Source organism: Catenuloplanes japonicus (genome assembly GCF_000717135.1).
GTDB classification, from domain to species: Bacteria; Actinomycetota; Actinomycetes; order Mycobacteriales; family Micromonosporaceae; genus Catenuloplanes; species Catenuloplanes japonicus.
Genome location: NZ_JNXY01000010.1, coordinates 57,280 through 113,429, shown reverse-complemented (window position 1 = coordinate 113,429; position 56,150 = coordinate 57,280). Strand labels below are relative to the sequence as shown.

Genomic DNA, 56,150 nt, shown 5'->3' with positions numbered 1-56,150 from the left:
CCGGACACGTTCGACGCCGCCGGGTACGCCGCGCTGCTGCGCCGGATCCGCGCCGAGACGGACACCACGGTCTACGCGCCGGTCTTCCGCCGCGAGATCGAGGACCCGATCGCGGGCGCGATCCCGGTGCCGCCGCAGACCCGCCTGGTGATCACCGAGGGCAACTACCTGCTGCTGCCGGACGGCGTCTGGGGCGGCGTGCGCGGGCTGCTGGACGAGGTCTGGTACCTCGATCTGGACGAGCCGGAGCGGCTGCGGCGGCTGATCGCGCGGCACATGGCGTACGGCCGGGACGAGGCCGAGGCCCGGGAGCGCTCGCTCGGCAGTGACCAGGCGAACGCGGAGCTCATCGGCGGGACGAAGAGCCGCGCCGATCTGATCGTCCCGCTGTCCTAGGTGAGTGCCCTTGCCCTGATCGATGATCCAGGCGGACGATATGCGCTCACGCTGTTCGGCTGGTAGACCAGAGTCCTCTGCCAGTCCACAATCCGACGGGAAGGCGGTCAGCCCAGTGACCCGTCGCCTGATGGCCGCGCACGCCGCGGTCATGGTCGTGCTCGGGGCCGCCGTGTTCACCCCGATCCCGGACTCCGTGGTCTTCGCGCTGATCGGGCTCACCACGGTCACCGCGATCATCGTCGGTGTGCACGTCAACGGGCCGATGCGGCGCTCGCCCTGGTGGTTCCTGGGCGCCACCGCGGCCGTCATGTCGATCGGCGACACGTTCTACGGGCAGCATCGCGAGGGCCTCGCGATGGTCGTGTCCGAGATCGCCTACCTGACGATGTTCCCGCTGATCGTGATCGGCCTGATCCAGCTGACCCGGCCGAGCGGTCTGGTCCGCGACCGGTCCCGGCTGCTGGACTGGCTCACGCTCGGCGCGTCCGCCGCGCTGCTGGCCTGGGTGCTGATCATCAGCCCGGCCATGCGCCGCGAGGACGTGGACACCACCGGCGCGGCCACCCACTCGCTCGGCTGCCTGTTCCTGCTGCTGGCGACCGTGGGGCTGACCATCAACACCCGGCTCAGCGCGTCCGTCACGCTGCTCGCGGTCGGCGCGGGCGGGCTGCTCTTCGGCGACGCCGCCTGGCTGATCATGTCGGTGCAGGGCGACGGCTGGCCGGACGGGAGCCCGTTCGAGCTCGCCTACCTGCTGTTCTACATCGCCTGGGGGCAGGCGGCGCTGCACCCGTCGATGTCCCGGCTGACCTCACCACCCGCGACCGAGCCCGGCGACATGCGCCTGGCGTGGAAGGTGCTGCTCGGGCTGTCCGTGCTGGTCCCCCCGGTCGTGCTCCTGGTCGAGACGCTGCGCGGCACGGTGACGGACGGCCTGATGATCGCCGCGATCGCCACGGTCATCTACGGCGCGGTCTTCGCCCGGCTCTTCGACGCGGTGGAGAAGCACCGGCGGCTCCTCGCCCGGGAACGGCACCTGCGCGAGATCTGCGGCGCGCTCGTCGCCGCGGCCGGACCGGACGAGGTGGACACCGCTATCCGGGAGGCGCTCGGCTCACTGCTGAAGGACGCGGAGCACACGGTCGTGCTGAGCGTGAACCGGGCGAGCAGCGTGTGGGGGCCGGGGATGCCGGCGCCGTACCCGGTGCCGACCCCGGCCGCGGCACGACGCACCCGGCTGCTGAAGACGCACGCGCTGCACCCCGCGCTCGCGGAGCAGCTCGGCAGCCTGCCCGGCACGCTGGTCTGCCCGCTGGTGCTGGACGACTCCGCGGTCGGGCCGCCCAGGGTCGGCGCGCTCTTCGTCTCCGCCGACATCCACGTGCTGGAGTCGCTGCAGGACAGCATCGAGGTGGTCGCGGTCCAGGCCACGCTGGCGCTGGAGCGGATCTTCCTGACCGACGAGGTGACCCGCCGCGAGTCCGACCAGTACGTCTCCGCCGTCGTCCAGAACACCAGCGACGTGGTGCTGATCGTCGACGAGGCGGACCGGATCCGGTACTACTCGCCGTCGCTGCCCACGGTGCTCGGCGTCCGGCCCAGGGTGTTCGGCACGCTCGCCGACCTGGTACAGCCGGACGACCGGCCCCAGGTGAACCGCACGTTCGAGCTGGCCCGCGGCTCCGGGCGGGAAGAGGGCGTCCGCGAGGAGTGGAGCCTGCTGCGCGAGGACGGCAGCCGCATCGTGCTCGACGTCAGCTGCCGTGACCTGCGCGCGGACCGGCTGGTCCGCGGTTACGTGCTGACGCTGTGCGACGCGGCCGGCCGCCACCGCAAGGAGCAGGCGCTCATCCAGCGCGCGCTGCTCGACTCGGCGCCGGGCAAGAACCGGCGCTCCGTCACGAACCGGTTCAAGTAGCGTCCCGCTCCGGGTGGGCCCGGCCCTGCAGGTACAGCACCGTGCTGTCGTCGCGGTGGGCGCCGGTGCTGCCGACGTGCTTGTCGCCGATCACCGGGCCGTTCCTGATCACGTGCACCAGCGCCATGGCATGGCCGCGGCCGAGCCCATGGTCGTCCTTGAGCCAGAGCACGATCTCCGCGGTACGGGTGTCCGCTCCGTAACCCCGCTCGTGCGCCTCGGCGAGGAGCGCGGCCGGCGTCCGGCCGGTCTTGACCTCGATCGCGTCCAGGTAGGCCTGGAATGACATGACTGCTCCTGGTGGTCAGAGCTGCTCGGCCCGGCCGAGCAGCAGGTCCCGTTCCCGGGCGTTCGTGGCGAGCCCGGCCGCATGCCGGAACTCACGCCGCGCCTCCGCGTGCCGTCCGAGCCGGGACAGCAACTCGGCGCGCACGCTCGGCAGATGATGGTGGCCGCGCAGGCCCGGCAGCGCCGCGAGCTCGTCCGCCAGGCGCAGGCCCACGTCCGGCCCGGCGTGCATGCCGTGGGCGACCGCGCGGTTCAGCAGCACGATGGGCGAGGCCGTCAGGTGGGCCAGCGCGTCGTACAGGCCGGCGATCGTGGCCCAGTCCGTGTCCCGCACGCTCGCCGCCCGCGCGTGACAGGCCGCGATGGCGGCCTGCAGCGTGTACGGGCCGGGCGGCCCGGCGGACAGCGCGCGCCCGAGCGCCTCGGTCCCCCGGCGGATCGCGTCCCGGTCGAAACGACCCCGGTCCTGCTGCTCCAGCAGCACGGCCGCGCCGTCACCGTCGGTGCGCGCGCCGGCCCTGGAGGACTGCAGCCACATCAGCGCCAGCAGCCCGGACGCCTCCGGCTCGTCCGGGAACAGCGTGGTCACCAGCCGCCCCAGGCGGATGGCCTCGTCACACAGCGCCGGCCGCATCCAGTCCTCGCCGGCGGTCGCGGCATAGCCCTCGGTGAAGACCAGGTAGACGACGTTCATCACCGTCGGCAGCCGCTGCCGGCGCGCGGCCGGGCCGGGCAGGTCGAACGGCTCCCCGTCATCGGCCGTGGTCGTGCGGGCCACCCACGCCAGCGTGGTCCTGGCCCGGGTGATCCGCCGGGCCACCGTGTCCTCCGGCACGAGGAACGCGCGGGCGATCTCCCGGGACGTGAGGCCGCCGACCAGCCGCAGCGTGAGCGCGACCTGCGACTCGGTGGTCAGCGCCGGATGGCAGGTCAGGAGCATCAGGCGCAGCGTGTCGTCGTCGACCGTGTCGACCTCCGGCATCTGCTCCTCCTCCCTCGACGCGGTCCGTAACTCGTGGGCGATCCGGGTCTCGGCCCGTTCGTGCCGCTCCGCGCGGCGGAAGTGGTCGACGGCACGGCGACGGGCGACGGCCATCAGCCAGGCAGCCGGGTTCTCCGGGACACCGGCGGACGGCCACTGCTCCAGGGCCGCCACCATGGCGTCGTGCGCGAGATCCTGTGCCAGATCGGCGTCGCGGGTCAGCCGGAGCAGCCCGCCGACGAGCCGCGCGGACTGCTCCCGCCAGACGGCCGCAACGACCTCATCCGCACTCCCCATCCGCCGATCACAGCAGCCCCGCCACCACCCCGGCAAGGCGCCCCGCGCATCCCTTGCCGCGCGGCTCGGTCAGCACGGGGCGGCTCTGGTCAGCGCGGGGGTGGCTCTGCCGCGCGGAGCGGCTCCGGTCAGCGTGGCGGCGGCTCTGCCGCGCGGGAGCGGCTCCGGGCAGCGCGGGGCAGCTCCGGGCAGCGTGGCGGCGGCTCTGCCGCGCGGAGCGGCTCCGGGCAGCGCGGGGCGGCTCCGGGCAGCGTGGCGGCGGCCCTGCTGCGCGGAGCGGCTCCGGGCAGCGCGGAGCGGCTCCGGGCAGCGCGGGGCGGCTCCGGGCAGCGTGGCGGCGGCTCTGCCGCGCGGAGCGGCTCCGGTCAGCGCGGGGGTGGCTCCGCGATCTGCCGGATCTCGGAGGCGCCCTCCCAGCCGGGCCAGTGGTCCACGTGCAGTTGCACGAACTCCGTCGCCATCGCAATGGCCTCGTCGCGTGAGCCGACCTTGAAGACGGCGTAGCCGCCGATCAGTTCGGTGGCCTCGGTGAACGGGCCGTGGGTGACGACGATGCCACCGGTGGTGGCTCGCACCTCCACCCCGGCGGAGCTGGGCAGAAGACCTCCGGTGGTGATGAGCCTGCCGCTCGCGGCGACGCCGGCGATGTAGGCGCCCATCGCCTCGTAGAAGTCCGGCGGAGGCGGCCCCGCGTCCTCGCGCATCTTCAGCATGGTCATGAACTGCATGAACTGTCTCCCATGTCTCGGCTCCCGGTCCGCTGTCACCCCTGCGTCGCGCTCGCCCTGCCGATCCGGACATCGGCCGCCCGGAAATTTTTACAACGCCCGGCATCGGCCGCGGAGCCGATCCGTCCAGATTCGCTGCGCCGACATTCCGTGACCGTGCGAGGGCTTTAAATGCCGAAATTTCGGGCGCGCAGCGCCCGGATCGGGAGGGACCCGGGCGAGAACGGACACGGCACGAGAGCAGGCACAACCCGATGACAGCACGGCCCAAGAGCGGGCGCGGCACGAGAGCAGCGCGGCACGAGAGCAGACGCTACACAAGAGCCGCGCGGCACGAGAGCAGCGCGGCACGAGAGCAGCGCGGCACGAGAGCAGACGCTGCACAAGAGCCGCGCGGCACGAGAGCAGCGCGGCACGAGAGCGGCGCGGGCCCGGCGCAGGTCGTGATCAACGGGCGCTGTACGCCCGAAATTTCAGTAGATAGCGCCCGCCGGGCTGCTGCGACCCGTCCTTGCGGCCGGAGGCTCTGGCGTGACGGGAGGTAGCGCGCCCTGCTGGGGTTGCTTTGTTCGTGCGGCCACGGACCTGGCAGGGAGGCCGCCTGCGGCCGACCGGTGTCGCCGGGAGGCCTCGGCAGGTGATGTGAGACCAAATCGGCATATATGTTGTCTTGTCCGCCGCAGGCGGCCTGGCCTCGGCACGCTGCTCCCGATCACGCCGGTCGTGGCCCGCCGTGATCGGGCTTGCGTTACGTGCCGGAGGGCGCGACCCGGAGGGTTTCGCGGGGCGGGCAGGCCGTCCGCGGGTCCTCAGGTGAGGCGGGAGACTGCCTCGGCGATGCGCTCGTCGGAGGCGGTCAGGGCGACCCGGACGTGCTTCGCGCCGACGGGGCCGTAGAAGCTGCCGGGGGCGACCAGGATGCCGCGGTCGGCCAGCCAGGCGACCGTGTCCCAGCAGTCCTCGTCGCGGGTGGCCCACAGGTAGAGGCCGGCCTCGGAGTGGGAGATGGCGAAGCCTGCCTTGATCAGTGCGGGGTGCAGCAGCTCGCGTCGGGCGGCGTAGCGGGCGCGCTGGGCGGCCACGTGGGTCTCGTCGCCGAGTGCGGCGGTCATCGCGTCCTGCACGGGCTCGGGCACGATCATGCCGGCGTGCTTGCGCACGGCCAGCAGCTCGGACACGATCTCCGGGTCGCCGCCGAGGAAGCCGCCGCGGTACCCGGCCAGGTTCGACCGCTTGGAGAGCGAGTGCACGGCGAGCACGCCGCGGTAGCTGTCGCCGCGGACCTCGGGCGAGAGCACGGAGACCGGCTCGGCCTCCCAGCCGAGCGGGAGGTAGCACTCGTCGCTGGCCACGATCGCGCCGCGCTCGCGCGCCCAGTCCACGACCTTGCGCAGGTGCGCGGCCGGGAGGACCCGGCCGGTCGGGTTGGACGGGGAGTTGATCCAGATCAGCCGGACCCGCTGCGGGCCGAGTGCGGTGAGCGAGTCGGCGCGGACCACGGTGGCGCCGGCGAGCTGGACGCCCACCTCGTAGGTCGGGTAGCCGACCTCCGGGATGACCACGGTGTCGCCGGGGCCGAGGCCGAGCAGCGTCGGCAGCCACGCGACCAGCTCCTTGGAGCCGATCGTGGGCAGCACGCCGAGGCCGGGCAGGCCGGCGCCGCAGGTGGCGGCGAACCAGTCCGTGATCGCGGTACGCAACCGCGGGTTACCGGCGGTGAGAGGGTATCCGGGCGCGTTCGAACCCGCGGCCAGTGCGTCGCGCACGACCGCGGGAACGGGGTCGACCGGCGTGCCGATCGACAGGTCCACGAGCCCGCCGGCGTGTGCGGCCGCCGTGGTCTTCGCCGGGACCAGCTGGTCCCAGGGGAAGTCCGGCAGCCGCGCCGCGAGCCCGACCGGCCGGATCGCCGGGGCGCTCAGTGTCCCTCGCCGCGCGGCGCGAGGCCGGCGACGAACGGGTCGTCCTTGTCGATCTTGCCGACCTTGGAGGCGCCACCGGGCGAGCCCTGGTCCTCGAAGAACCGGTAGTTCGCGGTGGTGTAGTCCTTCCACTGCTCCGGCACGTCGTCCTCGTAGAAGATGGCCTCGACCGGGCAGACCGGCTCGCACGCACCGCAGTCCACGCACTCATCCGGGTGGATGTAGAGCATGCGGTTGCCCTCGTAGATGCAGTCGACCGGGCACTCCTCGATGCATGCCTTGTCCAGGACATCGACGCAGGGCTCGGCGATGATGTAGGTCACGGGTCACTCCTGTCGAAGACCACGCCGCTTGCTTTACAACCCACGGCGCATAAGAGCCTAGTATCTCGCCGGGGAGGGGGTCGATCGTGCTCCGTAGGCAGGATGTGGGACACCGAGTTGTAGTGCGGCGAATTGTCGGATCTCGCGGTGGTCGAACGCTCTTTTCGGACTCTCTCGGCGAACTCGTGGCGCTGAGCGAGACCGAACTCACGATAGCGACCGCCGCCGGCACCGTCCGCGTCCCCCTCGACGAGGTGCACCGGGCCAAGCGCGTACCGCCCACCCGGCGGCCCACGGCGGCGGACATGATCGCCTCCGAGCTGGCCGCGAACGAGGCCTGGCCGGCGCCGATCCAGGAGTCGCAGGGCGGCTGGCTGCTGCGCGCGGCCGGCGGGTGGACCGGGCGGGCCAACTCCGCGCTGCCGATCGGCGACCCGGACCGGCCGCTGCCGGCCGCGGTCGACGCGGTCGAGGCGTGGTACCGGGCGCACGGCCTGCCGCCCCGGATGAACGTGCCGCTGCCGCTGGCCGCGCCGGTCAACGCGGAGCTGGACGCACGCGGCTGGGAGACCGCGCCGCTGGTGCTGTTCCAGACCGCGCAGGTCGCGGCGATCCTGGAGGCGGCACCGGAACGACACGACCTTCCCGCGGTACGGCGACGGGAGCGGATCAGCGACGCCTGGCTCGCGGTCACGGCCGCCCGCAAGGGCACGCCGCCGCCGGTCGCCCGCCAGATCCTGACCGCGGTGCCGGAGACCGCGTTCCTGGAGGTCTACGGCGACGACGGCACGCCGGTCGCGATCACGCGCGCCACCGTGACCGGCAACGGCGAGTGGCTCGGCATCTCGCTGCTGGACGTGCTGCCGGAGCACCGGCGGCGCGGGCTGGGCTCACACCTGGTGCGGGCCGCGGCGCAGTGGGGGCAGGAGGTGGGCGCGCGGCGCGCGTTCCTCCAGGTGGAGGAGCAGAACACGGCTGCGGTCGCGCTCTACGGGCGGCTCGGGTTCGGCACGCATCACACGTACCTCACCCGTACCGCTGCGTCGTGATTGTGATCTTGATCTTTCTAGCGCCGGATGGTGGTGCGGCGGTTGCGGACCGGGCGCGCGGACGCCAGGCGGGACTCCTGGTAGCGCTTGAGCGACTGTGAGCGGTAGTCCCAGCCCAGCACCATCAGCACCAGGTAGCCGAGCACGGCGCCGCCGATCGTGAAGCCCAGGTAGAGCCAGATCTGGGCGAAGAACGAGCCGGCACCGTTGGTGAACGGCGTGTCGCCGTTGATGAACGGGCCGACCAGCACGGTCAGCAGCATTCCGGCCGCGATGATCGCGGCCACGTCGCCACTCCACGAGTCCAGCGGGCGGCCCCGGCCCCAGCGGAAGGCCAGCACGCCCGTCACCAGGCCGACCGCGACGAACATGGCGGTCGAGACCCAGTCCTGCGCGCTCGCGTCGTCGCCGATCGCGAACTCCCCGACCAGCCGGGCGATCACGTTGATCAGAAACAGCACACCGGCGAGCACGCCAACCGGCAGCCAGCGGTTCCTCATCGTCACACTCTCCTCCCCGCGAGGCCGGACCAGCTCACGGCCTCGTTCCGCAGATGATGCGGGGCTGTGGATCATAGGTCCAGCGCAGCTTCTCGCGCTTCGATTCCTTGCCGTCCTTGCGGAAGATACGCCACGCCTCTTGGGAGAAGCCTGGAGAACCTTCGTCGAATGCGCAGTCCGGGCCGGGCGTCTCGTACGTCACCGGCGGCTCCACGATGTCAGACCGGCGCCCGTAGTCGATCCGGACCGAGTCGTGCACGCGCGTGCCCCAGAGCGTCACCGTGATCACCCGGCCGTAGGAGCGCACGTCGACCAGCACGCCGTACGGCGTGTCGTTGCGGAACCGCAGGTCCTGGTCGGGCGCGGCGGTCGCCTCGGCCACGGCCGGCAGGTACGCCCGGTAGGTCGTGTGCGGCCGGTGCTCCACGTCCTCCAGCCCGGCCGTGAACGCGGCGTGGAACAGCGTGGCGGCCAGTTGCGGCGACGAGTCCCGCCCCGCGGTCCGGTGCAGCGAGAACGTGTCGCCGGGCCGGATCAGCGCGCCGTCCAGCCGCTCGGCCGCGGCCGGGTCGAGATCGCCGTCCGGGCCGCTCGTGGTGAACGTGGCCAGCTGCTCCGTGACGCCCAGCTTCGTGATGTCCTCGGTGCTGACCACCGGTTCCGTCTCGGTGAACGTGGCCGTGATCGTGCGCGCGCCGGACCTCGGCAGCGACTCGAGCAGGTCGCGGGCGAGCGCGCCGGTGTCCACGGTCCGGCCGGTGCGGCTCCCGGTGATCCGCGGCCAGCCGTCGTCCGCGCTGACCGAGGCCTCGCGCACCGTCGTCTCCAGCCGGGAGAGCGTCTCGCCCAGGCCCGCGCGCAGCAGCTTCTCGTCGATGCGCGGCGTGAGCGGGTCGCCGGCGAAGACCAGGCTCCGCGCGATCACCGCGGGCGGGACGTCGAAGCCGCCCCGGTCCACCGTGACCCGGACCTTCGACGCGACCGCGGGCACGGCCAGCTCCGTCACCAGCCGGTCGATCTCCTCGCGCGTGGTGACCGGCGTGGTCTCGGTCAGCGCGACGTGCGGCACGTCCTTGCGCGCCCAGGCGGACGCGACCTCCTTGGCCGCGGCGCGCGCGTCGATCGCCCGGCCCGGCTCCGGGTAGACCGGCCGCGGCGTGGTGCCGTCGAACGTGATCGCGGGCGCGGTGCCGGGCGAGGCCAGCCGGGCCTTGAGCGCGGCGGCCTGCAGCACGTCGTAGAGCTTCCGCTCGTCGACCGTGACGACCGGCGTGACGCTCTCGAAGCCGATCAGCCGGCCGCCCCGGGTCGCGGCCGCGACCGAGGCCGGGACGTCCACGGACAGGCCGATCGCCTCCGGGTCGGTCCGGACGATCTCGCGGCCGGCCAGCGAGATGATGAACGGCTCGCTCAGCCGGTGCGACGCACTGAGCCGCTCGTGCGCCTGTGCCTCGGTCAGGCCGCCCAGGTCGACGCCGAGCACGCTGGTGCCGCGCGGCACGTCACCGCGCGCGGCCCAGGCGACCCCGCCGCCGCCCACCAGCACGGCCGCGACCAGCACGCCGGCCAGCGCGGTGGGCCAGCGGCGCGGTGAGTGCGCGTCCGGGAGGTGCTCGGTCATCCGCAGGACGTCCGGCAACGGGCCGGGCGCGTCACCGGCGATGCGGGCGAACCGCACGGTGGCGGCGTCGTCGAACTCGGTCACGGTCGTCACCTCGGGTGCAGTGGATCAGCCCGCGCAATGCTGCCTGCGCGACATGACGAACCGGTAACGTTTTCCCAGCTCAGCTGCGCTGCGTCGGCAGAATCATGCGATACGCGACGATCGCGAACGCCATCGAGCCGGTGAAGATCGTGGCGAGCCCGACCCAGTTGTTCCCGGCGAGCAGGATGTCGCCCTCGGCCGTGCTGCCCGCCGACACCATCAGTACGGCGAACCAGGTGAGCGCCGGCAGCGCCACCGCCCACTTCGCGCCGGTCGTGCGGTGCGCGAAGTCGGCCAGCGCCACGTTCGCCACCACGGCGACCAGCGCGGACACGCCGATCAGGAAGCCGCCCACGCGCAGCGGCGTGAAGAAGACCTCCAGCACCGCGGTCACCACCGCGGCCAGCACCACCACGATGCCGCCGAGCACGCGCAGCGTCAGGTCGGTGACGGTCATGCCCTTGGCCGCCGGCAGCGGCTCCAGCCACTCCGGGTCGATCTCCAGCGCCGGGACCTTGTGCGGGTACGGCGAGGGGGGCGGTGCGCTCACCGGTCCACGAGCGCTTTCGCCTCGGACGTGACCCCCGCGAACAGGCAGCTCTCCCAGCCGTGCGGGCCGTCGCCGGGGCCGCGCTCGCCGTAGGCCAGCGTGTAGAACTCCACGCCCATGAACTCGCCGCCGAAGTTGCCCGCGATCGAGTAGAGCCACGAGTCCAGCGGGATCTGGCTGGCGTGCGCCTTCATGGCCGCGACCTTCGCGTCCGCGGAGTCGGTGGCGTCGATCCGGGCCGCGATCTCCGCGTCGGAGGAGCCGAACGGCAACTCGTCCGGCGCCTCGATGCCGGAGAACGGGTTGCCGGTGCTCTGGCCGAACTCCGCGATCCCGGCCGCCAGTACGCTGCGCGGCATCGCCTGGAAGTAGACCTTCTCCGGGCCGAAGCCCTGCTCGCGGGCCAGCTCGCAGGCGCGCATGGTGACCCGGTGCGCCTGGATGTGGTCCGGGTGGCCGTAGAAGCCGTTGTCGTCGTAGGTCACCACGACCTGCGGGCGCGTCTCCCGCATGATCTCGACCAGGAAGCCGGCCGCGGTGTCCAGATCCGCCTGCCAGAACGCGCGCGGATGCGCATTGGTCGGCAGGCCCATCATGCCGGAGTCGCGGTAGCGCCCGGCGCCGCCGAGGAACCGCCGGTCGGTCACGCCCAGGGCCGCACAGGCGCCGTTGAGCTCGGCGACGCGGTAACCGCCGAGCTGGTCGGCCGCGTCCGCCGCGAGCCCGATCAGCTCGGGCAGGTGGATCTCGCCCTCTTCGCCGAGCGTGCAGGTCACGAGCGTCACGTGGGTGCCGGTCGCCGCGTAGTGGGCCATGGTCGCGCCGGTCCCGATCGACTCGTCGTCGGGGTGGGCATGCACCAGCAGAAGGGCTTGCTCCGTCACCCGGGACACTTTACGCGCCGTCCCGCCCCATCCCGAAACAGCCCAAAAGCGATTATGCGAACCCCTGGCTGCGAATTCTGGAGGATGATCGGACAGTGGACTATCCAGAGCTCGCCGCCCGGACCCGCCGGTTCACCAACGGAAGCCCGCTCTCGGTCAGCGTCGCGGGCGACGGTGGCCGGGTCGTCTTCGTCCGCTCCGGCGGCGCCGAGGACCCGGCCGGGCGCCTCTGGATGCTGGACGCGGCCACCGGCGAGGAGCGCCTGGTCGCGGAGCCGGTCGAGCTGACCGGTGATCCGCACGAGGGCATCACGTCGTACGCGCTGGACCGCCACGGGCGCATCGCCGCGTTCACCGTCGCCGGGCGGCTGTTCCGTGCCGACCTGATCAACGGCGACGTGGTCGAGGTGGCCACCGCGGGCCCGGCCGTCGACCCGCGGCCCGACCCGGCCGGCGAGCGGATCGCGTACCTGACCGCGCACCCCGGGCTGACCGACCGCGGCGAGCCGGTCGCCACCACCGCACTGCACATCGTGGAGCCGGACGGCACCGACGTGATGCTGGCCGGCGAGCGGGACAGCAACGGCACCGTGGCCTGGGGCGCGATCGACTACCTGGCCGGCGAGGCGTTCGACCGCGGGCGCGGGTACTGGTGGTCGCCGGACGGGCGGACCGTGATGGCCGCGCGGGTGGACACGTCCCGGCTCCCCCGCCTCTACCTGCACGATCCGGTGGATCCGGGCGAGCCGGCGCCGAGCCTGGCCTACCCGCGCGCCGGTGGGCCGAACCCGCAGGTCAGCCTGCACCTGCTGGATCTCGACGGCGGGTGGGTGGACGTGCACTGGGACCGGGAGACGTACCCCTACCTGGTCTCGGTCCGCTGGCAGGACGGCGGCCCGCTGATCGCGGTACTGCGCCGCCTGCAGCAGCACGGGCTGGTGCTCTCCGTCGACCCGCGCACCGGCGAGACGCAGGTGCACGCGGAGCTGACCGACCCGCGCTGGGTGGAGCCGATCGACGGCACGCCCTGCCACCTCCCGGACGGCCGGGTGCTGGTCGGCGGCGAGCTGGCCCACGACGGGTACGACGCCCGCTGCCTCTTCGCGGACGGCAGCCTGCTCACCCCTCCCTCGCTCTACGTGCGCCGCGTGGTCGGCCCGGTCTCGGGCGGCGCGGACCTGCTGGTCGAGGGCACCGACGGCGAACCGTCCGAGCAGCACGTCTACCGGGTCCGGGGCGCGCTCGGCGCCGGTGGCATGGAGGCGCGGCGGATCACCACGGAGCCGGGCTGGCACGTCGCGGCCTCGGGTGGCGGGCTGCTGGCGATCGGGCGGCTGTCGCTGGACCACGCCGGGACACAGTGGTCGGTCTGGCGCGGTGAGACCCGGATCGGCGGGCTGGCCTCGCTCGCGGCCACGCCGCCGTTCGCGCCGCGCCCCGCGCTGGAACGGGTCACCGACCGCCGGCTGCCGGCCGCGGTGGTCTACCCGCGTCAGCACGTGAGCGGCCGGCGGCTGCCGGTGCTGCTGGACGTCTACGGCGGTCCGGGCCGGCAGGAGGTGCTGTCCGCGCGCGCCTGGTGGCTGGAGCGGCAGTGGTGGGCGGACGCCGGCTTCGCCGTCGTGACGATCGACAACAGGGGTACGCCCGGCGTCGCGCCCAGCTTCGAGAAGGTGGTGCACCGGCGGCTGGCCGACATCGCGCTGACCGACCAGATCGACGCGCTCGGCGCACTCGGCGAGAAGCACCCGGACCTGGATCCGCACCGGGTCGCGGTACGTGGCTGGGCGCTCGGCGGCTGGCTGGCCGCGCTCGCGGTGCTGCGCCGGCCGGACGTGTTCGCCTGCGGCGTGGCCCGGACGCCGCTGGCCGACTGGTCGCTGCACAACACCGCGTTCGCGGAGCGGTACCTGGGCCTGCCGGACGACGAGGTCTACGCGCACCACAACCTGGTCGAGATCGCGGCGGAGCCGCCGGTCCGCCCCTCGGACGCGCGGCCGTTGCTGCTGGTCCACGGCATGGCGGACGATTCGATCATCGCGGCGCACACGCTGCGGCTGTCGGCCGCGATGGTGGCGGCCGGGCGCCCGCACGCGGTGCTGCCGCTGTCCGGCGTGGCGCGGCTGGCCGGGGACGGCGTGGCGGAGCGGTTGCTGCCGCTGGAGCTGGACTTCGTCCGCCGGCACCTGCCGGCCTGACTCGGGCTCTGGCTTTCTCGCGTACGAGTGCTGTACTGGGACGCGTGACCTCATCGACGCCGCCCGAGCCGGCCTCCGAGCCGGTGCCGGAGCCTGCTTCGTCGACCGAGCCCGCTTCGTCGGCGGAGCCCGTATCGCCGGCCGGGCCCGAGCCCACGACCTTCGCCCCCGGTTCCGCCCGGGTGGGCCGCGCGCGGTTCACGCCGCCGCGCGGCCGTCAGTACTTCGGCGGCATCGGGCGGCGCGGCTGGACCTGGATCGTGGCCGGCAGCCTGGTCGTGATCGTGGTGCTGGTCTGCGGCGCGTTCGTCGCGGTGACCGCGGCCGTCCGCGGCGGCGTCGACCGGTCCCGGCACGACCGGGCCGTGGAGGCGGAGTCCCGCGCCGACGTGGAAGCCGCCTGCCTGGACCTGGAGCAGCGGCTCAACCGGCTGATCCCGCCCGGCGCCACCACCGGCCCGGCCGCCCGTGCCAAGGCGATCCGTGACGAGAACGTGGCGGCCCGCCCGTTCCTGCTGGAGCTGGAGCGCATCCGGACCGCCCGCGACGCGGGCCCGCTCGACGAGGACTACCTGGAGCAGGCCTGGCCGGACGGCTGGCGGCAGGTGATCGAGGCGCGCGCGGTCTACGCGGACGCGCTGGACAGGTCGGCCGGCGGCGGCGAGCCCGCGTTCTACCTGGCCCCGCGCGACGAGAACGCGGACCCGGTGGCGGACCGGCTGATCGCGGACGGGCCGGACGGCTGCGACGGCACGCTGCGGCGGTTGATCAACCCATCGCTGTAGCTCAATGCAAGATCAAACACGTGCCGTGATCAGTGACCTTGACCACAATGTGCCACAACGGTCCGATCGGGGATGCGTAATCGGCTCGTAACACCCAGACTCCCTTGCGGATGGTCTACGTCACACGCGGCGTAACGCGTGTCACAGGCGAACGCATCAGGGGAGCCGGAATGACGACGGCGACGAGGCCGGGCCGGGCCGCGATCACGGCAAGGACGCTGCGCACCGATCGGTGGTGGTTCGCGCCGCTGGTCACGTTCGTCGGGCTGGGCGCCTGGGTCACCTACGCCACGGTCCGGGTGTTCATGCACGGCAACTACTGGGTGGAGCAGTACCACTACCTCACGCCGTTCTACTCACCGTGCGTGACGGAGCGGTGCGTGGAGGCCGCGGCCCATCTCGGGCGGTTCCTGCCCGGCTGGTGGATCGTGCCGGACGCCGCGCTGACCCTGCCGTTCCTGCTGCTCTTCCGGCTGACCTGCTACTACTACCGGAAGGCGTACTACCGGGCGTTCTGGCTGTCGCCGCCGGCCTGCGCGGTGCCGGACGGGCACAAGCGCTACACCGGCGAGACGCGCTTCCCGCTGGTCTTCCAGAACGTGCACCGGTACGCGTTCTACGCCGCCGCCGTCATCTCCGTGATCAACACGTATGACGCGGCGCTGGCCCAGGCCACCGGCCTCGGCCTGGGCAACGTGATCCTCTGGGTCAACGTGGTCGCGCTCTGGGCGTACACGTTGTCCTGCCACTCCTGCCGGCACATCGCGGGCGGACGGCTCAAGCACTTCTCCAAGCACCCCGTGCGATACCGGTTCTGGACGTTCGTGTCGAAGCTGAACGTCCGGCACATGCAGCTCGCCTGGGTCACGCTCGGCACGCTCGCGCTGACCGACGCGTACATCATGGCGCTGGCCGCAGGCTGGTTCTCCGACCTCCGCATCATCAACTGAGGGCCTGGGATGACAACGCGAATCGAACGGCACCGGTACGACGTCGTGGTCATCGGCGCGGGTGGCGCCGGGCTGCGGGCCGCGATCGAGGCGCGCAGCGCCGGCAAGAAGACCGCGATCATCTCGAAGTCACTGTTCGGCAAGGCGCACACCGTGATGGCCGAGGGCGGCGCCGCGGCCGCGATGGGGAACGTGAACTCGCGCGACAACTGGATGGTCCACTTCCGGGACACGATGCGCGGCGGCAAGTTCCTGAACAACTTCCGGATGGCGGAGCTGCACGCCAAGGAGGCCCCGTCCCGGATCTGGGAGCTGGAGACCTACGGCGCGCTGTTCGACCGGACCAAGGACGGGCGGATCTCGCAGCGCAACTTCGGCGGTCACGAGTACCCGCGGCTGGCCCACGTCGGCGACCGCACCGGCCTGGAGATGATCCGCACGCTGCAGCAGCGGATCGTGGCGCTGCAGCAGGAGGACTTCCGCGAGTCCGGCGACTACGACGCGCGCATCCGGGTCTTCTCCGAGACCACGATCACCGAGCTGATGCTGGACGGCGACCGGGTGGCCGGCGCGTTCGGCTACTACCGCGAGTCCGGCGAGCTGGTGCTCTTCGAGGCGCCGGCCGTGGTGCTGGCGACCGGCGGCGTCGGGAAGTCGTACAAGGTCACGTCGAACTCCTGGGAGTACACCGGCGACGGGCACGCGCTCGCGCTCCGGGCCGGCGCGACGCTGATCAACATGGAGTTCCTGCAGTTCCACCCGACCGGCATGGTCTGGCCGCCGTCCGTGAAGGGCATCCTGGTCACCGAGTCGGTCCGCGGCGACGGCGGCGTGCTGAAGAACTCCGAGGGCAACCGCTTCATGTTCGGGTACGTCCCGGACGTCTTCCGTAAGCAGTACGCGGAGACCGAGGAGGAGGCGGACCGCTGGTACACCGACCCGGACAACAACCGCCGCCCGCCCGAGCTGCTCCCCCGCGACGAGGTGGCCCGCGCGATCAACACCGAGGTCAAGGAGGGGCGCGGCACCCCGGCCGGCGGCGTCTACCTGGACGTCAGCACGCGCATGCCGGCCGAGACCATCCGCCGGCGCCTGCCGTCGATGTACCACCAGTTCAAGGAGCTGGCCGACGTCGACATCACGGCCCAACCGATGGAGGTGGGCCCGACCTGCCACTACGTGATGGGCGGCGTGGAGGTCGACCCGGACACCACGGCCGCGCTGGGCGGCGTGCGCGGGCTGTTCGCGGCCGGCGAGGTCTCCGGCGGCATGCACGGCTCGAACCGGCTCGGTGGCAACTCGCTCTCCGACCTGCTGGTCTTCGGCAAGCGGGCGGGGGAGCACGCGGCGGCCTACTGCGATTCTGTGGCGCGCCCACGCGTACCCACGAAGGATCTTGAATTGGCCGTGGCGACCGCGCTCGGTCCGCTGGAGCGCAGCGGCGGCGACAACCCGTACCACCTGCAGCAGGAGCTTCAGGTGGTGATGGGCGACCTGGTCGGCATCATCCGGCGCGAGGCGGAGCTGTCCGAGGCGCTCAAACGGCTGCACGAGCTGCGGGCCCGTGTGGCGAACGTGAGCGCGTCCGGCGGCCGCCGCTACAACCCGGGCTGGCACCTCGCGCTGGACCTGCGCAACATGCTGGTCGTCTCCGAGTGCACCGCGCTGGCCGCGCTGGAGCGCGCCGAGTCGCGCGGCGGCCACACCCGGGAGGACTTCCCGGCGATGGACCCGGAGTGGCGCCGGATCAACCTGATCTGCGCGCTGGACGGCGACGAGGTGCGGCTGACCCGCAAACCGCTGCCGAGGATGCGGCCGGAGCTGCTGGCGCTCTTCGAGCGTGGCGAGATGTCCAAATACCTGACCGACGAGGAACTGGCCGAGTTCGACGCGCTGCCGGAGGCATGAACAGATGGGCACCAAGCGCAACTTCAGGGTCTGGCGCGGCGACGCGGGCGGCGGTGAGCTGCAGGACTTCCAGGTCGAGGTGAACGAGGGCGAGGTCGTGCTGGACATCATCCACCGGCTGCAGGCCACCCAGACGCCGGATCTGGCCTGCCGGTGGAACTGCAAGGCCGGCAAGTGCGGGTCCTGCTCGATGGAGATCAACGGCATGCCGCGACTGGGCTGCATGACCCGGATGTCGACGTTCACCGCGGACGAGACGGTCACCATCACGCCGCTGCGCACGTTCCCGGTGATCCGCGACCTGGTGACGGACGTGTCCTTCAACTACCGGAAGGCGCGTGAGACGCCCGCGTTCACACCGCCCGCGGACCTGGCGCCGGGCGAGTACCGGATGCAGCAGGTCGACGTGGAGCGCTCGCAGGAGTTCCGCAAGTGCATCGAGTGCTACCTCTGCCAGAACACCTGCCACGTGATCCGCGACCACGAGGAGAACAAGCCGCCGTTCTCCGGCCCGCGCTTCTTCATCCGCGCGGCCGAGCTGGACATGCATCCGCTCGACACCCTGGAAGACCGCAAGGAGTACGCACAGGCGTCGATGGGGCTGGGCATGTGCAACATCACCAAGTGCTGCACCGAGGTCTGCCCGGAACACATCAAGATCACCGACAACGCGATCATCCCGATGAAGGAGCGCGTGGTCGACCGCCGCTACGACCCGCTGGTCTGGCTCGGCCGCAAGATCTTCCGCCGGGACCAGCTTCCTTCGCCGGGCCCGGACCCGCTGCTGGGCGTGCTGCCGCCGCGGGAGCCGGCCGAGGGCGAGCCGGACTGGCAGCGGCGGCATCACGGCGCGCAGGGGCCCGCGGTCGGCGACGACGGTCACCTGCCGATCACGGAGCTCACGTTCGAGAACCAGGGGGCCGGGTCGCCGTTCGGCGACGACGTGACGTTGCCGCTGCCGGCCGAGGACCTCAACTACCACCACCCGCGAGACGATCCCCGGCGCTGAGCCGTCAGAGACCCCGCAGATGCTCGCGCAGCGCGCGCACGATCGGCTCGTCCGCCGGCAGCCAGGGCACGTCGTCGAGCTCGTCCACGGACAGCCAGCGCAGCTCGCTGTGCTCGATCGCGCGCGGCTCGGCATCGCCGGTCAGCTCCGCGAGGTAGACCCGCAGCACGGCCCAGCCGTTGCCCAGCGTCACGTCGCCGCCGACACGCGCACCGACACGCACAGTGACGCCCAGCTCCTCGACGCACTCCCGGGCGACCGCATCGGTCTCGGACTCGCGCGGCTCCACCTTGCCGCCGGGGAATTCGAAGCGCCCCGCGACCTCCGGCGGCGCCGAGCGCGCGCACGCCAGGACCCGTCCGCCGAAAAGGATGGCAGCGCCGACGACGACCTTTGACCTGGCCCGTTCCGTGTCCACGGGCAACCAGAGTGCCAGATCAATCGGTATTTCGGGTGGACCGGATCAACTCTTAGTACGAGAAAGAGGTAGTCCAGTAGCCATGGACATGCCAGCCCGTCAGCGGGAAGACTAGGGGCGACACCATGACGACACGGCGACGATTTGGCCACAAGCCGGCAACGACGCCTGGGGGAGGCGTGGCGATGCGTGCTCTCTGGAGCAACAGCGGTCGCACTGCGAACCGTGACTATTTGAGTGACGCTCTGACCTTACTCACTGGTTGGACCCGTGACGGCCAGCAGTTGAGCCGCACCCTCGCGCTCAACGAGGCACAGCACGCGGACCTGACCGAGCGGATCAAGGTCGCGGCGGATGCGCTGCACCTGCGGCCGGACATCCGGCGCCACGAGGGCCAGACCCAGATCCGGGTCGCGGCCGGCGGCGCCGAATCCATAACGGAGGGTCAGGTCGCACTGGCGGCGCGTATCGAGGATGCGTACCGTACGGTCACCGCCGCCTAGTGATCCTCGCCACAGCACGACCGGGCTAGCCTCAGGGTCATGGCAGAAGCGACCTATGACCGCAAAGAACAGCTGAAGCAGATCGAGAGCGGCCTCCTGGAGGGCGAGAACGTCATCGCGGTCTACGACGCGATCGGCGTCGGCACCGGCTTCATCGGCCTCACCAACCGCCGCGTGATCATCCAGGACAAGTCGTTCGTCGGCAAGAAGTTCGCGATCACCAGCATCCCGTACTCCAAGGTGACCAGCGTCAGCGTGGTGAGCAACGCGTCCTGGGCCGGCTCCTTCTTCGGCTCCAGCACCATCGCGGTCAACGTCGGCACCCACTCCTACGAGGTCGAGTTCCGCGGCGACCACAAGGCCCACCACGTCCACAACGTCATCCTGTTCTACATCTCGTAGACGCGAGTGACGGGCAACGGCGTCTCCGTGACCTCGCCGTCGCGCAGGCGCAGCTCGTAGGCGCCGGCCCCGTCCCGATCGGCGATCGCCTCGGACAGCACGGTGCCGCGGAAGACCAGCCCGGCGCCGTTGTCCGTGGCGTAGCCGTGCGGGGCGAGCACACCCTCGCGCATCAGGCGGTGCATGAGCGGGCGGCGCTGCTCCTCCGCGTCGTAGTGGACGCCGTTCGCGTAGGGAAGCCAGCCCAGGCCGTCGGTGAACGCGCGCAGGTCCCGGCCGTAGCTGTCGGTGGTGCCGCCGAGCGTCCAGCAGATGCTGCCCGCGGAGACGCCGCCCATGACCACGCCGCGCTGCCACGCCTCGTGCAGGATCTCCGGCAGGCCGTGCACGCGCCAGACCGCCACCATGTTGGCCACGCTGCCCCCGCCGACCCAGATCACGTCCTGCGCCAGCAGATGTCCGCGGATGTCCGGGTGGTTCGGCATCGGGAAGAGCGCGAGGTGCGAGACCTCGAAGCCGGCCGCGGTGAGCGCGGCGTAGAAGGCGGCCCGCGTGCTCAGATCGTCGCCGTCGCCCTGCCCCAGGAAACACAGCCTCGGCCGCCGGCCACCGGTCTTCGCCAGCTCCGCCGCGTAGCGGTAGACCGGTCCGGCCTTCCAGTCATAAGGACCGGTCCCGGACCCTCGGAACACCATGCTCGTCGCGATGATCGTGGGTTCGTCCGCCGCCATGCTCACGCCCTTCGCCAACAGCCGGATCGTCGTTGCGGAATGTTACGGTGACGGCATGACCGCGGTGCCCGAATGGATGCGCCCGCCCCGCCCCGAGGGGTGGTATGCCGACGACCTCGACGAACTGCCCCAGGCACCGCGCCACACCGAACTCATCGATGGAGCACTCGTCTTCATGATGTCCCCGCAACGGGCCTGGCACGGCCGGCTCGTCACCGCCCTGGTGCTTGCCCTTTCGGAGCAGGCGCCACCGGGTGTCGAGGTGGAACGGGAGATGACGATCCGGCTCGACGAGCGAAACCGTCCCGAACCGGATCTGCTCGCGACGACGACGCCCTACGATCCGGACCGTACGTACTACAAGCCGGACGAGGTTCTGCTGGTCGTCGAGGTGGTCTCGGCGGAGTCTGCACACCGCGACCGGACGGTCAAGCTGCGCAAGTACGCGGAGGCCGGAATCGCGCACTACTGGCGCATCGAGGACGAGGACGGCTCACCGGTCGTCCACGCCTACGAACTCGACGGCCCCACCAGGGCCTACGCGCCGTCCGGAGTCTTCCGCCACCAGGTTCGCACGCCTGTTCCCTTCCCGATCACGCTCGACTTGGCCCGCCTGCTGCCCGCTCGGAGGAGCTGAGCCAGGCGTCGGCCGGGCCGGGACCTGCCCCATGCTGGGCAGCTCGCCTACAGGCCGATGATCCGGACCCGTTGGCCGCAGAGCTTGACCATGTCGTCGACGTCGGAGGTCAGGATCGCCACCGGAGCGGGCAGGCGGAGCGCCACCTCGGCGACCATGGCATCGATGGCGTACTTGTGCCCGTGCAGCCCTGCCGCCTTCAACAGGCTCGCACTGCGGCGGGCACTCTCCTTCGTCACCGCCTCCACCCGGATCCGGGACAGCAGCCAGTTCAGCCGCACGACATCCACGCTGGCGTAAGAGGTCTCGATGATCGTGGCAGCCGACATGGCGAGATCAGCCCCGTCACGCTCCGCCAGCTCCAGCAGTCCCAGCACTTTGCGATCCCGGTCGATCCATCCCGAGAAGCCCTGTGAATCGAGCACCAAGGTCTCAAGACTCACGCCGCGCGCTCCGACTCCTCGGCGCCGTAGAGGAGCGTCCGGGCCTCGGCCATCTCCTCGCCGGTGAACGCTCCGAACTCATCCTGATAGCGGTCCAGCTCCTCTCGCAGAAGCCGGCGTCGCTCGGCCCGCTCGGCCAGCTCGGTGAGATAGCCGGAGACGTTGTCGGTGTGCGACTTCATGCTTTCCAGCAATTCCGCCGGAAGCGTGATGGTGACCTTCTTCGTCCTCGCCATGCGGCAACCATACCCTGGTATTACCAGCATCGACGAGACGCGCGAGGACCGACACCATCGGTGCCGGCCCTCGTCATGAATCGGTCAGACGTTGAAGCGGAACTCGACCACGTCGCCGTCCTGCATGATGTATTCCTTGCCCTCGATGCGGACCTTGCCGGCGGCCTTGGCGGCGGACATGGAGCCGGCGGTGACCAGGTCGTCGAAGCCGACGATCTCGGCCTTGATGAAGCCGCGCTGGAAGTCGGAGTGGATGACGCCGGCGGCCTCGGGGGCGGTGGCGCCGATCGGGACGGTCCAGGCGCGGGACTCCTTGGGGCCGGCCGTCAGGTAGGTCTGGAGGCCGAGCGTGCGGAAGCCGACGCGGATGAGCTGGTTGAGGCCGGGCTCGGTCTGGCCGATGGACTCGAGCAGCTCGCGGGCCTCGTCCTCGGGGAGGTCGATCAGCTCGGACTCGATCTTGGCGTCCATGAAGACGGCCTCGGCGGGGGCGACCAGCTCGCGCAGCGACGCGAGGAACTCCTCGTTGGCCAGCTCCTCCTCGTCGACGTTGAAGACGTAGAGGAACGGCTTCGAGGTGAGCAGGTGCAGCTCGCGCAGCTCGTCGATCTCGATGCCGGCCTTGGCGGCGCCCGCGTAGAGCGTGGTGCCGCCGTTCAGCAGCTCGGCGGCGGCCTTCGCGGCGGTGACGACGCCGGCGCGGTCCTTCTTGAGCTTCGCCTCCTTCTCCAGGCGCGGGATCGCCTTCTCCAGCGTCTGGAGGTCGGCCAGGATCAGCTCGGTGTTGATCGTCTCGATGTCGTCCTTCGGCGAGACCTTGCCGTCGACGTGCACCACGTTCGGGTCGGAGAACGCGCGGACGACCTGGCAGATCGCCTGGGAGTCGCGGATGTTCGCCAGGAACGCGTTGCCGCGGCCCTGGCCCTTGGACGCGCCGCGGACCAGGCCGGCGATGTCGACGAACGAGACCGGCGCCGGAATGATCTTCTGTGACTCGAAGATGCCGGCCAGCTTGTCCAGCCGCTCGTCCGGCAGCCCGACGACGCCGACGTTGGGCTCGATCGTGGCGAACGGGTAGTTCGCCGCGAGCACGTCGTTCTTGGTCAGGGCGTTGAAGAGGGTGCTCTTGCCGACGTTGGGCAGGCCGACGATCCCGATGCTGAGACTCACAACGCACCAGGATAGTGCCCCGGGCAGAAACGTATTGTTCCTGGTGATGATCTATCGGTACCTGACCGCCGCGGTGCTCGCCCGGTTCGCGGACGAGGGCGCCCGGGTGGCGCTGGTGCTGCTGGCGCTGGAGACGGCCGGGAGCCCGGCCCTCGGTGGCGCGCTGGCGGCCGCGTTCATGGTGCCGCACGTGCTGGCCGGGCCCGCGGTCGGCGCGCTCGCGGACCGGGCCCGGCGGCGCGCACCGGTCTTTCTGCTGCTGATCGGCGGGAACGGCGTGGCGATCGTGCTCTGCGGCCTGCTGACCGGCCGCGTGCCGGTGCCGGTGGTGCTGCTGATCGCGGTGCTCGGCGGCTGCTGCGCCCCGCTCGGCACCGGTGGCCTGTCCAGCCTGATCAAGGAGTTGTTCCCGCCGGAGCGCCGCGACCGGGTGTACGGGACGGACGTGATGACCTACAACCTGGCCGGCATCTGCGGACCGGCCGTGGTGGCCGTGATCGCGGAGCCGGCCGGGGCGCGCGCGGCGACGCTGGTGCTGGGCGCGGGCGCGATCACGGCCGGGCTGCTGGTGCTCACGCTGCCGCTGCCGCCCCGCCCCGCGCCGGAGGTCGCCGGCACCGTGCTGACCGGCGGGTTCGGCGCGATCTGGCGCATCCGCCCGCTGCGCGCGGTGACGCTGTCGACCAGTCTGGGCGCGGGCGCCTATGGTGCGTTCCCGCTGATCACGGCGTTGCTGGCGATCAAATTCCACACGGGGTACGCCGCCGGCGCGCTGCTGTCCGCCGCCGCGATCGGCGGGCTGGCCGGATCGCTGCTCTACGCGCGCTACCCGGCCGGGGCGGGCCGCCCGGAACGTACCGTGATGATCTGCCTGGTGGCGAGCGCGCTGCCGCTGGCCGCGGTGCCGCTGGCGTCCGGCGTGCTCCCGGCGCTGCTGCTCTTCGGCCTGTCCGGGTTCTTCTTCGGCCCGCAGTCGGCCGCGCTGTTCGCCAGCCGGGACCGGCACGCGCCGCCCGCGGTGCACACGCAGGTCTTCACGCTGGGCGCCGGGTTGAAGGTGACCGCGTCCGCGCTCGGTGCCGCGCTCGCCGGGTACGCGGCCGGCGCGGGCCCGGACGGCCTGCTCCTGGCGGTGGCCGGCGTGTACGCGGCGGGCGGCGCGCTCGGCGCGGTGCTCCTCGCCCGCGGCTGAGGACGCACACGACCACCGCGTCTTCGGTGCCAGCACGAGGCCACGGTCGGCTATTTCCCGAAATTTCAGGCACGGAGCGCCCGGCGACGGATCCACACCTCGACGCCGAGGTAAGGACACCCACGACCTCGACCGGAAAAGAGGGTGCAACCGCCACCGGGTGTGAAGCGTGCAGCTCATGCGAACCACACACGCACGAGACCTTCACGGGGGACAGTTCCATGATCAAGCGATTCGGCGCGCTCGCGCTGGCGGCCCTGGCGCTCACCGCCTGCACGACCGGCGGCGACGACAAGGGCCCGCTCCCTTCACCCGCGCCCAGCTCGGCCGCCACCACCTCGCCGCCGGCGGCCGCGCCCACCGCCGCAACGCCCACGCCCGCGGCCACCACGGCACCACCCGCGGCCGCACCCGCCCCCGGTGAGACCGGTGCCGGCGACTGGAAGTCCGCGCTGGCCGCGGTGCTGGCCTGCCCGGACGGCGCGGGACCGGTGGAGCAGGGACCGCTGGTCAACCGCGACCTGACCGGCGACGGCGTGCCGGACGTGCTGGTCGCGGGCGCCTGCACCGGGTCCACGTCGAGCTGGCCGTCCGTGGTCCACGTCTACGACGGCGCGCCGCCGGCCGGTCAGTGGCGCCGGCTCGGTGTGCTGCTCACCCAGGAGGACGGCGAGGACGAGCGCGGCCTCCGGGTCAAGAAGATCCTGATCGAGGACGGCACGATCGTGGTCACCTCGCGGGCGTACCGGAAGACGGACAACAACGCGGACGGCGGCTCGCTCACCGTCACGGACCGCTTCACCTGGACCGGCACCGGGTTCCGGCGGGGTGACCGTACGATCGCCTGACCATGACGAACTCTCCTCGCCTTCCCGCCGGCACCCAGGTGGTGCTCCGGGAGGCCTCCCTGGATCACGCCGGGGCCAGGGTCCAGCGCGGCGCGACCGGCCGCGTGATCGGCGACGCCGAGTCCGGCGGTTACCTGATCCGGCTCTCCGACGGCCGGCAGCTGACCGCCGGTCGTGCCGAGCTGGCGCTGCGCAAGGCCCACCAGCAGGCGACGGGCGTGGGCGACGCGGCGACCGAGGACCACCGGTTCGTCACGGATCACACGATCTATGCCGCGGTGGTCGGTTCGCGGGCGTTCGGGCTGGACACCGCCGAGTCGGACACGGACGTCCGGGGGGTCTACGCGGCGCCGGCCGACGCGTTCTGGTCGCTGCGCAAGCCGCCACCGCACGTGGACGGGCCGGAGCCGGAGCAGTTCTCCTGGGAGGTGGAGCGCTTCTGCGAGCTGGCCCTGAAGGCGAACCCGAACCTGCTCGAGGTGCTGCACTCGCCGCTGGTCCGGACCGTGACACCGCTCGGCGAGGAGCTGCTGGAGCTGCGCGGCGCGTTCCTGTCCCAGCTCGTGTACCAGACCTACTCCGGTTATGTGCTGAGCCAGTTCAAGAAGATCGAGGCGGACATCCGGCGCGACGGGGAGCCCCGCTGGAAGCACGTCATGCATCTGCTCCGGCTGCTGCTGGCCTGCCGCGACGTGCTCTCCACCGGCAGCTTCCGGACCGATGCCGGCGACAACCGGGAAGACCTTCTGCGGGTACGCCGCGGCGAGCGCTCCTGGCCCGAGGTGGAGGCCTGGCGGCTGGCGCTGCACGCGGAGATCGACGACGCGCTGGACCGTACGCCGCTGCCGGCCGGTCCGGACACGAAACGGGTGGACGACTGGCTGCGCTCGGTGCGCGCCCGGAGCGCTGCGGAGTTCCTGCGATGACACGCGACATGACCGTGCTGGACCTGGACGAGCTGCGGGCGATCACCCACGGCCAGCCGTACCCGCTGCTGTTCGTGACCGTCTCCGGCGCGCACCTCTACGGTTTCCCGAGCCGGGACTCGGACGTCGACCTGCGCGGCGCGCACCTGCTGCCGATCGAGGAGGTGGTCGGCCTGCGCACCGGCCGGGCCACCATCGACACCAGCTGGGAGCAGGCCGGGGCCGAGATCGACCTGGTCACGCACGACGCGTTCAAGTTCTTCCGGCTGCTGCTGAGCCGCAACGGGTACGTGCTGGAGCAGTTGCTCTCGCCGATCGTGGTCAGCGGTTCGCCCGCGTACGAGGAGCTGCGCGCGCTCGGGCCGGACACGGTGACCCGGCACCACGCGCACCACTACCGGGGTTTCGCGCAGACGCAGCGCCGGATGTTCGAGAAGTCCGGCGAGCTGAAGCCGCTGCTCTACACGTTCCGGGCGTACCTGACCGGCGTGCACCTGATGCGGTCCGGCGCGCTGAGCGCGCACCTGCCGACGCTGGCCGGGCTGGTGCCGGAGGCGCCTGGCTACCTCGGGGAGCTGATCGCGGCGAAGACGGCCGGGGAGCACCGGGCCGCGACCGGCGTGGGGCCGGACCGGGAGCGGCTGGACGCGGATCTGGCCGTGCTCGAGGCGGCGCTGGAGGAGGCGCGGGCGTCGACGCGGCTGCCGGAGCGGCCCGGGGCGGAGAACGCGGTGCACGATCTTCTGGTGCGACTTCGTACCGGCCGGTAGCCACCTACAGCGTGTCAGTGCTGGTCAGCGTACCCGCAGGTCATCTGCACTTTGATCTTATGGCTCTTTTGGTATGAGGCCCACGGGTTCATCGATCGCTATATGTGAAAGCCACATCCAGCGATCAGGAGGACCACGTGAAACGATCCCTGTCGGCCACCGGCGCCGCCCTACTCATGGGCGGTCTGCTGGTGGGCGTCGGCCCCGCGGCCACCGCCGCGGCGTCGCCGGCGCCGGGCCCCGGCATCGCACCACTCTCCGCCGCATCCCTCGCGCTCACCCAGCACCGGCCGGCGCTGCAGGCGAGTGACGCGGACGCGTTCGTCGTCCGGAACAGCACGGTCGACCCGGACGGTGCGGCGCACGTCCGGTACGACCGCACCTACAAGGGTCTCCGCGTGCGCGGCGGCGACACGATCGTGCACACCGCGGCGAACGGCAGCTTCGCCAAGGCGTCCGTCGGTCTCGCCCGTCCGCTCTCGCTCGCCACCACCGCCGCGGTTTCCCCCTCCGCGGCGTCGGACACGGCGAAGGCGCAGTTCAAGGGCACGATCACCGAGGTCGGCAGCCCCGAGCTGATCGTGGACGCGACCGCCGGCGACGGCGTGCTCGCCTACCAGACCGAGATCACCGGCTGGAACGTGGACGGGCAGACGCCGTCGCGGTTCCAGGTCGTGGTGGACGCGGCCACCGGCGCGGTGCGCGAGTCTTGGGACGAGATCGAGATGGTCGACGGCACCGGCCGCGGCATCTACGTCGGCACGGTCACGCTGAGCACCACGCTCTCCGGCAGCAGCTACACGCTGACCGACCCGACGCACGGCAACGGCCGCACCTGCGACATGAACAACACCACGTCGACCTGCTCGACCATGACCGACGCGGACAACGCGTGGGGCACCGGCGCGCAGTCCAGCGACCAGTCCGCGGCCGTGGACGCGCACTACGGCGCCGCGCTCACGTTCGACTACTTCAAGAACAGCCACGGCCGGAACGGCATCTTCAACAACGGGGCCGGCGTGCCGTCCCGGGTGCACTACGGCAGCAGCTACGTCAACGCGTTCTGGGACGGCGCCCAGATGACCTACGGCGACGGTTCGGGGAACTCGAACCCGCTGGTCTCGCTGGACGTGGCCGGGCACGAGATGTCGCACGGCGTCACCGAGAACACGGCGAACCTCAACTACACCGGCGAGTCCGGCGGCCTGAACGAGGCCACCAGCGACATCTTCGGCACGATGGTCGAGTTCTCCGCGAACAACTCGTCCGACCCGGGTGACTACCAGATCGGCGAGGAGATCAACATCAACGGCAACGGTACGCCGTTGCGCTACATGTACAACCCGACGCTGGACGGTGCCTCGCACGGCTGCTGGTCGTCGTCCACGAACAGCGTGGACGTGCACTACTCGTCCGGGCCGGGCAACCACTTCTTCTTCAACCTGGCCGAGGGCACCGGCTCCACCGCGTACGGCACGTCGCCGGTCTGCGGCTCCGCCCCCGCGGTCACCGGCATCGGGCGCGCCAAGGCGGCCGCGATCTGGTACCGCGCGCTGAGCACCTACTTCACCTCCACCACGCGCTACTACCTGTCCAGCAACCTGAGCTCGACCGCCCGCGCGCACACGCTCTCCGCGGCGACCGACCTCTACGGCTCGTGCAGCACCGAGTACAAGGCGGTCCAGACCGCGTGGACGGCCGTGAACGTGGCCGGCAACGATGCGGTCTGCTCCGGCACCGGCAACTCGTTCACGCTGTCGCTGTCGTCCTCGTCCGGCACGGTGGCGGCCGGCTCGTCCGTCGCGACCACGATCTCCACGGTCAACACCGGCACCGCGCAGACCGTGGCGCTGACCGCGTCCGGGCTGCCGTCCGGCGCGACCGCGACGTTCAACCCGTCGTCGATCACGTCCGGCAACTCGTCCACGCTGACGCTCGCCACCAGCACGTCGACGCCGGCCGGGACGTACTCGATCACGGTCACCGGCACCGGCACCTCGGTCACCCGGACCGCGACCTACGCGCTCACGGTCGGCTCCGGGGGCGGCGGGACCTGCTCGTCCCAGCTGTTCGCGAACGGCGGCTTCGAGTCCGGGGCGACCTCCTGGACGCAGAGCCCGACCGGCGTGATCGGCATCCACAGCACGCAGCCGGCCCGTACCGGCAGCTACGCCGCGTTCCTCAACGGGAACGGATCGACCAGCACGCAGTACGTCTACCAGCAGGTGGCGCTGCCGACCGGGTGCTCGGCCTACGCGCTGACGTTCTACACGCACATCGACTCGGCGGAGACCACGACCAGCACGCAGTACGACAAGCTGGCCATCCAGGTACTGAACACCAGCGGCACCGTGCTCGGCACGCTGGCGACCTACTCCAACCTGAACAAGGCAACCGGGTACACGGCCCGGTCGCTGAGCCTGGCCTCGTACGCGGGCCAGACCGTCCGCATCCGGTTCTACGGGACGGAGGACACCACGCTGCAGACGTCCTTCGTCATCGACGACACCGCGGTGACCGTCTCCTGAGATCCGCCGGGGCGTTCCGCGACGTGCTGCGTTCGCGGAGCGCCCCGGCGCGCGTACGATCGCCGTATGGCGGAAAAGGTGACCCTCGGCCTGAGGGCGGACACCCTGGCCCGAGCGCGGGCGGCCGCGGCCGAGGAGGGGCTCACGCTCTCGGCCTGGCTCGACCGGGCGGCGCGGCGCGAGGCGCTGCGGCAGGCCGCCCGGCGCCACGAGGAGTGGCTGACCGCCAACCCCGACGTCCGTGACGAGCTGGACGGCTTCGACCGTCTGGCGGAGAAGCTCGAGACCAACTGGAACGACCTCTCCGACGCCGCGTGAACCGGGGCGAGATCTGGACCATCGGGGGCCGCAGCGATCTGCGGTACCGCGTCGTGGTCCTGTCCGGAGACTCGCACAACGAGCGGCCCAGCGCCGCGCCGTTCGTGGCGCCGATCGTGCGCCAGCGCGGCAGCACCGAGCTCCCGCCGTTCGCGGTGCCGCTGGCCGAGGCGGACCCGCTCTCCGGCGTGGTGGTGGTCAACCGGATGCGGCGGCTGCCGGCCAGCGCGGGCGCGGAGAAGGTCGGCATGATCACCGGCGCCAGTCTCGCCAGGCTGAGCGAGGCGCTGCGCGATCTGTTCGAGCTCTGACGGTCTTGCTCCTTGCCTGACTACGGCGGGACCGGCAGGGAGGAGCGCCGGTGACGGCCGGTGTCCGATGCCGCTTACTCAGTTCGGCAGTGAGTTGTTTTCTGAGTCGGCTTTCGGCGTCGAGGTCTGGGTCCGCCGCGATCAGACTCGGGCGCTTCTCGCGGCTAGTCGTGGGTCACGGTCGGAATAAGCCGAGTGGCACGGGACCGATGCCCGCGGGAGCAACGCTGCCGGACCTCGGCGTACGCGGGAAGACGTGGGTGTGGGTCTTCGCCTTGTTGATCATGAAGAGATGCTGCGCCAGCGGGTGATCGTGGTGGCGAGCGCGGCGGCCAGGCCGGCGTAGAGGGCGAGGGCGCCGCTGCCGACGGCGCCGGTCACCAGCAATGGGTCCGCGATGATCCACTCGGTGGTGAGGACCACGGTCGCCACGTAGATCACGATGCCGCCGGCGCCGATGGCGGCCGCGCCCGGCACGTCCAGGCGGCGCAGCAGCGCCCAGAGTGCCAGCGGGACCACCGCGGCCGGGACCGCGAGCAGGATCAGGCCCGCGCCGATGTTCGCTCCGATCACGTCCGCCCACAGCGTCACGCTCAGCAGCATGAGCACGCCGGCCGGGATGAACCACGACAGCGCGAAGACGACGGCCGCACCGGCCGCCCCGAGGAACACCTGCTTTCCCATGCGGACGATCCTGCCGCCGCGCGGCGTCAGGTCCCTGAGTTGCGGTACTCAAAATTGCCAGGGGTCTCCCCCACCACCCGGGTGAAGTCGCGAATGAAATGCGACTGATCGAAGTAGCCCAGATCTGCCGCGACCTGCGACAACCCGCCGGAGGAGGGGTCGGACAGGCGCTCGGCGGCCTCGTGCAGGCGGTAGCGGGACAGCACCCATTTGGGGGTTACGCCGACGTATGCCCGGAACAGCCGTTGCAGCGAACGCGCGGACAGGCCGAACCGGGCCGTCACGTCGTCCACCCGCCGCACCTCCCGGTCGTGCAGCAGCGCGCCGGTGATCCGCCCGACCAGCGCGACCGTGGGATCCGGCGCGGGCCAGTGCGCGAGCAGAAACCGTTCTGCCTCGGCCGCCAGCTCCGCGATGCCGGTCGCGGCGCGCAGGCGTACCCCCGGATCGCTCTTGATCAGCTCTTTCAGCGGCCGGACCCGGTCGGTCAGCTCGACCACCTCGCCCGGCCAGAACGGCGCGAACCCGCCGGGCCGGAACTTCACCCCGAAGACGAAACCAGACCCCATCAGCGGGTACGTGAAGAGCGCGCGACCCACACCGTTGATCATCACGTCCGTGCCGGGGAGCCAGGTCAGGTTCACACACGGGTGCGGCAGCAGCGTGGCCTGCGAGGTCCGGCCCGGGGGCAGGTCCCACGACACCATCCAGTGCCGCTCCACCAGCGCGGACACGGCCTCGGACGGGGCCAGCCGGGTGATCGTGTAGTCGCGCGCGCCGATCAGCCCGCGCTCGCTGGTGGTCACCGGTCCCTGTCGCGTTTCTACAAGCGCGGTCGCCGTCATGGGTACCAGCATGGACCCCATGTCTGACAACAACGTGGCCCCGGCCGGATATGCGCAGCTCAGCCTCTTCTTCGCGGTGAACGAGGCGGCGAAGGCGCTGGAGTTCTACCGTGACGTGTTCGGCGCCGAGATCCTGGTCCGGATGGAGGCGCCGGACGGCGCGATCATGCACGCGGAGCTGTCGCTGAACGGCGTGCGGTTCCAGCTCAGCGAGCCGATGCCGGCGTACGGGATCGGCGCGCCGCCGGCCGAGGGGAACGCGTTCACGGTGACGCTGTGGACGGCGGACCCGGACGACGTGTTCGCCCGCGCGGTGGCGGCCGGCGCGACGCCGCTGTCCGAGGTGGCGGACGTGTTCTCCGGGGATCGGATGGGCGTGCTGCGCTGCCCGTTCGGCGTGCGCTGGGCGATCTGCCGGCACGACCGGGACGTGCCGGTGGAGGAGATCGCGGCGGCGGCCGCGGCCTGGGCGTCCTCCTCGTCGTGATCCGCTCCGACGACGTGCGGGTCGCCTCGATCACGGGGTTCAGGGGGCGAGCGCCTCGATGATCTCGTCGGCGCGGCGGGCGGCGGCGGCCGGGTCCGCGTCCGGCGCGCCGATGAGCGGGTCCCAGTTCAGGTCGTGGAAGACCTCGGTGACGCCGGCCTCGCCGAGCCGGTCCACGTCCGCGCGGATCTGGGCGTACGAGCCGGTCAGCGGCTTACGGCCGGCCTCCGGGAGCACGTCGCCGGCCTGGACCGGGCCGCGGCTGACCACGCGCACCGCGTCCGGATCGCGCCCCGCCTCGGCCGCGGCCGCGCGGACGATCGCCACGCTGTCGCCGATCTCGGCCAGGTTCGCCTTGCTGCGGCTGATCCAGCCGTCGGCCAGGCGGCCGGCCCGGCGCAGCGCCGCGGGCGCGGAGCCGCCGAGCAGGATCGGCGGGCCGGGGCGCTGGACCGGCAGCGGGTGCTGGTAGCCGCGCGGGAGCCGGTAGAACTCGCCCTCGTGCGGCGCGCCGTCGCCGGACCAGAGCGCGCGGAGCACGCGCACGAACTCGGCGGTGCGCGGGCCGCGCCGGGCCGGGTCCGCACCGGTCGCGACGAACTCGGGCTCGGACCAGCCGCTGCCCAGGCCCAGGTCGAGGCGGCCGCCGGAGAGCACGTCGAGCGAGGTGGCCTGTTTCGCCAGGTAGACCGGGGAGAGGTACGGCACGTTCACGACAGCGACGCCCAGCCGGATGCGCGTGGTGCGCGCGGCCGCGAACGTGAGCGCGATCAGCGGGTCCAGCACGCTGCGGTAGACCGGGTCCGGCTGCGGATCATCGGGCACGAAGAGCCGCTGGAACGTCCAGAGCGAGTGGTATCCGAGCTGCTCGGCGCGGGTGGCCACGTGTGCCACGCGTTCCGGCGAGGCCCAGGCGCCGGCCACCGGGAGACCCAGTCCCACATGCATGCCCCTCACGGTACCGGGAGCCTGATCGGTCACGCTGATGTCCGAAACCCGCGAGCCACGGGCCGGTCGGCGGGGGCAGGATCGACGGCGTGGATCTGGACTTCGAACGCTGCTACCGCGCCGTGGACAGCCGCGACCAGCGGTTCGACGGGTGGTTCTTCACGGCCGTCACCTCGACCGGCATCTACTGCCGGCCGTCCTGCCCGGCCACCACCCCCCGGCGGGAGAACGTGCGTTTCTACCCGTCCGCGGCCGCCGCCCAGCGCGGCGGCTTCCGGGCCTGCCGCCGCTGCCGGCCGGACGCCGCGCCCGGCTCGCCGGACTGGGATGCGCGGGCCGACGCCGTGGGCCGCGCCATGCGGCTGATCGGTGACGGCGTGGTCGACCGTGAGGGCGTGCCCGGCCTGGCCCGCCGCCTCGGCTACACGGAGCGCCACCTGCACCGCATGCTCGCGGCCGAGGTGGGCGCCGGGCCGCTGGCGCTGGCCCGCGCGCAACGGGCGCAGACCGCGCGCATCCTGATCGAGACGACCGGGCTGAGCCTGGCGGAGATCGCGTTCGCGGCCGGTTTCGGCAGCATCCGGCAGTTCAACGTGACGATCCAGCAGGTGTTCGGCGCCAGCCCGTCGCAGCTGCGCGAGATGCGCCGGCAGTCCGCCGGCTGGCTGCTGCCCGGCCCGCCCGTGGCCGAGGGGCCGGGCGTGGTGCACCTGCGGCTGGCCTACCGGGCGCCGCTGCACGTGTCCGCGCTGCTCGGCTTCCTGGCCGCCCGCGCGATCCCGGGCGTCGAGGAGGCGGACGAGGTGACCTATCGGCGGGCGCTGTCGCTGCCGCACGGGCCGGCCACGGTCGCGCTGACGCCGCGGGACGGTTTCGTGGCCGCGGTGCTGCGGGTCGCGGACATGCGCGACGTGGCCCCGGCCGTGGCCCGCTGCCGGCGCCTGCTCGACCTGGACGCGGACCCGGATGCGATCGACGACACGCTCGACGCCGATGCGGCGCTCGCCGGGTCGGTCGCGGACGAGCCGGGTGTGCGGGTCCCGCGCGCGGTCGACGGCTTCGAGATGGCGGTGCGCGCGGTCGTCGGCCAGCAGGTCTCGGTGGCCTCGGCCCGTGCCGTGCTGAGCCGCCTGGTCCGGGCCGCGGCTGATCGGCGTGCGGTCGCGGACCCTCCTGTCGAGGACCCGGCCGGGCGCGGGGCGGCCGACGAAGAGGGTGGCGGTGCGGGCGAGCCGGCCGCTCCTGGCCCGCTCGCCGGTGGACCGGCCGTCGGGCTCATGCCGTTCCCGGCGCCGGAGGGGTTGCTGGAGCTGCCGGACGAGGCGTTCGGGATGCCGGGGGCGCGGCGGGAGACGCTGCGGGCGCTGGCCCGCGCCATGGTGAACGGCCTGACGCTGGACCCGGGCGCGGACCGGGAGGAGATCACCGCGCAGCTGACCGCGCTGCCCGGGATCGGGCCGTGGACCGCGGGCTACGTGGCGTTGCGCGCGCTCGGCGATCCGGACGTGCTGCTTCCGACCGACCTCGTGGTGCGCAAGGGCGCGAAGGCGCTCGGCCTGCCGCACACGCCCGCCACGCTGGCCGCGCACGCGGAGCGGTGGCGGCCCTGGCGCTCCTACGCGCTGATCCGGCTCTGGCGCGCGGCCGCGTCCGTGCCCGCCGGGTCCCCACCGGCCACGGCCTTCCGGCCATGATCTTCTCCGCCGCGAGCCGCCTGTTCACGGCCTCCCCGGCGGCGACCTTCCCGGTCATGACCACAGCGATGCCCCCGACGTTCGAGGAGACGAGAGATGACGACGATGGATCATGCGAGCCTGCCGACGCCGGCCGGGCCGCTGACGATCGTGACCGGGCCGGACGGGCGGGTGCGCGCGGCCGGCTTCACCGGCGACGTGCCGGGCCTGGTGGCGCTGATCCACCCGAGCCTGCGCGACGGCGAGCTGCGCGAGCGCGCGGACCTGGGCGAGATCACCGCGAAGGTGCGCGCCTATCTGGACGGAGATCTGACAGCGATCGACGACGTGCCGGTGCGGCAGCACACCGGCGGCCTGTTCATGGCGCACGCGTGGGTGGTGATGCGCGACATCAAGCCCGGCCGGCCCGTGACCTACACGGACTTCGCGGCGCTGTCCGGACGCCCGGCGGCGACCCGGGCAGCCGCGGCGGCCTGCGCGAAGAACGCGGTGGCCTTCTTCGTGCCGTGTCACCGGGTGCTGCGCGTCGACGGCGGGCTGGGCGGCTACCGGTGGGGTCTGGAGGTGAAGCGCTGGCTGCTGGATCACGAGGCCCAAGCCTGAGACGCGGGTCGATGGATCACGACGGTCGTGGATGAGTCGGCAATGAGCCACTTCTCACCGAGATAGATATCGACGCAGTTGCTACCGTCACTGTGTGCAGCGTGATCGCCACTGGACTGTAAGTGGCGGCCCGCGCCGCCAACCAGCACGAAATTTATGGCGAATTAGGCGCTATCTCCGCCCGTACCGATGGCAGATGCTCTGGTTGTTGCTCACCGGTCTGGGGGGAACAGGCGCGAGCCTGGCGGTCCCGCTCGTGGTGCAGCGGGTCGTGGACGGGCCTGTCGTGCGGGGCGACACGCGTGGGCTGCTGATGCTCGGCGCGTTGGCGCTGTTCTTCGGCGTGGTCGAAGCCCTGCTGATCTTCATCCGGCGATGGACGCACGCGGCGGCCGCGGTCGGGCTGGAGGCGGCGATCCGCGACGACCTCTATGCCCACCTGCAGAAACTGCCGGTCTCGTTCCACGATCGGTGGCAGTCCGGCCAGTTGCTCTCCCGGGCCACCAGCGATCTCGGCGTGATCCGGCGGTTCCTGTCGTTCGGGCTGATCTACCTGGTGGTCAACACGATCACCTACGTGACGGTGATAGCGATGCTGATCCGGCTCTACTGGCCGCTCGGCCTGGTCGCGGCCGCCAGCGCGGTGCCGCTGTTCATCTTCGCCCGGCAGTTCGCGCAGAGCTACCTGCAGTGCTCGCGCGCGCTGCAGGAGCAGCAGGGCGACGTGGCCACGCTGGCCGAGGAGACCGCGCTCGGGCTGCGCACCATCCGGTCGTACGGGCGCGGGCGGTTCATGGCCGGCCGGTTCGCGGCGGAGATCGGCGAGCTGCGGGACATCGCGGTCGACAAGGCCGCGCTGCTCTCCCGGGCCTCCGCCAAGTTCGACCTGGTGCCGAACCTGACGCTGGCCGTGGTGCTGGTGGCCGGCTCGATCGCGGTCGCGGACGGCCAGCTGACCATCGGACGGCTGGTCGCGTTCGCGTCGCTGCAACTGCTCCTGGTCTGGCCGATCGAGTCGCTCGGCTGGATCATCGCGAACGGGCAGGAGTCGATGACCGCGGCGGACCGGGTCTACGAGGTGATGGACACCGCCCCCGCGGTCCAGGACCGGCCGTACGCGCGGGTGGTGGAGCCCGGCCCCGGCCGGATCGTCTTTCACGACGTGCACTTCCGCTACCCGGGCACCACCCAGGAGGTGCTGCGCGGCGTGGACCTGGAGGTGCGGCCCGGCGAGACGCTGGCGATCGTCGGCCTGACCGGCTCCGGCAAGACCTCGCTGGTCTCGCTGGTCCCCCGGCTCTACGACGCGACGTCCGGCCACATCACGCTGGACGGCACCGACCTGCGCGACATCCGGCTGGACTGCCTGCGCGGGCTGGTCGGCGTGGCGTTCGAGGATCCGGTGCTGTTCTCCATGTCGGTGCGGGAGAACATCACGCTCGGCGCGCCCGGCGCCACCGACGCGCAGATCGCGGAGGCGCTCGCGGTCGCACAGGCCGGGTACGTGTACGACCTGCCCTGGGGCCTGGACACCCGGGTCGGCGAGCAGGGCCTGTCGCTCTCCGGCGGGCAGCGGCAACGACTCGCGCTGGCCCGCGCCGTGCTCGCCCGCCCGCGCGTGCTGGTGCTCGACGACCCGCTCTCCGCGCTGGACGTGCACACCGAGGCGCTGGTCGACGAGGCGCTGGCCCGGGTGCTGAAGGGCACGACCGCGCTGATCGTGGTGCACCGGCCGTCCACGATCGCGCTGGCCGACCGGGTGGCGCTGATCGAGGGCGGGCGGATCGCCGCGGTCGGCACCCACTCCGACCTGATGGCGACCATGCCGGCCTACCGCGCGGTGCTGGCCGCCGAGACCGCCCCGGCGCAGGGATCATGACCGCCGACAAGACGTGGCGCGGCCGGGCCGTCGAGGAGGACGCGGAACGGGCCGCGGCCGAGGTGACGGACGCGCGGGCGCTGCTGCGACTGCGCACCCGGAGCCGCCTCCTGCTGGGCCGGATGCTGCACCCGCACCGGCGGATGCTCGGCGTCGCGGTCGCGTTGCTGCTGCTGCAGAACGCCGCGGGCATGGCCGGCCCGTTCCTGGTCATGCTGATCATCGACCGGGGCATCACGCCGCTGGCCGAGCGCGGGGACCCGGCGCTGCTGCTGACGCTCGGCGCGGTGTTCCTGGTCGCCGCGATCACCGAGTACGCCACGAAGCGCGGTTTCCTGCTGCTCTCCGCGCGGATCGGCCAGTCCGTGCTGTTCGCGCTGCGGCAGCGCGTCTACGACACGTTCCAGCGGCTCAGCGTCGGCTTTCACGAGCGCTACACCTCGGGCCGGATGGTGGCGCGACTGACCAGCGACATGGACTCGATCGCGGAGCTGTTCGACGGCGGCATCAACGACCTGGTCCTGGCCGGGTTCTCGGTGATCTCGGTGGCCGGGATCCTGCTCTGGCTGGACGTACCGCTGGCGCTGGTGACCCTGTTGTCCTTCCCGTTCCTGCTGCTGCTGTCGCGGTGGTTCGCGCACGCGTCGTCGCTGGCCTACCGGCGGGGGCGCGAGGCGGTGGCGCTGCTGATCGTCTGGTTCGGCGAGTCGCTGGGCGGTATCCGGGCCGTGCACGCGTTCCGCCGCGAGCCGCGCAACCAGGAGATCTTCGCCGGGATCAACGACGACAACCGGCGGGCCACGCTGCATGCGTACCGGCTGATCGCGATCTACTCGCCCGCGATCAAGCTGATCGGCAACGTGACGATCGCGGTGGTACTGACCTACGGCGGCTGGCAGGTGATGCGCGGGCACATCGAGCTGGGCGTGCTGGCCGCGTTCCTGCTCTACCTGCGCCGGTTCTTCGAGCCGATGCAGGAGCTGAGCCAGTTCTACAACGCGCTGCAGTCCGCGACCGCGGCGCTGGAGAAGCTGGCGGCCGTGCTGGACGAGAAGCCCGCGGTGCCGGAGCCGGAGCGCGCCTACCCGATGCCGGCCGGGCGTCCGGCCGGCCGGGTCGCGCTGCGGGACGTGGAGTTCGCGTACCGGCCGGGGAAGGTGGTGCTGCCCGCGCTGGACGTGGACATCGCGGGCGGGCAGACCGTGGCGCTGGTCGGCGCGACCGGCGCGGGCAAGTCCACGATCGCGAAGCTGGTCGGCCGCTTCTACGACCCGACGTCCGGCACGGTCCGGCTGGACGGCGTCGACCTGCGGGACCTCACGGACGCCCAGCTGCGCCGCGCGGTCGTCATGGTCACGCAGGAGAACCACATCTTCTCCGGCACGGTCGCGGACAACATCCGCTTCGGCCGGCCGGACGCCACGGACGAGGAGGTGCGCGCGGCCGCGGCCACGATCGGCGCGGACGACTTCATCTCCGGGCTCCCCGACGGGTACGACACCGACGTGCACAGACGCGGCGGCCGGCTCTCCGCCGGGCAGCGGCAGCTGGTCGCGTTCGCCCGCGCGTTCCTCGCGGACCCGGCCGTGCTGATCCTGGACGAGGCCACGTCGTCGCTGGACGTGCCGAGCGAGCGGCTGGTCCAGCGCGCGCTGCGGACGATCCTCGCGGACCGGACCGCGCTGGTCATCGCGCACCGGCTCTCCACCGTGGAGATCGCGGACCGGGTGCTGGTGCTGGACGAGGGCCGGGTGGTCGAGGACGGCCCGCCGGCCGCGCTGATCCACTCCGGTGGCCGGTACGCCACGCTGCACCAGCAGTGGCGCGACTCCCTGATCTAGGCCGGCAAGGGGTCGTCGTAGGCGCCCGAGGGACCGCCGAGACGATCGCGGCCGTTCGGGTACGGCCACCCGTTCGGCGTGCATCCGTGCAGGCCGAGCGACTGCTGCTGCATGACCGGCGCGGGCCCGCCGGCCTCCGGGCACAGCTCGTGGCCCTGGTGGAGCCGGTGCCCGACCTCGTGGTTGACCAGGTACGCCCGGTACTCGGCCAGCGGCTCACGCCAGTGCGGCACGCCGTCGGTCCACCGGGCCACGTTCAGCACCACGCTGTCGCCGTTGCGGCAGGACGTGTAGCGGTCCGTGCCCATCGCGCAGAGCACGTCCCGGGTGCCGGGCGTGGCGAGGTAGACGGTGAAGTCGTACCGCTCGCCCGGCCCGGCGCGGTGCAGCCGCCACTGCCCGCCGGTGATCCAGCTGCGGTCGTCGGAGAGCACGCCGGTGACCTCGTCCGCGAACTCGGCCGGCGTGACGCCCTCGATGCCCTCCTCGACCACGGCCCGGTAGCGCAGCAGTGTGCCGGACCGGCCCGCGGTCCCGGTCTCCGCGGGCGCGACCCGCCACCGCCGGTTGCCGTCGGCCGGGAACGTGATCGGCGGGGCCGGCTCGGACAGCGCCGGAATCGGCACGGGGCTCTCCTGTGGGGCGCTCGCCGGCGCGCGCGGGGCGACCACCGGGACAGGCTGCGCACAGCCGGTCACCGAGGCCGCACAGAACGCCGTGACCAGCATTTTTCTCCACACCTGAGGTGCTCCTGTCCATCATTTGTTGTGCTGGACGGACTACGGTCGGCCGGACGGAAAAGTTGGTGACCCGCGCCGGCAACCTTTTCCCGGGCCCGCTCGTCGTGGCCTGGCGACAGGGAGGTGTTCAGTGGGGCGGAGCGACCAGGAGTTCGCCGATTTCGCGGCGGCCGCGTCGGGCCGGCTGTTGCACGCGGCGTTCCTGCTCACCGGCGACCGGCATCGGGCCGAGGACGCGGCGCAGACCGCACTGGTCCGTGTGTACGCCTCGTGGCGCCGGATCCGCCGGCAGGACCCGTACGCGTACGCCCGTGCGGTGCTGGTCAACCACGTGCGCGACGGCTGGCGCCGGCCGATCCGCGAGTACGCCACCGAGGAGCTGCCCGAGCCGCCGGGCTCCTCCGGCGTGGACGTGGCCGAGGACGTGACCCGCCGGCGCTGGCTGACCGACGCGCTGGCGCTGCTCACCCCGCGGGAACGCACGGTGGTGGTGCTCCGGCACTATTTCGATCTGACCGAGACCGTGGTCGCGGACGAGCTGGGTATCACGGTCGGCGCGGTGAAGAGCATGAACTCGCGCGCGTTGCAGAAGCTACGGTCGAGGATCGGCGAGCCGGTGCTGGGAGGAGAGTTGCGGTGAGGGACTGGACCGACGTGCGCCGGGAGCTGCACGAGCCGCTCGGCGGGCAGATCGGCGCGGTCGACCTGGGCGCGGTGATGCGGGACGGGCGGCGGCTGCGCTGGCGTCGCCGGCTGGCGGTCGCGGGCACCGCCGCGGCGGTGCTGATCGCCGGCGTCACGGTCCCGATGCTCTACCGGACTGACACGCCGCCGCCGATCGCCTCGCAGACCACCACCGAGCCCGCGCCGGCGGACGACATGATCCGGACCGGCGGCGAGGACGGCCGGGTCTTCATGGTCGAACGCGACGACGACGACGACGGCCGGCTCCGGCTGGTGGCCGGCTGGGCGATGGGCGAGACCGTCGTGGTGCAGGCCACGGCCGAGGCGCACGATCCGGGCCTGCCGGACCGCGAGCCCGGATTCCACCTGTTCACGGTGCCGGGCGAGGAGGAGCTGGTCTTCGGCTACCACGTGGGCCGCGCGTGGCGGATCACGGCCGATCTGGACGGCGTGCCGAGCGAGGCCACGCTGCAGACGTGGAGCGGCGACCCTGACGTGATGGTCTTCTGGTTCGCGGCACCGGCGACGACGGCGGAGCGCTTGCGCGCGTTCGACGCGGCCGGCCGTCCACTGGGCACCGAGGTGCCGTAATCCGGTGGGGCCGTCCGGCCGGGCGGCCGTAGGCTGGGCGCATGACGGACACGGAGCGTTTCACGCGCGCCGGTGTCCCCGAGCGTCCGACGCTGGACGGGCTCGAGGACACCTGGTCGCGCCGCTGGCAGGAGGAGGGCACGTACGCGTTCGACCGGTCGAAGGACCGCGCCGACGTGTACGCCATCGACACCCCTCCGCCGACCGTATCCGGCGAGCTGCACATGGGACACGTCTTCTCGTACACGCACACGGACACGACCGCGCGGTTCCAGCGCATGCGCGGCAAGACCGTCTTCTACCCGATGGGCTGGGACGACAACGGCCTGCCCACGGAGCGGCGCGTCCAGAACGTGTTCGGCGTCCGCTGCGACCCGGCGCTCCCCTACGACCCGGCCTGGCAGGCGCCGGTCCGACCGATCTCGGCGGAGGCCCGGAAGAACCCGGTCTCCGTCTCCCGGCGTAACTTCGTCGCGCTGTGCGCGTCGCTGACCGCGGAGGACGAGCAGGAGTTCGAGACGCTGTGGCGGCGGCTCGGGCTGTCCGTCGACTGGTCGCTGACCTACACCACGATCGGCGAGGCCGCGCGGGCCGCGTCGCAGCGCGCGTTCCTGCGCAATCTGCGGCGCGGTGAGGCGTATTCGACGGACGCGCCGACGCTCTGGGACGTGGGCTTCCGGACCGCGGTCGCGCAGGCCGAACTGGAGGACCGCGAGCGGCCCGGGGCGTACCACCGGCTGCGCTTCTCCGGCGGCGTCGAGATCGACACGACTCGGCCGGAGCTGTTGCCGGCCTGCGTCGCGCTGGTCTGCCACCCGTCTGACGAGCGATATCAACACCTCGTCGGGGGTACGGTCCGGACGCCGATCTTCGACGTCGAGGTCCCGGTCCACGCGCACCCGCTGGCCGCGCCGGACAAGGGGACCGGCATCGCGATGGTCTGCACGTTCGGCGACCTGACGGACGTCACCTGGTGGCGTGAGCTGCAGCTGGACACGCGGGTCGTGATCGGACGGGACGGCCGGCTGCTGCCCGGCGCGGTCGACCACCCGGCGTACGAGCAGCTCGGCGGCCTGACCGTGAACGCGGCCCGGCGGGAGATCGTCCGGCTGCTGACCGAGTCCGGCGACCTGATCGGCGAGCCGCGGCCGATCACGCACCCGGTCAAGTTCTACGAGAACGGCGAGTCACCGCTGGAGATCGTCGCGACCCGGCAGTGGTACATCCGCAACGGCGGCCGGGACACCGGCCTGCGCGAGGAACTGCTGGCACGCGGACGGGAGCTGAACTGGGTTCCGGCCCACATGCACCACCGGTACGAGCACTGGGTGGGCGGCCTCACCGGGGACTGGCTGATCAGCCGTCAGCGGTTCTTCGGCGTGCCCGTTCCCGTCTGGTACCGGCTCGACAGCGCTGGCGAGCCGGATTACGACAACCCTCTCACACCGGACGAGGCCTCGTTACCGATTGATCCCTCTTCCGAGTGTCCGCCCGGCTTTGTCGAAGTTCACCGTGGACGCGCCGGCGGGTTCATCGCGGACCCGGACGTCATGGACACCTGGGCGACCTCGTCGCTGACGCCGCAGATCGTCGGCGGATGGATGCGCGACGAGGACCTCTTCGCCCGCGTCTTCCCGATGGACCTGCGCCCGCAGGGCCAGGAGATCATCCGCACCTGGCTGTTCTCCTCGGTCGTCCGCGCGCACCTGGAACACGGCGTGCTGCCCTGGAAGGACACCGTGCTGTCCGGCTGGATCCTGGACCCGGACCGCAAGAAGATGTCCAAGTCCAAGGGGAACGTCGTCACGCCGATCGCGCTGCTGGAGCAGCACGGCTCGGACGCGGTGCGGTACTGGGCGGCCAGCGGGCGGCCCGGCACCGACCTGGCGTTCGACCCGGGCCAGATCAAGGTCGGGCGGCGGCTGGCGACGAAGGTCCTCAACGCGTCCAAGTTCGTGCTCGGGCTGGGCGCGGCCGACGCGCTGCGCACCGCGCCGACCGAGCCGCTGGACCGGGCGATGCTGGCCGCACTGTCCGGCGTGGTCCGCACCGCGACGGACGCGCTGGCCGCCTACGACCACACCGGCGCGCTGCAGGCGACGGAGACGTTCTTCTGGACGTTCTGCGACGACTACATCGAGCTGGTGAAGGAGCGCGCGTACGGCGAGGGGCCGGCCGCGGTCTCCGCACGGGCCGCGCTGGCCACCGCGCTCGAGGTGCAGCTGCGGCTGTTCGCGCCGTTCCTGCCGTTCGCGACCGCCGAGGCCTGGTCCTGGTGGCGGTACGGCTCCGTGCACCGGGCGACCTGGCCCACCGTGCACGAGCTGTCCCTGGACGGCGACCCGTCGCTGCTCACCCTGGCCGGCGAGGCGCTGGCCCAGGTCCGGCGCGCGAAGTCGGAGCGGAAGCTGTCCATGAAGGCGGAGGTCCCGCTGGCCGAGGCGCTCGGCCCGGCGGACGTGCTGGACCGGCTCGCGCTGGTCGAGGCGGACCTGCGGTCGGCCGCGCACATCGCGAAGCTCGACCGGCTCCCGGACCGTACTCCCGGACTGGTCATCGCCTGTGCTTTCTGACGGTCCCGGCCGGGGCGCCGGTCACAGCGGCAGCGCCCCGGTCAGGAACCGGTAACCCAGCAGCATGGTGAGCAGCGCGGGCCCGGCAAGCAGCGTCGCACCCTGAAAGCGGTAGTTGATCCGGTGGCGGGTCAGCTCCAGCGCGTTGCCCAGCACCACGGCGCCGGCCGCGATCATGAACAGCGCCCACCAGTGCTGCGGCCAGTCGAACAGGTCCGCGCGCCGGAGGAAGAACACCGGGCCCACGGTCGCGCCGATCAGCGCGCCGCCGGCCACGGTCCGGTGCAGCGCGCGGGCGACCGGGTGCGCCGGCGCCCAGAGGAACGTGCCGGCCACCGCGAGGCAGGGCAGCGTGACCATCAGCGGCCAGCCCCAGGTCATCCGCTTCGCGACCAGCAGCACGCCGACCGTCATGGTGAGCAGGCCGGCGCAGAGGATCAGGTAGCCGAGCGACGAGTAGGCGCGGCCGCGCGTCATCACCACGGTGCCGGCCGTGACGATCAGTGCGGCCGGGATCATGATGCCGTTCGCCCAGGGGCGGCCGGTGTCCCAGACCAGGTTGGACACCATGACGGCGACGAGCGCGACGCCGAGGGTCAGCGCGGCGACGTACCGGGCGGGCGGCATCTCCGAGGTGTTCACACCCCGACTCTGCCAAGTCACGCCGGGTGGAACCATCCGGCTAGCACTACCTCTCCGCGGAGGTCAACACCACCGGGTCGCCGACCGCGACCGGGCCGGGCGCGACCGGCGAGGCATAGACGCCGAAGCACACCTCCCGCCGGCGGGCGATCGCGCGGAGGATGCCGGGGTCGCGGCGCGCGGTCACCGGATCCACGTTCACGATCATGCAGCGTTTGTCGCGGCGGTCCAGGTGCAGGCGGGCGCCGCCGACCGTGAGCGTCGCGCCGATCCACGCCTCCTCCGGGAACGCGGGCGCGGTGTCCACGGCCTCGATCAGGATGTTCGGCCGGAAGCGCAGCGGGTCCACCTCCGCGTCGCCGAGCAGGCGGGACAGGCCGTCCACCGACTGCGTGCTCAGCACGCTCAGCGGCGCGGAGTCGAACAGGCCCCGGTCCAGCTTCATGACGCGCACGCCGTCGCCCAGCTCCGCCGCGAGCGCGGGGTCGGCGATGTCCAGCTTCTCGCCGGACGGCGTGGTGACCAGCACCGGTGACGCGTCCGGCCGGTCCGGCTCGGCCAGCCACGGGCGGTAGTGCAGCAGGTCCGGCTTCTCGCGAATGGTCAGCCACGGGAAGCCGTTGCGCGGCGGCAGGTCCCGCACGAACGCCCAGCGGCGGTCGCCGGCCAGGCCGTACCAGGACAGATCCGCCTGTTCCAGCTGCTCGGCGGCCATCGACTTGACCGGGTAGCGCCAGAGCGCGGCCACCCGGCCGACCTCGATACCGTGCGTCACCGCCCCACCCTGTCGAGCCGGGGTTTCGGTGTCAACCGGCGCGCCTAGAAGTCACCCCCGAAGTCGCCGCCGCCGAAGTCCCCTCCACCGAAGTCTCCGCCGCCGTAATCCCCGCCGCCTCCGTAGTCGCCGCCGCCGTCGTCGAAGCCGCCGCCGTCCTCCAGGCCCTCCTGGTAACCGTCCGCGTAGCCCTCGTCGAAGCCGCCCATGCCCGGGTCCGCGAACGCGGGCGAGAACAGCGCGTCGAAGATCAGCATGCCGCCGACCACGCCGGCGCCGGTCGCGAGCGCGGTCTTCCAGACCGGCTGCGAGTACCACCCCTGGGGCACCGGCCGGCCGTTCACCCGGCCGCCCGGGTAGTAGTACGGCGTCTGGGGACCGGAGTGCGGGCCCGCCTTGAACGTCTGGCCCTGCACGCTGACCTCGCGGTCCTTGGTCAGCGTCCCGGCGCCGCGCGCGGCCGCGAGCTGCGGCACGTCCGGCCCCGGGTCCAGGCCCATCGCCACCCGCGCGGCCCGGATGTAGGCCAGGCCCTCCAGCGCGGTCTCCCGGGCCAGCTCGAACTGCCGGGTGCTCTTCGCCTGGTCCAGCTGCCCGCCGGCCGCGTTGTAGCGCTCGGACGCGTCCGCCAGCGCCTGCCGGGCCGCGGGCTCGTCACCGTGCAGGTTCATCACCTGGCCGCCGAGCCGCTCGTACCACCGCTGCGCGTCCGCGCGGGCGTCGCCCAGCTCGCGCTCCTTGCGGGTCGCGGTCGCGGTGCGCCAGTAGAAGAGGAACCCGCCGATCATGAGGACCAGCGCGAGTATCAGCACGTACTCCATGGGGTGAACGGTAGCGCTGCTACCCATCGCCCGCTCAGGTCACGGGGGCTGTGAATCTGCTGGAAACCGACGACTTTTCGGGTTAGGGCCGTGGCGGTACGCGTTGATCGGCCCGTGCTGGGGCATCCTCGGTGAAATGGAGCTCTCGACGGTGGTCGTGGTGATCGTCTGTCTCGGCACGGGCGGCGCGCTCGGCTGGTTGCTGGCCCGCTCCCGGGCCGCTGCCGACCTGGCCCGGCTGGAGGCGACGCTCGAGGCCACCCGCGACGGCGAGCAACGGCTGGAGGCGTCGCTGCGCGCGCTGTCGTTCGAGTCCACCGCGCAGTCTCAGGAGGCGGTGGCCCGCGCGGTCGCGCCGCTGCACGACGCGCTGCGCCGGTACGAACAACGCGTCGCCGAGCTGGAGCACGACCGCGTCGACGCCTACGCGGAGCTGCGCGAACAGGTCCGGGCCATGAACGCGGTCGCGGGCGGGCTGCAAACCGAGACGAAACAGCTGGTCGCGGCGCTGCGGGCCCCTCAGGTGCGGGGCCGGTGGGGCGAGCACCAGCTGCGCCGCGTGGTCGAGGCGGCCGGGATGCTGGAGCACTGCGACTTCGCGGAGCAGGTCACCGCCTCGACCGACGACGGCGTGGTCCGGCCGGACCTGGTCGTGCGGCTGCACGGCGGCCGTACCGTGGTGGTGGACGCGAAGGCGCCGTTCGAGGGCTACCTGTCCGCGATGGAGGCCCGGGACGAACGCACCCGCGACACCCACCTGGACGCACACGCCCGCCACCTGCGCGGACACGTCGACGCGCTGGCCGCGAAGTCGTACTGGACCGCGTTCGACGACACCCCGGACTTCGTGGTGCTCTTCATGCCGGCCGACCCTTTCCTGGACGCGGCGCTGCAGCGCGACCCGATGCTGCTGGAGCACGCGTTCGCCCGGAACGTGGTGCTGGCCACGCCGGCGACGCTGATGGCGCTGCTGCGCACGATCGCGCACGGCTGGCGGCACTCGGAGCTGACCAGGAACGCGACCGTGGTGCACGGGATCGCGCGTGAGCTCTACGGGCGGCTGTCCACGCTCGGCGACCACGTGGGGAAGCTGGGCGCCTCGCTGGGCGGCGCGGTCACCGCGTACAACCGGGCGGTGGGCTCCCTGGAGTCACGCGTGCTGGTCAGCGCGCGGAAGCTGGCCGACCTGGGTGTCTCCGGATCACCGCTGGAGACACCCGCGCAGCTGGAGGTGGCGCCGCGTCAGCCGCAGGCGCCGGAGCTGCTCCCTATTGCCGAAGAGCCGCGGCCTTCTTCATATCCCGCTTGAGCTCCTGCGGCAGCGAGAACGTCAGCCGCTCCTCCGCCGTGAGGATCTCCTCCACGTCGGTGAAGCCGCGCGCGGCCAGGAACGTCAGCACGTCCATGACCAGGTCGTCCGGCACGCTGGCGCCGGAGGTCAGTCCGACCGTGGCCGCGCCCTCCAGCCACTCGTCCTTGATCTCGTGCGCGAAGTCGACCAGGTGGCCGGCGCGGGCGCCGTACTGCAGCGCCACCTCGACCAGACGCACCGAGTTCGACGAGTTGGTGGAGCCGACCACGATCACCACGTCGCAGTCCGGCGCGATCTCCTTGACCACGTGCTGCCGGTTCGACGTGGCGTAGCAGATGTCGTCGCTCGGCGGCGAGACCAGCAGCGGCAGCTTCGTCTTCAGCCGCGCCACGGTCTCCATCGTCTCGTCGACGGAGAGCGTGGTCTGGGAGAGCCAGACGACCTTCTCCGGGTCGCGGACGGTGATCTTGTCGACGCCGTCCGGCCCGTCGACCAGCTGGACGTGTGCGGGCGCCTCACCGGCCGTACCGATGACCTCTTCGTGGCCCTCGTGCCCGATGAGCAGGATGTCGTAGTCCTCGGCCGCGAACCGGCGCGCCTCGTGGTGCACCTTCGTCACCAGCGGGCAGGTCGCGTCGATGGCCCGCAGATTCCGCGCCTTCGCGGACTCGTGGACGGTCGGCGCCACGCCGTGCGCGGAGAAGATGACGGTGGCGCCCTCGGGCACCTCCTCGTTCTCCTCCACGAAGATCGCGCCCTTGGCCTCCAGCGACGTGACCACGTGTTTGTTGTGCACGATCTGCTTCCGCACGTAGATCGGCGCGCCATACAGTCTCAGCGACTCTTCGACGGTCTGCACCGCCCGATCCACGCCCGCGCAGTAGCCACGCGGCTTGGCCAGCAGGACCCGCTTACGGCTCGTCTCGCTCACAACCGCCATGGTACGCACCCCGCGCGCCGCCCCCGTGATCGTGCGACCGACCGCACACGTTCTCCCCCATCCCGCTCCCGTTCAGGCACAAAATAGCCACATGCCGGACAAACTTGCCGAGCTGGGCAGCGCCGTGCCGATCGCGCTCCGCCGCAGCCTCGCCCTGCTCAGCATGCTGGCCGCGGTCTGGCTGCTCCTCATGGCCACCACCACGCTGGCCAGCTCCCGCGTCATGGTCCTGGCCACCGGATACCTGGCCGGCGGCGCGCTGCTGCTCAACGCGTCCCGCTGGTCGATGCTGACCGCGCGGACCTGGGCCGGCTTCGTGCTCGGCGGGCTCGCCGGCACCGGTCTTTCGCTGTGGGTACGGGACCAGGGCTCACTGGCGGCCTTCTCCTACACGCTGCGCCGCGGCTACCCGCTGCACGCCATGCACAAGACCGGCGCCGGCGCGTCCGTCGCGGAGGCCAGAGCCGCACTGGCCGCGCAGCCGTGGCGGCCGGACTGGGGCTACGCGCTCGCGGACCTGCTCTTCTGGGGGTACTGCGGGCTCGCGGTGGCGGTGCTGGTCACGGCACTGGTCCGGCTCGCCAGGTCGTAGGCCCGGAAAGAATGTCGGTGGGTGGTTCTAGGGTGTGGGGGTGACACAGACCGGGCCACCACCCACGACCGGCACCGCGCCACGCACCGGCACGCCCGGCGCCAGCACCGCGGACGAGCCGTGGCCGGTCCGCGTCGTCAGCCAGAAGGTCAGCGCCTGGATCGCCAAGCTCGGCTGGGTCTGGGTCGACGGCCAGGTGGCGCAGATCAGCCGCCGCCCCGGCGCCGGCACGGTCTTCATCACGCTCCGCGACCCCGCCGCCGAGCTGAGCCTCACGGTGACGACCAGCCACGAGGTGCTCGCGGTCGGCGCACCCGACCTGTCCGAGGGCGCGCGCGTGGTGCTGCACGCGAAGCCGGAGTTCTACCCGGCCCGCGGCACGCTGAGCCTCCGGGCCGACGAGATCCGGCAGGTCGGGCTGGGCGAGCTGCTGGCCCGGCTGGAAAAGCTGAAGCGGCTGCTCGGCGCGGAGGGCCTGTTCGCCCGCGACCGCAAACGCCGCCTGCCGTTCCTGCCGCAGCGGGTCGGCCTGATCACCGGCCGTGCCTCCGCCGCCGAGCGGGACGTGCTGACCAACACGCGCCGCCGCTGGCCCGGCGTCGACTTCCGGGTGATCAACGTGGCCACCCAGGGCCTGTCCGCCGTGCCGCAGATCCTCGACGCACTCAAGATCCTCGACGAGGATCCCGGCACCGACGTCATCGTGATCGCGCGCGGCGGCGGCAGCGTGGAGGATCTGCTGCCGTTCTCCGACGAGGCACTGTGCCGTGCCGTGTTCGCCTGCCGCACCCCCGTGGTCAGCGCGATCGGCCACGAGGAGGACACGCCATTGCTCGACTACGTGGCCGACGTCCGCGCCTCCACCCCCACCGACGCCGCAAAACGCCTGGTCCCCGACCTGGCCGAGGAGCAGCGCCTGATCTCCCTGGCCCGGCACCGCCTGGACCGCGCCGTGACCAACCGCCTGGACCGCGAGTCCCAGCGCATCGAGGCGTGGCGCTCCCGTCCGGTGATGGCCCGGCCGCACGTCATGATCGACCAGCGCGCCTCCGACGTGATCTCACTCCGCGACCGGGCCGAGCGCACGCTCGGCCACCGCCTCGGCACCGCCGCCAACGAGCTGTCCCACACGCTGGCCCGGCTGCGCGCGCTCTCCCCCGCCGCCACGCTCCAGCGCGGCTACGCCATCGTCCAGCGCACCTCCGACGACCACGTGGTCCGCGCCGACTCCGACGCCACCCCCGGCACCCCCCTGCGCATCCGCCTCGCCTCCGGCACCCTCCCCGCCGTCGTCACCCCCGACGCCGATTCCGCCCCCGGCCGGTCCCAGGTCGCGCCGGAGGCCGCGGTCATACCCGAGACCGGCGGAGACACCGAGGACCACAGCGACGCCGTCCCCGACGGCGGCACTTCCGCGCCGAGAACCCGGGCTCCGCACAAGACGCCGGCCGCCCGTACCGCTGCCGACCGCGAGAAGAACACCGACGACACCGCCCCCGCCGTCGACGAGACCACCCCGAAGCGGGAACGGGCCAAGACCGCGAAGTCCCGGAAGGACAGTGCATGACGACGGACCAGAAGACCCAGCCGAAGCTGAGCTACGAGCAGGCACGCGAGGAGCTGGGCCGCGTCGTCGAACGGCTGGAGGCCGGCGGCACCTCCCTGGAGGAATCCCTCGCCCTCTGGGAACGCGGCGAGGAACTGGCCGCGGTCTGCCAGCGCTGGCTCGACGGCGCCCGCGCCAAACTCGACGCCGCCCGCGAGGCCCGCTCCCAGTAACCCACGCACGCCGGCCCGCGCCTGAGTCCCCCGGCCCAGGCGCCGCGCCGCCGCCTGAAAAGCCGAAGACCTTCTCTTTCCCACTCTGCGGGTGGTTGCGGTCCGCGCGCTCCCGCGGCCTCAGATCCGTGGCTGGTCACCCAAACCCCACGGCGGAATCACCCCCGGAAGAAGCAGGCTCGCCGGGAGCAGGCACATCGGCCACGCCGCCCGGAGGCTAGCCGCGCGCGAAAGCATGGCGCCATCCACATCCCGAGAACATCATTCCAATATCCGGAATCCAAGATCATTGCGACTCTGGTGCCCCTTTTCCCGGGCCGAATACTGACCTTTCGCCGTCAGATTTCAGCCCGGCACGATCACGCGCGCTCCGCAGGGTCCAGCACCGCGCCCGAAATTTCATGAGATAGCCGGCCGAGGTCGGTGACCTGCACCGCTCGCGTGGTCCGTGCAAGATCGCTGGTGCGCTCACTGCTCTTACAACCCACCGGAAAAGACAGTGAGCTCAACAACGATCTCCACCCGCCCCCTCCCGCTCGACAATATGCCGAAATTTCGGGCGCAATGTGCGCGGAGGCCGCCGCCGGGCTCAGCGGCCGCCTCCGGGTCCTGATTGGCCGTCTCAATACCGGCCGTATCACTACTGGCCGTCTCACTACTGGCCGGCGCTATCGAGGTCGCGAGATGGCCGGCCTCGCCGCCGCTATTTCATGAAATTTCGGGTGTAGAGCGCCCCTGCGGCCAGCCTGGACCCCCGCACCGCGTCGACGCCCGGCCGAAAGGATCATTGGGTGCCGCAAAAACCAGGTCAACAGGCCGAGTTGACCTGGTTTTTGCGGCACCCAATGATCCTTTCGGCTATGGCGGTCGCCCGCGCGGGGTGCGCCCTGGTCGCGCAGTCCGCGGACCACTTCACCGCGGTCGCGGGACGGGCGACCGCCGCCGGGAGCACGCCGGACGCGGTGGCCGAGGTCGACGCGGTTCGGCAGTAGGTGTCTGCGGCGGCACCTTCACTGAGCCCATCCGGCACCTTCGGGTGACGCCTCGCGGGCGCGAAAATCCTTCGACCGTGGTCCGCGGCGGTGCCTATTTCCGGTCAGCTTCCGACTTCGAGCGAGGATGCGCCGAACCTACAGGCTGCTATTTCACGAAATTTCGGGCACGGAGTGCCCGCTTGATCACGGTGGGTCCAGACCTCGACGCCAAAGGGTCAGTAATGACCACCAGAGACGTAAGGATCCAGGACAGTCTTGATGCCCGCCTGCGGACGGCGTCTTTGTCTTTATGCGCAAGCACCCACAGTGGTGACCGCCTGGCTGCCCCGTATGCCGTCGACCCGCCCGCAGGGGTGCAGATCATCGGCAGGGCCGCCACCAACGCACCGCAGGCAGCCCGCCCAACGCAAGCCTGAACCCGACCACGACGCCGACCGGCACCGACCCGCCCTACGGAACCCTCAAAACCGAACCACCCACGGACCGCACCTGAACAGCGGAAAGTGCCCACCCAAACGCGAGAACAGAACAGCCGCCGCACGACAGACCACAGCTGGCGGCCCTGCCGATGATCTGCTCGGCTTGTCCCGGGTCGATGGCATACGGGGCAGACAGGCCCGCGCGAAACCCAGCCACCCGGGATGTGGGGTGGGGCAGTTGAAATGGCCTTTCCGCTGCCCCGGTGTCGGAGGCTCCCGCCGGAGGCCCGCCGGAGGCAAAAACAGCACCCAGACCACCCAACGCAACCAATAACACGAAATTTCGGGCGCGCCAGCGCCCGGCTGCTCCGGGTTCGGGTTCGGGTTCGGGTGCGGGTGCGGGTGCGGGTTCGGGTGCGGGTTCGGGTGCGGGTTCGGGTTCGGGTTCGGGTTCGGGTTCGGGGGAGGATGATCACAACGGGCCCAGACCTCAACGCCAAAAGCTCAAGATCCGGATCACCCCCGCCAGGCCGCACCGCCAGGCCGCACCGCCAGGCCGCGCTGGAATGCCCGGAAAACGGCAGAAAACAGCCGGACCGACCGAGCCCTCGCACGAGGAACAAGCCCGCAACACGTGCCGCAGGCCGTGAACGGCCGGGCGGGTTTTCGGTGACCAGCGGCGGCACCGGCAGGGAGGAGCGCCAGCGACGACCGGTGCCCGCGGGAGCAACGCTGCCGGACCACGCCGGAAGCGGGAAATGAACTGGATCTTGAAGTGGGTATGCCGCCCGTGGCAGCGGACGGCATACGACACGTCGGGCGGGTGCTACGTGGTGACGCTGCCCATGCTGTAGAACGCGTCGGGTGCGTCGATGTAGGACCCCGGGCCCGGAACCGGCGGGAGCTGGGCGGTGCCCCAGTCCAGGAAGCGCATGTCCATGGTCGACGTCTCGCCCGCGGCCTCGACCTTGACGAGGAAGCTGACGATGCGGCCCTCGCTGTCGGTCTCGGCGTGGAACGGCACGTTCTTCGCGGCCTCGCGGGCGGCCTTCTCCTCCGGGGACTCGGTGAGTTTGCCGAAGCGGGCCGGCGTCATCCGGGTCAGGTCGAGCGTGCCGTTGAACGTGTGCGCGGACGGCTGCTGGATCGTGAGGATGCTGCGCTCGACCAGCTCGGGGTCGATCGCGACCTGGTCGAGGCTGCCGGCCAGTTCCTCGGAGCGGGACGGGTCGAGGCGCAGCCACTTCTTGCCGTCGAGGCCCTCCGGCACGGGGGCGCCGGCGCCGAGCTCGTTGAAGACGGCGCTCATGTCCATCTTCATGTAGAGGAACTCGCCGGCCTGGTACGTCTCGACCGTCATCGACGAGCCCTCGGCGGAGATCGTGACGGTGGCGTGGACGGACTTGGTGTCGTTGTCGACGAGCACCCGGCCGCTCATGCTCTGGTCGAAGGCGACGGTGTAGGCGAACGTGCCCGTGTTCATCGTGCTGAACGCGGACGCGAACGCGGCCTTCGGATCGGGCGCGGGCGCGGAAGACGCGGCCGGCGCGGGACCGGCACCGCCGGGAAGAACGGCGGGGCCGGCGCACCCGGCGAGCATGACCGTCAAGGCGGCGGCCAGGACGGTGACTGACTTAGGCATCAAAGAATGTCCACCAGCGGAGCGCAGGGATGGCCGACCGGAACGGTCGCACCACGAGGGAAGCCTCCTCGATGACCGCTCGGAGAACGATCAAGGAAAGCTGTGGGAGAACGTACCCGACAGGTGCGACAGTTCTTCGCGATTTATCCGAGGCTGTCGGCCAGCACGCGCAGGTCGTCCGGCTCACCGGTGCCGACGATGATCACGGTGCGTTCCGGGGCGAGCTGGACGAGCGCGGTCTCGTTGTCCCGCGCGGAGTAGGACTGCCACTGCCGCCCGTCGACCGTCACCGACGAGATGGGGCGGGCGCTGGTGGTGAGCTCGGCCGGGAGCAGCGTCTCCGTCGTGACCGTGCTCTCGATCAGCAGGACGGAGGCGCCGGCCGGGCTGACGTAGCCGATGCGCAGCGTCTTCCCGCCGTCGGCCGTGCGGAACTGGGCGCTGGTCGGCCGCCAGTCCTCGCCCAGGCCGGTCGGCTCCAGGACCGGGAACGCGCCGGACGCGCGCGCGGACGCGATCGCGGGCGAGATGTCGATCGAGACCGGTTTCCCGCCGTCCAGCACGAAGTAGTAGAAACCGACCATCAGCGCCACCGGCACCATGATGGCCAGCAGCGACATCACCATGTCCTTCCAGTTCCGCTCGTGCCGTGCGACGGGCGCGGGAGCGGTAGCGGAAGAAGGCGCGGGTGAGGAGGTGTCGTCCACGTACCCCATCCTGACTGATCGGGGCGGTGAGGTGGCATCCGGCACACCCGGGCGCGACCGACGCCACTGGCCCGTCCCCTATCACCAACCCGGAATCACGTGCCAGGATCGGGGAAAGACGCCCGCGCTCAGCGTAAGGCGACCGACCTACTCCGCAACGTAGCGAGGAGGCCGCATGACCGCCAACATTCCGCAGGATCTCGACCGCAACCTGGCCCTAGAGCTGGTCCGCGTCACCGAGGCCGCCGCCATGGCCGCAGGCCGGTGGGTGGGCCGCGGCGACAAGGAGGGCGGGGACGGCGCGGCCGTCGACGCCATGCGAAAGCTGATCAACTCCATCTCGATGCGCGGGGTGGTGGTGATCGGCGAGGGCGAGAAGGACAACGCCCCGATGCTCTACAACGGCGAGATCGTCGGCGACCAGACCGGCCCGGAGGTGGACGTCGCGGTCGACCCGATCGACGGCACCACGCTGATGGCCAAGGGCATGCCCGGCTCGATCGCGGTGCTGGCGGTCGCGGAGCGCGGCGCGATGTTCGACCCGAGCGCGGTCTTCTACATGGAGAAGCTCGCGGTCGGCCCGGAGTACGCGTCCGTGATCGACATCGAGGCCGGCACGCAGGAGAACCTGCGCCGCATCGCCAAGGTCAAGGGCGGCAGCGTCTCCGACGTGACGGTCTGCATCCTGGACCGTCCCCGCCACGCCGATCTGATCAAGGAGGTCCGCGACGCGGGCGCCCGGATCAGGTTCATCTCGGACGGCGACATCGCCGGCGCGATCGCGGCCGCGAGGGAGAACGCCGAGGTCGACGTGCTGATGGGCGTCGGTGGCACGCCGGAGGGCATCACCGCGGCCTGCGCGCTGAAGTGCATGGGCGGCGAGATCCAGGCGAAGCTGTGGCCGCAGGACGGGGCCGAGCGGGAGAAGGCGCTCGCGGCCGGCCACGACCTGGACCGGGTGCTGACCACGAACGAGCTGGTCACCGGCGACAACTGCTTCTTCGTCGCGACCGGCGTGACCACCAGCGACCTGCTCAAGGGCGTGCGGTACCGGTCGGGTGGCGCCTACACCCAGTCGATCGTGATGCGGTCGAAGAGCGGGACGATCCGGACCATCGACTCGTTCCACCGGCTGGAGAAGCTGGCGCACTACTCCTCGATCAACTTCGACGGGGTCATCCCGCTAGACGTGCCAGCGGAGGGATAGGCCGGTGGCGGCGCGCTCGGCACGGATCTCCATGGCCGTGCCGAGGATCGTCGCCCGGTCCGCCACCACCGGCGCGTCGTCGATGCCGTAGGTGACGCGGTCGCTGAGAAAGACCGGCTGGCCCGCGGGCTGGCGGAGCAGTGCGGCGGCCGGCGCGTCCAGCAGCGCCGGCCGCAGCCGCTCGCGGGCGCGGTGCACGACCACGCCCTGCTCGGCCAGCGCGTGGTAGAGCGAGGTCCGGGCCAGGTCCGCGTCCCGCAGCGGATATTCGGCCCGCACCCAGGAGACCTGGTGCACGGCGGGCCGGCCGGCGATCAGCCGGACCCGCTCGATCCGGGTCAGCCGGTCCCCGGACGGCAGGCCGAACGCGTCCGTGACCCAGGCCGGCGCCTTGCGCGACCCGATGCCGATCAGGTCGGTGCCGACCACGTGGCCCTGCTCGCGCAGGTCGTCCGCGAGACTGCGCAGCGAGTCCAGCTGGTACGCCGCGGCCGGCTCCGCCACGAACGTGCCCCGACCGGCCTGCTGGCTGAGCAGCCCGTCCGACTCCAGCCGGGCCAGCGCCTGCCGGAGCGTGGCGAGCGTGACGCCGTAGGCCGCGCTGAGCTCCCGTTGCGGCGGCAGCGCGGCCCCGGGCGGGTACTCCCCGGCGCGGATCTTCGCGGCCAGGTCGGCGGCGATGGTCACATATTTCGGCACCCGGTCATTAGATCGCCTTGCGGATGTTCCCGACCACCGCGCCCAGCGCGTCCGGGCCGGCGCCGTCCATCAGGCGACGCATCAGCGCGGACGCGACCACCACGCCGTCCGCGTCCCGGACCGCCGCGGCCGCGTGCTCCGGCGTGGATACGCCGAAGCCGAGCAGCACCGGCAGGTCGGTCAGCGCGCGCAGCGACGAGGCCAGCGCGTTCGCGGCCGGGTC

Annotated in this window: 57 protein-coding genes and 1 pseudogene (2 of these 58 only partly in view); 32 read left to right on the top strand and 26 right to left on the bottom strand. The window is 71.8% G+C overall.

Annotated features, from left to right (window positions below):
- Together OP04_RS17750 and OP04_RS17745 are read left to right on the top strand one after the other, a co-directional pair.
- Window positions 1-396, top strand: the 3' portion of a protein-coding gene (locus tag OP04_RS17750; RefSeq protein WP_033340881.1) for a nucleoside/nucleotide kinase family protein. 228 nt of this gene lie to the left of the window's left edge; only the last 396 of its 624 coding nucleotides appear in the window; its start codon lies off the left edge, out of view; the stop codon is at window positions 394-396.
- A 115-nt stretch (window positions 397-511) separates the two neighbouring features.
- A complete protein-coding gene (locus OP04_RS17745; protein ID WP_157239954.1) occupies window positions 512-2,317 on the top strand; it encodes a PAS domain S-box protein in 1,806 nt (601 codons plus the stop codon).
- Here OP04_RS17745 and OP04_RS17740 read toward each other — a convergent pair.
- The 5 genes from OP04_RS17740 to fdxA form a co-directional block, all read right to left on the bottom strand.
- Window positions 2,310-2,606: a DUF4287 domain-containing protein gene (locus OP04_RS17740; RefSeq protein WP_033340816.1), complete on the bottom strand. Its 297-nt coding sequence runs from the start codon at window positions 2,604-2,606 to the stop codon at window positions 2,310-2,312. The two genes, OP04_RS17745 and OP04_RS17740, sit on opposite strands and share 8 nt — an antisense overlap.
- A gap of 15 nt (window positions 2,607-2,621) precedes the next feature.
- On the bottom strand, window positions 2,622-3,884 hold the full coding sequence (locus tag OP04_RS17735) for an RNA polymerase sigma factor (protein WP_033340815.1): 1,263 nt from the start codon (window positions 3,882-3,884) through the stop codon (window positions 2,622-2,624).
- Window positions 3,885-4,249: 365 nt separating this feature from the next.
- Window positions 4,250-4,612 carry a YciI family protein gene (locus tag OP04_RS17730; RefSeq protein ID WP_033340814.1) on the bottom strand — a complete coding sequence of 121 codons (363 nt, stop codon included), beginning with the start codon at window positions 4,610-4,612 and terminating at the stop codon, window positions 4,250-4,252.
- Window positions 4,613-5,421: 809 nt separating this feature from the next.
- Window positions 5,422-6,519, bottom strand: a complete 1,098-nt coding sequence (gene dapC, locus OP04_RS17725; RefSeq protein ID WP_033340880.1) for a succinyldiaminopimelate transaminase — start codon at window positions 6,517-6,519, stop codon at window positions 5,422-5,424.
- Between the two features lie 11 nt (window positions 6,520-6,530).
- Window positions 6,531-6,857, bottom strand: a complete 327-nt coding sequence (gene fdxA / locus OP04_RS17720) for a ferredoxin (RefSeq protein WP_033340813.1) — start codon at window positions 6,855-6,857, stop codon at window positions 6,531-6,533.
- A gap of 86 nt (window positions 6,858-6,943) precedes the next feature.
- Here fdxA and OP04_RS17715 point away from each other — a divergent pair, with 86 nt between their 5' ends.
- A complete protein-coding gene (locus OP04_RS17715) occupies window positions 6,944-7,906 on the top strand; it encodes a GNAT family N-acetyltransferase (protein ID WP_033340812.1) in 963 nt (320 codons plus the stop codon).
- A gap of 17 nt (window positions 7,907-7,923) precedes the next feature.
- On the opposite strand, the gene OP04_RS17710 is transcribed toward OP04_RS17715, so the two are convergent.
- From OP04_RS17710 to mshB, 4 genes are all read right to left on the bottom strand, one after another.
- A complete protein-coding gene (locus OP04_RS17710) occupies window positions 7,924-8,406 on the bottom strand; it encodes a hypothetical protein (protein ID WP_033340811.1) in 483 nt (160 codons plus the stop codon).
- Between the two features lie 34 nt (window positions 8,407-8,440).
- Window positions 8,441-10,111, bottom strand: a complete 1,671-nt coding sequence (locus OP04_RS17705) for a VanW family protein (protein ID WP_157239952.1) — start codon at window positions 10,109-10,111, stop codon at window positions 8,441-8,443.
- A gap of 79 nt (window positions 10,112-10,190) precedes the next feature.
- Window positions 10,191-10,661, bottom strand: coding sequence for a hypothetical protein (locus OP04_RS17700; RefSeq protein WP_051798195.1), 471 nt, complete (start codon window positions 10,659-10,661; stop codon window positions 10,191-10,193).
- On the bottom strand, window positions 10,658-11,545 hold the full coding sequence (mshB, locus tag OP04_RS17695) for an N-acetyl-1-D-myo-inositol-2-amino-2-deoxy-alpha-D-glucopyranoside deacetylase (protein WP_408606763.1): 888 nt from the start codon (window positions 11,543-11,545) through the stop codon (window positions 10,658-10,660). The genes OP04_RS17700 and mshB overlap by 4 nt, the downstream gene beginning before the upstream one ends.
- A gap of 95 nt (window positions 11,546-11,640) precedes the next feature.
- Between mshB and OP04_RS17690 the strand changes: the two genes are divergently transcribed.
- The 5 genes from OP04_RS17690 to OP04_RS17670 all read left to right on the top strand — a co-directional run bounded on the left by OP04_RS17690 (window position 11,641) and on the right by OP04_RS17670 (window position 18,395).
- On the top strand, window positions 11,641-13,743 hold the full coding sequence (locus OP04_RS17690) for a S9 family peptidase (protein WP_033340809.1): 2,103 nt from the start codon (window positions 11,641-11,643) through the stop codon (window positions 13,741-13,743).
- Between the two features lie 44 nt (window positions 13,744-13,787).
- Complete coding sequence (locus OP04_RS17685; protein WP_157239950.1) at window positions 13,788-14,528, top strand: hypothetical protein; 741 nt, start codon at window positions 13,788-13,790, stop codon at window positions 14,526-14,528.
- A 170-nt stretch (window positions 14,529-14,698) separates the two neighbouring features.
- Complete coding sequence (locus tag OP04_RS17680) at window positions 14,699-15,478, top strand: hypothetical protein (protein ID WP_033340807.1); 780 nt, start codon at window positions 14,699-14,701, stop codon at window positions 15,476-15,478.
- 9 nt (window positions 15,479-15,487) lie between these two features.
- Entirely contained in the window at window positions 15,488-17,386 is a 1,899-nt protein-coding gene (locus OP04_RS17675) for a fumarate reductase/succinate dehydrogenase flavoprotein subunit (RefSeq protein ID WP_033340806.1), read from the top strand.
- A gap of 4 nt (window positions 17,387-17,390) precedes the next feature.
- Complete coding sequence (locus tag OP04_RS17670; protein WP_033340805.1) at window positions 17,391-18,395, top strand: succinate dehydrogenase/fumarate reductase iron-sulfur subunit; 1,005 nt, start codon at window positions 17,391-17,393, stop codon at window positions 18,393-18,395.
- A gap of 4 nt (window positions 18,396-18,399) precedes the next feature.
- Here OP04_RS17670 and OP04_RS17665 read toward each other — a convergent pair whose 3' ends face one another.
- Window positions 18,400-18,813, bottom strand: coding sequence for a (deoxy)nucleoside triphosphate pyrophosphohydrolase (locus tag OP04_RS17665; protein WP_033340804.1), 414 nt, complete (start codon window positions 18,811-18,813; stop codon window positions 18,400-18,402).
- A gap of 185 nt (window positions 18,814-18,998) precedes the next feature.
- On the opposite strand from OP04_RS17665, the gene OP04_RS17660 reads away from it, so the two are divergent.
- Together OP04_RS17660 and OP04_RS17655 are read left to right on the top strand one after the other, a co-directional pair.
- Window positions 18,999-19,316 carry a 4a-hydroxytetrahydrobiopterin dehydratase gene (locus OP04_RS17660; protein ID WP_033340877.1) on the top strand — a complete coding sequence of 106 codons (318 nt, stop codon included), beginning with the start codon at window positions 18,999-19,001 and terminating at the stop codon, window positions 19,314-19,316.
- 39 nt (window positions 19,317-19,355) lie between these two features.
- Complete coding sequence (locus OP04_RS17655) at window positions 19,356-19,718, top strand: PH domain-containing protein (RefSeq protein ID WP_033340803.1); 363 nt, start codon at window positions 19,356-19,358, stop codon at window positions 19,716-19,718.
- Here OP04_RS17655 and OP04_RS17650 read toward each other — a convergent pair.
- Window positions 19,706-20,449 carry a Type 1 glutamine amidotransferase-like domain-containing protein gene (locus OP04_RS17650; RefSeq protein ID WP_033340802.1) on the bottom strand — a complete coding sequence of 248 codons (744 nt, stop codon included), beginning with the start codon at window positions 20,447-20,449 and terminating at the stop codon, window positions 19,706-19,708. The two genes, OP04_RS17655 and OP04_RS17650, sit on opposite strands and share 13 nt — an antisense overlap.
- Here OP04_RS17650 and OP04_RS17645 point away from each other — a divergent pair.
- Complete coding sequence (locus OP04_RS17645) at window positions 20,424-21,086, top strand: Uma2 family endonuclease (RefSeq protein ID WP_232323631.1); 663 nt, start codon at window positions 20,424-20,426, stop codon at window positions 21,084-21,086. The genes OP04_RS17650 and OP04_RS17645 overlap by 26 nt on opposite strands.
- Before the next feature lie 47 nt (window positions 21,087-21,133).
- On the opposite strand, the gene OP04_RS17640 is transcribed toward OP04_RS17645, so the two are convergent.
- From OP04_RS17640 to ychF, 3 genes are all read right to left on the bottom strand, one after another.
- A complete protein-coding gene (locus OP04_RS17640; protein ID WP_033340801.1) occupies window positions 21,134-21,529 on the bottom strand; it encodes a PIN domain-containing protein in 396 nt (131 codons plus the stop codon).
- Entirely contained in the window at window positions 21,526-21,765 is a 240-nt protein-coding gene (locus OP04_RS17635; protein WP_033340800.1) for a hypothetical protein, read from the bottom strand. The genes OP04_RS17640 and OP04_RS17635 overlap by 4 nt, the downstream gene beginning before the upstream one ends.
- 84 nt (window positions 21,766-21,849) lie before the next feature.
- Window positions 21,850-22,935, bottom strand: a complete 1,086-nt coding sequence (gene ychF, locus OP04_RS17630; protein ID WP_033340799.1) for a redox-regulated ATPase YchF — start codon at window positions 22,933-22,935, stop codon at window positions 21,850-21,852.
- 46 nt (window positions 22,936-22,981) lie between these two features.
- On the opposite strand from ychF, the gene OP04_RS17625 reads away from it, so the two are divergent.
- The 7 genes from OP04_RS17625 (at window position 22,982) to OP04_RS17595 (ending at window position 29,828) form a co-directional block, all read left to right on the top strand.
- Window positions 22,982-24,127 (top strand): MFS transporter, encoded by a 1,146-nt coding sequence (locus OP04_RS17625; protein WP_033340875.1) that lies wholly within the window; start codon window positions 22,982-22,984, stop codon window positions 24,125-24,127.
- Window positions 24,128-24,348: 221 nt separating this feature from the next.
- Window positions 24,349-24,975, top strand: a complete 627-nt coding sequence (locus OP04_RS49765; protein WP_051798189.1) for a hypothetical protein — start codon at window positions 24,349-24,351, stop codon at window positions 24,973-24,975.
- A 2-nt stretch (window positions 24,976-24,977) separates the two neighbouring features.
- Window positions 24,978-25,901 (top strand): nucleotidyltransferase domain-containing protein, encoded by a 924-nt coding sequence (locus OP04_RS17615; RefSeq protein ID WP_085066544.1) that lies wholly within the window; start codon window positions 24,978-24,980, stop codon window positions 25,899-25,901.
- The gene (locus tag OP04_RS17610; RefSeq protein WP_232323630.1) at window positions 25,898-26,671 is read left to right on the top strand and encodes a nucleotidyltransferase domain-containing protein; all 774 of its coding nucleotides are present in this window, start codon (window positions 25,898-25,900) and stop codon (window positions 26,669-26,671) included. Before OP04_RS17615 ends, OP04_RS17610 begins: the two co-directional genes overlap by 4 nt.
- A gap of 137 nt (window positions 26,672-26,808) precedes the next feature.
- Complete coding sequence (locus tag OP04_RS17605; RefSeq protein WP_051798205.1) at window positions 26,809-29,199, top strand: M4 family metallopeptidase; 2,391 nt, start codon at window positions 26,809-26,811, stop codon at window positions 29,197-29,199.
- A 66-nt stretch (window positions 29,200-29,265) separates the two neighbouring features.
- Entirely contained in the window at window positions 29,266-29,517 is a 252-nt protein-coding gene (locus OP04_RS17600; protein ID WP_033340796.1) for a hypothetical protein, read from the top strand.
- Window positions 29,514-29,828 (top strand): type II toxin-antitoxin system PemK/MazF family toxin, encoded by a 315-nt coding sequence (locus OP04_RS17595; RefSeq protein WP_033340795.1) that lies wholly within the window; start codon window positions 29,514-29,516, stop codon window positions 29,826-29,828. Before OP04_RS17600 ends, OP04_RS17595 begins: the two co-directional genes overlap by 4 nt.
- A 282-nt stretch (window positions 29,829-30,110) precedes the next feature.
- Here the strand turns inward: OP04_RS17595 and OP04_RS17590 are convergent, their stop codons facing one another.
- Window positions 30,111-30,512, bottom strand: a complete 402-nt coding sequence (locus OP04_RS17590; protein ID WP_033340794.1) for a hypothetical protein — start codon at window positions 30,510-30,512, stop codon at window positions 30,111-30,113.
- 26 nt (window positions 30,513-30,538) lie between these two features.
- Window positions 30,539-31,357 carry an AraC family transcriptional regulator gene (locus tag OP04_RS17585; RefSeq protein WP_063746626.1) on the bottom strand — a complete coding sequence of 273 codons (819 nt, stop codon included), beginning with the start codon at window positions 31,355-31,357 and terminating at the stop codon, window positions 30,539-30,541.
- A 19-nt stretch (window positions 31,358-31,376) separates the two neighbouring features.
- Between OP04_RS17585 and OP04_RS17580 the strand changes: the two genes are divergently transcribed.
- Complete coding sequence (locus tag OP04_RS17580; protein ID WP_051798188.1) at window positions 31,377-31,844, top strand: VOC family protein; 468 nt, start codon at window positions 31,377-31,379, stop codon at window positions 31,842-31,844.
- Between the two features lie 39 nt (window positions 31,845-31,883).
- Here the strand turns inward: OP04_RS17580 and OP04_RS17575 are convergent, their stop codons facing one another.
- Window positions 31,884-32,792 (bottom strand): TIGR03619 family F420-dependent LLM class oxidoreductase, encoded by a 909-nt coding sequence (locus OP04_RS17575; protein ID WP_033340791.1) that lies wholly within the window; start codon window positions 32,790-32,792, stop codon window positions 31,884-31,886.
- 89 nt (window positions 32,793-32,881) lie between these two features.
- Between OP04_RS17575 and OP04_RS17570 the strand changes: the two genes are divergently transcribed.
- The 4 genes from OP04_RS17570 to OP04_RS17555 all read left to right on the top strand — a co-directional run bounded on the left by OP04_RS17570 (window position 32,882) and on the right by OP04_RS17555 (window position 38,809).
- Window positions 32,882-34,486, top strand: a complete 1,605-nt coding sequence (locus tag OP04_RS17570; protein WP_051798185.1) for a DNA-3-methyladenine glycosylase 2 family protein — start codon at window positions 32,882-32,884, stop codon at window positions 34,484-34,486.
- Window positions 34,487-34,582: 96 nt separating this feature from the next.
- Window positions 34,583-35,089 (top strand): methylated-DNA--[protein]-cysteine S-methyltransferase, encoded by a 507-nt coding sequence (locus OP04_RS17565; protein ID WP_033340790.1) that lies wholly within the window; start codon window positions 34,583-34,585, stop codon window positions 35,087-35,089.
- 196 nt (window positions 35,090-35,285) lie between these two features.
- Window positions 35,286-36,968, top strand: coding sequence for an ABC transporter ATP-binding protein (locus tag OP04_RS17560; protein ID WP_085066542.1), 1,683 nt, complete (start codon window positions 35,286-35,288; stop codon window positions 36,966-36,968).
- A complete protein-coding gene (locus OP04_RS17555) occupies window positions 36,965-38,809 on the top strand; it encodes an ABC transporter ATP-binding protein (RefSeq protein WP_051798183.1) in 1,845 nt (614 codons plus the stop codon). The genes OP04_RS17560 and OP04_RS17555 overlap by 4 nt, the downstream gene beginning before the upstream one ends.
- Here OP04_RS17555 and OP04_RS17550 read toward each other — a convergent pair.
- Window positions 38,806-39,435 (bottom strand): DUF3152 domain-containing protein, encoded by a 630-nt coding sequence (locus OP04_RS17550; RefSeq protein WP_232323629.1) that lies wholly within the window; start codon window positions 39,433-39,435, stop codon window positions 38,806-38,808. The genes OP04_RS17555 and OP04_RS17550 overlap by 4 nt on opposite strands.
- A gap of 244 nt (window positions 39,436-39,679) precedes the next feature.
- On the opposite strand from OP04_RS17550, the gene OP04_RS17545 reads away from it, so the two are divergent.
- From OP04_RS17545 to valS, 3 genes are read left to right on the top strand one after another with little or no spacing between them, the layout of a single operon-like run.
- A complete protein-coding gene (locus tag OP04_RS17545; protein ID WP_033340787.1) occupies window positions 39,680-40,189 on the top strand; it encodes a SigE family RNA polymerase sigma factor in 510 nt (169 codons plus the stop codon).
- Window positions 40,186-40,824, top strand: coding sequence for a hypothetical protein (locus OP04_RS17540; protein ID WP_033340786.1), 639 nt, complete (start codon window positions 40,186-40,188; stop codon window positions 40,822-40,824). Before OP04_RS17545 ends, OP04_RS17540 begins: the two co-directional genes overlap by 4 nt.
- Window positions 40,825-40,865: 41 nt before the next feature.
- Window positions 40,866-43,397: a valine--tRNA ligase gene (gene valS, locus OP04_RS17535; RefSeq protein ID WP_033340785.1), complete on the top strand. Its 2,532-nt coding sequence runs from the start codon at window positions 40,866-40,868 to the stop codon at window positions 43,395-43,397.
- Between the two features lie 21 nt (window positions 43,398-43,418).
- Here valS and OP04_RS17530 read toward each other — a convergent pair whose 3' ends face one another.
- The 3 genes from OP04_RS17530 to OP04_RS54650 are packed head-to-tail and all read right to left on the bottom strand — an operon-like array spanning window position 43,419 to window position 45,635.
- Window positions 43,419-44,039 carry a hypothetical protein gene (locus tag OP04_RS17530; protein WP_051798181.1) on the bottom strand — a complete coding sequence of 207 codons (621 nt, stop codon included), beginning with the start codon at window positions 44,037-44,039 and terminating at the stop codon, window positions 43,419-43,421.
- Between the two features lie 46 nt (window positions 44,040-44,085).
- Window positions 44,086-44,814 carry an MOSC domain-containing protein gene (locus OP04_RS17525; protein ID WP_198153873.1) on the bottom strand — a complete coding sequence of 243 codons (729 nt, stop codon included), beginning with the start codon at window positions 44,812-44,814 and terminating at the stop codon, window positions 44,086-44,088.
- A gap of 44 nt (window positions 44,815-44,858) precedes the next feature.
- Window positions 44,859-45,635, bottom strand: coding sequence for a DUF2076 domain-containing protein (locus OP04_RS54650; RefSeq protein WP_033340784.1), 777 nt, complete (start codon window positions 45,633-45,635; stop codon window positions 44,859-44,861).
- Window positions 45,636-45,771: 136 nt separating this feature from the next.
- On the opposite strand from OP04_RS54650, the gene rmuC reads away from it, so the two are divergent.
- The gene (gene rmuC / locus OP04_RS17515) at window positions 45,772-46,944 is read left to right on the top strand and encodes a DNA recombination protein RmuC (RefSeq protein WP_033340783.1); all 1,173 of its coding nucleotides are present in this window, start codon (window positions 45,772-45,774) and stop codon (window positions 46,942-46,944) included.
- On the opposite strand, the gene OP04_RS17510 is transcribed toward rmuC, so the two are convergent.
- A complete protein-coding gene (locus OP04_RS17510; protein WP_033340782.1) occupies window positions 46,904-47,887 on the bottom strand; it encodes a 4-hydroxy-3-methylbut-2-enyl diphosphate reductase in 984 nt (327 codons plus the stop codon). The two genes, rmuC and OP04_RS17510, sit on opposite strands and share 41 nt — an antisense overlap.
- 91 nt (window positions 47,888-47,978) lie before the next feature.
- On the opposite strand from OP04_RS17510, the gene OP04_RS17505 reads away from it, so the two are divergent.
- From OP04_RS17505 to OP04_RS56455, 4 genes and pseudogenes are all read left to right on the top strand, one after another.
- A complete protein-coding gene (locus OP04_RS17505) occupies window positions 47,979-48,479 on the top strand; it encodes a hypothetical protein (protein ID WP_033340781.1) in 501 nt (166 codons plus the stop codon).
- Window positions 48,480-48,519: 40 nt separating this feature from the next.
- Window positions 48,520-49,773: pseudogene (gene xseA, locus OP04_RS17500) on the top strand (exodeoxyribonuclease VII large subunit); the annotation flags it as partial.
- A gap of 269 nt (window positions 49,774-50,042) precedes the next feature.
- The gene (locus tag OP04_RS17495; protein WP_033340780.1) at window positions 50,043-50,258 is read left to right on the top strand and encodes an exodeoxyribonuclease VII small subunit; all 216 of its coding nucleotides are present in this window, start codon (window positions 50,043-50,045) and stop codon (window positions 50,256-50,258) included.
- Window positions 50,259-51,118: 860 nt separating this feature from the next.
- The gene (locus OP04_RS56455; protein WP_269746681.1) at window positions 51,119-51,250 is read left to right on the top strand and encodes a hypothetical protein; all 132 of its coding nucleotides are present in this window, start codon (window positions 51,119-51,121) and stop codon (window positions 51,248-51,250) included.
- A 1,248-nt stretch (window positions 51,251-52,498) separates the two neighbouring features.
- Here OP04_RS56455 and OP04_RS17490 read toward each other — a convergent pair.
- Entirely contained in the window at window positions 52,499-53,314 is an 816-nt protein-coding gene (locus OP04_RS17490; RefSeq protein WP_157239947.1) for a hypothetical protein, read from the bottom strand.
- Between the two features lie 143 nt (window positions 53,315-53,457).
- The gene (locus tag OP04_RS17485; protein WP_198153872.1) at window positions 53,458-54,021 is read right to left on the bottom strand and encodes a DUF4245 domain-containing protein; all 564 of its coding nucleotides are present in this window, start codon (window positions 54,019-54,021) and stop codon (window positions 53,458-53,460) included.
- A gap of 175 nt (window positions 54,022-54,196) precedes the next feature.
- On the opposite strand from OP04_RS17485, the gene glpX reads away from it, so the two are divergent.
- The gene (gene glpX / locus OP04_RS17480; RefSeq protein WP_033340778.1) at window positions 54,197-55,228 is read left to right on the top strand and encodes a class II fructose-bisphosphatase; all 1,032 of its coding nucleotides are present in this window, start codon (window positions 54,197-54,199) and stop codon (window positions 55,226-55,228) included.
- On the opposite strand, the gene OP04_RS17475 is transcribed toward glpX, so the two are convergent.
- Both OP04_RS17475 and trpA read right to left on the bottom strand, forming a co-directional pair.
- A complete protein-coding gene (locus OP04_RS17475; RefSeq protein WP_033340777.1) occupies window positions 55,205-55,927 on the bottom strand; it encodes a GntR family transcriptional regulator in 723 nt (240 codons plus the stop codon). The two genes, glpX and OP04_RS17475, sit on opposite strands and share 24 nt — an antisense overlap.
- A gap of 7 nt (window positions 55,928-55,934) precedes the next feature.
- On the bottom strand, window positions 55,935-56,150 hold the 3' end of the coding sequence (gene trpA / locus OP04_RS17470; RefSeq protein ID WP_033340776.1) for a tryptophan synthase subunit alpha. 519 nt of this gene lie beyond the right edge of the window; 216 of the gene's 735 nt are visible here — the last part of the coding sequence; its start codon lies off the right edge, out of view; its stop codon occupies window positions 55,935-55,937.

Bases quoted from the DNA above. Each gene is read 5' to 3' on its own strand.
- OP04_RS17740 (WP_033340816.1), bottom strand. From the start codon at position 2,606: ATGTCATTCCAGGCCTACCTGGACGCGATCGAGGTCAAGACCGGCCGG.
- OP04_RS17735 (WP_033340815.1), bottom strand. From the start codon at position 3,884: ATGGGGAGTGCGGATGAGGTCGTTGCGGCCGTCTGGCGGGAGCAGTCC.
- OP04_RS17730 (WP_033340814.1), bottom strand. From the start codon at position 4,612: ATGCAGTTCATGACCATGCTGAAGATGCGCGAGGACGCGGGGCCGCCT.
- OP04_RS17710 (WP_033340811.1), bottom strand. From the start codon at position 8,406: ATGAGGAACCGCTGGCTGCCGGTTGGCGTGCTCGCCGGTGTGCTGTTT.
- OP04_RS17680 (WP_033340807.1), top strand. From the start codon at position 14,699: ATGACGACGGCGACGAGGCCGGGCCGGGCCGCGATCACGGCAAGGACG.
- OP04_RS17675 (WP_033340806.1), top strand. From the start codon at position 15,488: ATGACAACGCGAATCGAACGGCACCGGTACGACGTCGTGGTCATCGGC.
- OP04_RS17670 (WP_033340805.1), top strand. From the start codon at position 17,391: ATGGGCACCAAGCGCAACTTCAGGGTCTGGCGCGGCGACGCGGGCGGC.
- OP04_RS17660 (WP_033340877.1), top strand. From the start codon at position 18,999: ATGCGTGCTCTCTGGAGCAACAGCGGTCGCACTGCGAACCGTGACTAT.
- OP04_RS17655 (WP_033340803.1), top strand. From the start codon at position 19,356: ATGGCAGAAGCGACCTATGACCGCAAAGAACAGCTGAAGCAGATCGAG.
- OP04_RS17645 (WP_232323631.1), top strand. From the start codon at position 20,424: ATGATCGTGGGTTCGTCCGCCGCCATGCTCACGCCCTTCGCCAACAGC.
- OP04_RS17650 (WP_033340802.1), bottom strand. From the start codon at position 20,449: ATGGCGGCGGACGAACCCACGATCATCGCGACGAGCATGGTGTTCCGA.
- OP04_RS17635 (WP_033340800.1), bottom strand. From the start codon at position 21,765: ATGGCGAGGACGAAGAAGGTCACCATCACGCTTCCGGCGGAATTGCTG.
- OP04_RS17625 (WP_033340875.1), top strand. From the start codon at position 22,982: ATGATCTATCGGTACCTGACCGCCGCGGTGCTCGCCCGGTTCGCGGAC.
- OP04_RS49765 (WP_051798189.1), top strand. From the start codon at position 24,349: ATGATCAAGCGATTCGGCGCGCTCGCGCTGGCGGCCCTGGCGCTCACC.
- OP04_RS17615 (WP_085066544.1), top strand. From the start codon at position 24,978: ATGACGAACTCTCCTCGCCTTCCCGCCGGCACCCAGGTGGTGCTCCGG.
- OP04_RS17610 (WP_232323630.1), top strand. From the start codon at position 25,898: ATGACACGCGACATGACCGTGCTGGACCTGGACGAGCTGCGGGCGATC.
- OP04_RS17600 (WP_033340796.1), top strand. From the start codon at position 29,266: ATGGCGGAAAAGGTGACCCTCGGCCTGAGGGCGGACACCCTGGCCCGA.
- OP04_RS17590 (WP_033340794.1), bottom strand. From the start codon at position 30,512: ATGGGAAAGCAGGTGTTCCTCGGGGCGGCCGGTGCGGCCGTCGTCTTC.
- OP04_RS17585 (WP_063746626.1), bottom strand. From the start codon at position 31,357: ATGACGGCGACCGCGCTTGTAGAAACGCGACAGGGACCGGTGACCACC.
- OP04_RS17580 (WP_051798188.1), top strand. From the start codon at position 31,377: ATGTCTGACAACAACGTGGCCCCGGCCGGATATGCGCAGCTCAGCCTC.
- OP04_RS17575 (WP_033340791.1), bottom strand. From the start codon at position 32,792: ATGCATGTGGGACTGGGTCTCCCGGTGGCCGGCGCCTGGGCCTCGCCG.
- OP04_RS17565 (WP_033340790.1), top strand. From the start codon at position 34,583: ATGACGACGATGGATCATGCGAGCCTGCCGACGCCGGCCGGGCCGCTG.
- OP04_RS17560 (WP_085066542.1), top strand. From the start codon at position 35,286: ATGCTCTGGTTGTTGCTCACCGGTCTGGGGGGAACAGGCGCGAGCCTG.
- OP04_RS17555 (WP_051798183.1), top strand. From the start codon at position 36,965: ATGACCGCCGACAAGACGTGGCGCGGCCGGGCCGTCGAGGAGGACGCG.
- valS (WP_033340785.1), top strand. From the start codon at position 40,866: ATGACGGACACGGAGCGTTTCACGCGCGCCGGTGTCCCCGAGCGTCCG.
- OP04_RS54650 (WP_033340784.1), bottom strand. From the start codon at position 45,635: ATGGAGTACGTGCTGATACTCGCGCTGGTCCTCATGATCGGCGGGTTC.
- rmuC (WP_033340783.1), top strand. From the start codon at position 45,772: ATGGAGCTCTCGACGGTGGTCGTGGTGATCGTCTGTCTCGGCACGGGC.
- OP04_RS17510 (WP_033340782.1), bottom strand. From the start codon at position 47,887: ATGGCGGTTGTGAGCGAGACGAGCCGTAAGCGGGTCCTGCTGGCCAAG.
- OP04_RS17505 (WP_033340781.1), top strand. From the start codon at position 47,979: ATGCCGGACAAACTTGCCGAGCTGGGCAGCGCCGTGCCGATCGCGCTC.
- OP04_RS17495 (WP_033340780.1), top strand. From the start codon at position 50,043: ATGACGACGGACCAGAAGACCCAGCCGAAGCTGAGCTACGAGCAGGCA.
- OP04_RS56455 (WP_269746681.1), top strand. From the start codon at position 51,119: ATGGCGGTCGCCCGCGCGGGGTGCGCCCTGGTCGCGCAGTCCGCGGAC.
- OP04_RS17490 (WP_157239947.1), bottom strand. From the start codon at position 53,314: ATGCCTAAGTCAGTCACCGTCCTGGCCGCCGCCTTGACGGTCATGCTC.
- glpX (WP_033340778.1), top strand. From the start codon at position 54,197: ATGACCGCCAACATTCCGCAGGATCTCGACCGCAACCTGGCCCTAGAG.